This is a genomic window from Streptomyces sp. NPDC014734, from assembly GCF_043083325.1.
Lineage (GTDB): Bacteria > Actinomycetota > Actinomycetes > Streptomycetales > Streptomycetaceae > Streptomyces.
In genome coordinates, this window is record NZ_JBIBYN010000005.1 from 47,028 (window position 1) to 104,698 (window position 57,671).

43 protein-coding genes (1 of these 43 only partly in view) are annotated in these 57,671 nt (G+C 73.2%); 15 read left to right on the forward strand and 28 right to left on the reverse strand.

Annotated features, from left to right (window positions below; genetic code table 11):
- Nucleotides 1-122: 122 nt before the first annotated feature.
- The 6 genes from ACF1CT_RS10915 to ACF1CT_RS10940 form a co-directional block, all read right to left on the reverse strand.
- Entirely contained in the window at nt 123-1,325 is a 1,203-nt protein-coding gene (locus ACF1CT_RS10915) for a S8 family serine peptidase (RefSeq protein ID WP_391783489.1), read from the reverse strand.
- A gap of 439 nt (nt 1,326-1,764) precedes the next feature.
- Nucleotides 1,765-2,811, reverse strand: a complete 1,047-nt coding sequence (locus ACF1CT_RS10920; RefSeq protein ID WP_391783490.1) for a cytochrome P450 — start codon at nt 2,809-2,811, stop codon at nt 1,765-1,767.
- A 128-nt stretch (nt 2,812-2,939) separates the two neighbouring features.
- Nucleotides 2,940-3,293: a tryptorubin family RiPP precursor gene (locus ACF1CT_RS10925; RefSeq protein WP_391783491.1), complete on the reverse strand. Its 354-nt coding sequence runs from the start codon at nt 3,291-3,293 to the stop codon at nt 2,940-2,942.
- A gap of 521 nt (nt 3,294-3,814) precedes the next feature.
- A complete protein-coding gene (locus ACF1CT_RS10930; RefSeq protein WP_391783492.1) occupies nt 3,815-5,113 on the reverse strand; it encodes an ABC transporter substrate-binding protein in 1,299 nt (432 codons plus the stop codon).
- A complete protein-coding gene (locus ACF1CT_RS10935; RefSeq protein WP_391783493.1) occupies nt 5,113-5,952 on the reverse strand; it encodes a carbohydrate ABC transporter permease in 840 nt (279 codons plus the stop codon). The genes ACF1CT_RS10930 and ACF1CT_RS10935 overlap by 1 nt, the downstream gene beginning before the upstream one ends.
- The gene (locus ACF1CT_RS10940; RefSeq protein ID WP_391783494.1) at nt 5,949-6,944 is read right to left on the reverse strand and encodes a carbohydrate ABC transporter permease; all 996 of its coding nucleotides are present in this window, start codon (nt 6,942-6,944) and stop codon (nt 5,949-5,951) included. The genes ACF1CT_RS10935 and ACF1CT_RS10940 overlap by 4 nt, the downstream gene beginning before the upstream one ends.
- Nucleotides 6,945-7,048: 104 nt before the next feature.
- Between ACF1CT_RS10940 and ACF1CT_RS10945 the strand changes: the two genes are divergently transcribed.
- On the forward strand, nt 7,049-7,915 hold the full coding sequence (locus ACF1CT_RS10945) for a phosphotransferase enzyme family protein (RefSeq protein ID WP_391783495.1): 867 nt from the start codon (nt 7,049-7,051) through the stop codon (nt 7,913-7,915).
- Nucleotides 7,916-7,978: 63 nt separating this feature from the next.
- Here ACF1CT_RS10945 and ACF1CT_RS10950 read toward each other — a convergent pair whose 3' ends face one another.
- The gene (locus ACF1CT_RS10950) at nt 7,979-8,707 is read right to left on the reverse strand and encodes a 3'-5' exonuclease (RefSeq protein ID WP_391783496.1); all 729 of its coding nucleotides are present in this window, start codon (nt 8,705-8,707) and stop codon (nt 7,979-7,981) included.
- A gap of 88 nt (nt 8,708-8,795) precedes the next feature.
- Nucleotides 8,796-10,028: an SAV2148 family HEPN domain-containing protein gene (locus tag ACF1CT_RS10955; protein ID WP_391783497.1), complete on the reverse strand. Its 1,233-nt coding sequence runs from the start codon at nt 10,026-10,028 to the stop codon at nt 8,796-8,798.
- 398 nt (nt 10,029-10,426) lie between these two features.
- Between ACF1CT_RS10955 and glgX the strand changes: the two genes are divergently transcribed.
- Both glgX and treY read left to right on the forward strand, forming a co-directional pair.
- Entirely contained in the window at nt 10,427-12,631 is a 2,205-nt protein-coding gene (gene glgX / locus ACF1CT_RS10960; RefSeq protein ID WP_391783498.1) for a glycogen debranching protein GlgX, read from the forward strand.
- A 279-nt stretch (nt 12,632-12,910) separates the two neighbouring features.
- Entirely contained in the window at nt 12,911-15,307 is a 2,397-nt protein-coding gene (gene treY, locus ACF1CT_RS10965) for a malto-oligosyltrehalose synthase (protein WP_391783499.1), read from the forward strand.
- A gap of 39 nt (nt 15,308-15,346) precedes the next feature.
- Here treY and ACF1CT_RS10970 read toward each other — a convergent pair whose 3' ends face one another.
- Nucleotides 15,347-15,913: a DUF1707 and FHA domain-containing protein gene (locus ACF1CT_RS10970; protein ID WP_391783500.1), complete on the reverse strand. Its 567-nt coding sequence runs from the start codon at nt 15,911-15,913 to the stop codon at nt 15,347-15,349.
- 171 nt (nt 15,914-16,084) lie between these two features.
- Here ACF1CT_RS10970 and ACF1CT_RS10975 point away from each other — a divergent pair, with 171 nt between their 5' ends.
- Nucleotides 16,085-17,038: a GNAT family N-acetyltransferase gene (locus ACF1CT_RS10975; RefSeq protein WP_391783501.1), complete on the forward strand. Its 954-nt coding sequence runs from the start codon at nt 16,085-16,087 to the stop codon at nt 17,036-17,038.
- Between the two features lie 47 nt (nt 17,039-17,085).
- On the opposite strand, the gene ACF1CT_RS10980 is transcribed toward ACF1CT_RS10975, so the two are convergent.
- The gene (locus ACF1CT_RS10980) at nt 17,086-18,546 is read right to left on the reverse strand and encodes a GH1 family beta-glucosidase (RefSeq protein WP_391783502.1); all 1,461 of its coding nucleotides are present in this window, start codon (nt 18,544-18,546) and stop codon (nt 17,086-17,088) included.
- A gap of 167 nt (nt 18,547-18,713) precedes the next feature.
- Here ACF1CT_RS10980 and treZ point away from each other — a divergent pair, with 167 nt between their 5' ends.
- Nucleotides 18,714-20,510 carry a malto-oligosyltrehalose trehalohydrolase gene (gene treZ / locus ACF1CT_RS10985; RefSeq protein WP_391783503.1) on the forward strand — a complete coding sequence of 599 codons (1,797 nt, stop codon included), beginning with the start codon at nt 18,714-18,716 and terminating at the stop codon, nt 20,508-20,510.
- Between the two features lie 109 nt (nt 20,511-20,619).
- Here the strand turns inward: treZ and ACF1CT_RS10990 are convergent, their stop codons facing one another.
- Nucleotides 20,620-21,747, reverse strand: a complete 1,128-nt coding sequence (locus tag ACF1CT_RS10990) for a M24 family metallopeptidase (protein WP_391783504.1) — start codon at nt 21,745-21,747, stop codon at nt 20,620-20,622.
- 319 nt (nt 21,748-22,066) lie between these two features.
- Here ACF1CT_RS10990 and fes point away from each other — a divergent pair, with 319 nt between their 5' ends.
- Nucleotides 22,067-23,368: an enterochelin esterase gene (gene fes, locus ACF1CT_RS10995; RefSeq protein ID WP_391783505.1), complete on the forward strand. Its 1,302-nt coding sequence runs from the start codon at nt 22,067-22,069 to the stop codon at nt 23,366-23,368.
- A gap of 133 nt (nt 23,369-23,501) precedes the next feature.
- On the opposite strand, the gene ACF1CT_RS11000 is transcribed toward fes, so the two are convergent.
- Complete coding sequence (locus ACF1CT_RS11000) at nt 23,502-24,134, reverse strand: isochorismatase family protein (protein WP_391783506.1); 633 nt, start codon at nt 24,132-24,134, stop codon at nt 23,502-23,504.
- 238 nt (nt 24,135-24,372) lie between these two features.
- Entirely contained in the window at nt 24,373-25,350 is a 978-nt protein-coding gene (locus ACF1CT_RS11005; RefSeq protein WP_391783507.1) for an ABC transporter substrate-binding protein, read from the reverse strand.
- Nucleotides 25,351-25,520: 170 nt separating this feature from the next.
- Between ACF1CT_RS11005 and ACF1CT_RS11010 the strand changes: the two genes are divergently transcribed.
- From ACF1CT_RS11010 to ACF1CT_RS11020, 3 genes are read left to right on the forward strand one after another with little or no spacing between them, the layout of a single operon-like run.
- A complete protein-coding gene (locus tag ACF1CT_RS11010; protein ID WP_391783508.1) occupies nt 25,521-26,609 on the forward strand; it encodes a FecCD family ABC transporter permease in 1,089 nt (362 codons plus the stop codon).
- The gene (locus ACF1CT_RS11015; protein ID WP_391783509.1) at nt 26,606-27,700 is read left to right on the forward strand and encodes a FecCD family ABC transporter permease; all 1,095 of its coding nucleotides are present in this window, start codon (nt 26,606-26,608) and stop codon (nt 27,698-27,700) included. The genes ACF1CT_RS11010 and ACF1CT_RS11015 overlap by 4 nt, the downstream gene beginning before the upstream one ends.
- On the forward strand, nt 27,697-28,599 hold the full coding sequence (locus ACF1CT_RS11020; protein ID WP_391783510.1) for an ABC transporter ATP-binding protein: 903 nt from the start codon (nt 27,697-27,699) through the stop codon (nt 28,597-28,599). The genes ACF1CT_RS11015 and ACF1CT_RS11020 overlap by 4 nt, the downstream gene beginning before the upstream one ends.
- A 50-nt stretch (nt 28,600-28,649) precedes the next feature.
- On the opposite strand, the gene ACF1CT_RS11025 is transcribed toward ACF1CT_RS11020, so the two are convergent.
- On the reverse strand, nt 28,650-29,309 hold the full coding sequence (locus ACF1CT_RS11025; RefSeq protein ID WP_391783511.1) for a LuxR C-terminal-related transcriptional regulator: 660 nt from the start codon (nt 29,307-29,309) through the stop codon (nt 28,650-28,652).
- Nucleotides 29,297-30,526, reverse strand: a complete 1,230-nt coding sequence (locus tag ACF1CT_RS11030; protein WP_391783512.1) for a sensor histidine kinase — start codon at nt 30,524-30,526, stop codon at nt 29,297-29,299. Before ACF1CT_RS11030 ends, ACF1CT_RS11025 begins: the two co-directional genes overlap by 13 nt.
- A 163-nt stretch (nt 30,527-30,689) precedes the next feature.
- Here ACF1CT_RS11030 and ACF1CT_RS11035 point away from each other — a divergent pair, with 163 nt between their 5' ends.
- Entirely contained in the window at nt 30,690-31,409 is a 720-nt protein-coding gene (locus ACF1CT_RS11035) for an ABC transporter ATP-binding protein (RefSeq protein WP_391783513.1), read from the forward strand.
- Nucleotides 31,406-34,069 (forward strand): ABC transporter permease, encoded by a 2,664-nt coding sequence (locus ACF1CT_RS11040; protein ID WP_391783514.1) that lies wholly within the window; start codon nt 31,406-31,408, stop codon nt 34,067-34,069. The genes ACF1CT_RS11035 and ACF1CT_RS11040 overlap by 4 nt, the downstream gene beginning before the upstream one ends.
- 272 nt (nt 34,070-34,341) lie before the next feature.
- Here ACF1CT_RS11040 and ACF1CT_RS11045 read toward each other — a convergent pair whose 3' ends face one another.
- From ACF1CT_RS11045 to ACF1CT_RS11070, 6 genes are all read right to left on the reverse strand, one after another.
- Nucleotides 34,342-35,274, reverse strand: coding sequence for a LysR family transcriptional regulator (locus ACF1CT_RS11045; protein WP_391783515.1), 933 nt, complete (start codon nt 35,272-35,274; stop codon nt 34,342-34,344).
- A 117-nt stretch (nt 35,275-35,391) separates the two neighbouring features.
- Nucleotides 35,392-36,585 (reverse strand): glycine C-acetyltransferase, encoded by a 1,194-nt coding sequence (locus tag ACF1CT_RS11050; RefSeq protein ID WP_391783516.1) that lies wholly within the window; start codon nt 36,583-36,585, stop codon nt 35,392-35,394.
- A 38-nt stretch (nt 36,586-36,623) separates the two neighbouring features.
- On the reverse strand, nt 36,624-37,652 hold the full coding sequence (tdh, locus tag ACF1CT_RS11055; protein WP_391783517.1) for an L-threonine 3-dehydrogenase: 1,029 nt from the start codon (nt 37,650-37,652) through the stop codon (nt 36,624-36,626).
- Between the two features lie 287 nt (nt 37,653-37,939).
- Complete coding sequence (locus ACF1CT_RS11060) at nt 37,940-40,072, reverse strand: bifunctional serine/threonine-protein kinase/ABC transporter substrate-binding protein (RefSeq protein WP_391783518.1); 2,133 nt, start codon at nt 40,070-40,072, stop codon at nt 37,940-37,942.
- Between the two features lie 6 nt (nt 40,073-40,078).
- The gene (locus tag ACF1CT_RS11065; protein WP_391783519.1) at nt 40,079-42,226 is read right to left on the reverse strand and encodes a bifunctional serine/threonine-protein kinase/ABC transporter substrate-binding protein; all 2,148 of its coding nucleotides are present in this window, start codon (nt 42,224-42,226) and stop codon (nt 40,079-40,081) included.
- A 5-nt stretch (nt 42,227-42,231) separates the two neighbouring features.
- On the reverse strand, nt 42,232-43,020 hold the full coding sequence (locus tag ACF1CT_RS11070; protein WP_391783702.1) for a hypothetical protein: 789 nt from the start codon (nt 43,018-43,020) through the stop codon (nt 42,232-42,234).
- A gap of 582 nt (nt 43,021-43,602) precedes the next feature.
- On the opposite strand from ACF1CT_RS11070, the gene ACF1CT_RS11075 reads away from it, so the two are divergent.
- Both ACF1CT_RS11075 and ACF1CT_RS11080 read left to right on the forward strand, forming a co-directional pair.
- Nucleotides 43,603-44,112 (forward strand): GNAT family N-acetyltransferase, encoded by a 510-nt coding sequence (locus ACF1CT_RS11075; protein WP_391783520.1) that lies wholly within the window; start codon nt 43,603-43,605, stop codon nt 44,110-44,112.
- Between the two features lie 499 nt (nt 44,113-44,611).
- Complete coding sequence (locus ACF1CT_RS11080) at nt 44,612-45,067, forward strand: GNAT family N-acetyltransferase (protein WP_391783521.1); 456 nt, start codon at nt 44,612-44,614, stop codon at nt 45,065-45,067.
- A gap of 30 nt (nt 45,068-45,097) precedes the next feature.
- Here ACF1CT_RS11080 and ACF1CT_RS11085 read toward each other — a convergent pair whose 3' ends face one another.
- Together ACF1CT_RS11085 and ACF1CT_RS11090 are read right to left on the reverse strand one after the other, a co-directional pair.
- On the reverse strand, nt 45,098-45,451 hold the full coding sequence (locus tag ACF1CT_RS11085; RefSeq protein ID WP_391783522.1) for a hypothetical protein: 354 nt from the start codon (nt 45,449-45,451) through the stop codon (nt 45,098-45,100).
- A gap of 120 nt (nt 45,452-45,571) precedes the next feature.
- Nucleotides 45,572-46,126, reverse strand: a complete 555-nt coding sequence (locus ACF1CT_RS11090; protein WP_391783523.1) for a hypothetical protein — start codon at nt 46,124-46,126, stop codon at nt 45,572-45,574.
- A gap of 312 nt (nt 46,127-46,438) precedes the next feature.
- Between ACF1CT_RS11090 and ACF1CT_RS11095 the strand changes: the two genes are divergently transcribed.
- Together ACF1CT_RS11095 and ACF1CT_RS11100 are read left to right on the forward strand one after the other, a co-directional pair.
- On the forward strand, nt 46,439-48,112 hold the full coding sequence (locus ACF1CT_RS11095; RefSeq protein WP_391783524.1) for a glycosyltransferase: 1,674 nt from the start codon (nt 46,439-46,441) through the stop codon (nt 48,110-48,112).
- Between the two features lie 16 nt (nt 48,113-48,128).
- On the forward strand, nt 48,129-51,221 hold the full coding sequence (locus ACF1CT_RS11100; protein WP_391783525.1) for an SGNH hydrolase domain-containing protein: 3,093 nt from the start codon (nt 48,129-48,131) through the stop codon (nt 51,219-51,221).
- A 51-nt stretch (nt 51,222-51,272) separates the two neighbouring features.
- On the opposite strand, the gene ACF1CT_RS11105 is transcribed toward ACF1CT_RS11100, so the two are convergent.
- The 5 genes from ACF1CT_RS11105 to ACF1CT_RS11125 all read right to left on the reverse strand — a co-directional run.
- Nucleotides 51,273-51,932: a zinc ribbon domain-containing protein gene (locus ACF1CT_RS11105; RefSeq protein ID WP_391783526.1), complete on the reverse strand. Its 660-nt coding sequence runs from the start codon at nt 51,930-51,932 to the stop codon at nt 51,273-51,275.
- Between the two features lie 179 nt (nt 51,933-52,111).
- A complete protein-coding gene (locus tag ACF1CT_RS11110; RefSeq protein WP_391783527.1) occupies nt 52,112-52,588 on the reverse strand; it encodes a DUF2690 domain-containing protein in 477 nt (158 codons plus the stop codon).
- A 263-nt stretch (nt 52,589-52,851) separates the two neighbouring features.
- Nucleotides 52,852-54,243 (reverse strand): SMI1/KNR4 family protein, encoded by a 1,392-nt coding sequence (locus ACF1CT_RS11115; RefSeq protein WP_391783528.1) that lies wholly within the window; start codon nt 54,241-54,243, stop codon nt 52,852-52,854.
- A 188-nt stretch (nt 54,244-54,431) separates the two neighbouring features.
- Nucleotides 54,432-54,875, reverse strand: a complete 444-nt coding sequence (locus ACF1CT_RS11120; protein WP_391783529.1) for a PH domain-containing protein — start codon at nt 54,873-54,875, stop codon at nt 54,432-54,434.
- Between the two features lie 189 nt (nt 54,876-55,064).
- On the reverse strand, nt 55,065-57,671 hold the end of the coding sequence (locus tag ACF1CT_RS11125) for an RHS repeat-associated core domain-containing protein (RefSeq protein WP_391783530.1). It continues 3,693 nt past the right edge of the window; 2,607 of the gene's 6,300 nt are visible here — the last part of the coding sequence; its start codon lies beyond the right edge, outside the window; its stop codon occupies nt 55,065-55,067.

Genomic DNA, 57,671 nt, shown 5'->3' on the forward strand with positions numbered 1-57,671 from the left:
CCGGGTGGGGTGTGGGCCCCCGCTGCGGCGCCGGCCCCGCCCCCCCCCGGGGGGCCGGGCGGGGGGGCCCGGGGGCCGGGGCGGTGCGGGGGGGCCCGGCCGCGGGCCCGGCCACGGGGCGACTACTCGACGATCTTCAGCAGCTTGTTGGGAGTGCCCGCGGTGGCGTCGGAGATCGCGTCGGGGGTGGCCCCCTCGGTCAGCGCCGTGGCGACCTCGTCCGGGGTGGCGTCCGGGTGCCCGGCGAGGTAGACCGCGGCGGCACCGACGACGTGCGGGGTCGCCATGGACGTGCCGGAGATCGTGTTGGAGGCGTCGTCACTGTCGTTCCAGGCCGACGTGATGTCCGAGCCGGGCGCGTAGATGTCGACGATCGAGCCGTAGTTGGAGAAGTACGACTGCTCGTCGTCCACCGTGGACGAGGCGACGGTGATCGCCTCCGGAACGCGGGCCGGCGAGGTCCCGCTCGCGTCGGAGGAATCGTTTCCGGCGGCCACCGCGAAGGTGACGCCGGAGGCGATGGCCTTCTGGACCGCGGCGTCGAGCGCCTCGTCCGCGCCGCCGCCGAGGCTCATGTTGGCGACGGAGGGGCCCTCGTGGTGGGCGGTGACCCAGTCGATGCCCGCGACGACCTGCTCGGTGGTGCCCGAGCCGGAGTCGTCGAGCACCCGGACGGCGACGATCTTCGCCTTCTTGGCGACACCGTAGGACGCACCGGCGATGGTGCCGGCCACGTGGGTGCCGTGGCCGTTGCCGTCGTCCGCGCTGTCGTCGTCGTCGACGGCGTCGTAGCCGGAGGAGGCCCGGCCCTCGAACTCCTCGTGCGTGGTACGGACACCGGTGTCGATGACGTACGCGGTCACGCCCTCGCCCGCGCTGTCCGGGTAGGTGTACGCGTCGTCGCCGGCGGTCTCGGTCTGGTCGATCCGGTCGAGCCCCCAGGACGGCGGGTTGGTCTGGGTGGCGTCGATGTGGAACTTCTTGTTCTGGACCACCTTGGAGACGGCCGGGTCGGCCGCCATTCGCTTGGCCTCGGTGAGCGAAAGCCCGCTGGCGGAGAAGCCGTTGACGGCGGACGTGAAGTTCCGGTTGAGCTTGCCGCCGTACTTCTTGGCGAGCTTCGACTTGTCGGCCTTGTGGTCCAGCATCACGATGTAGCTGCCCTGGACGGCGGTCGCCGCGTCCGCACCGTAGACGACGCCCATGGTGGGGGCGGGCGACGCTCCGGCGACGGATGTGTTCAGCAGGGTGACTCCGGCCGCCGCGGCCACGGCCGTTATGGCCGCGGTGAGCTTGATCCGGCGTGCACGCTTGTGAATAGCCATGAAGAGGGGTCTCCTCGTCATTCTTTGTGGGGGGATTGGCCCTCGGCCGGAAAATCTCCGGGGGCTGGCTCGAAACCCTCGCCGATTGACGCGCTCAGATCAAGACCTTCTTACGGCTGTGACTTACTCAACAAAGTTTCGTAATAAGAAACCGGCCAGCCGTACCCAAGTCGGGCGCACTCGCCGCAAGCCGGGCCCCGGGACCCCCTGCCGGAGCGGTCGGCACGCTTCGCACCCGGGAAGGCGGGCCCCGTCGCACCGCGTCGGGCACCGAGGAGTCGGCTTGATTCCGACCCGCCTCACCGCACAGCATTTTTGACGATCCGTCATACCTGATGGGCCGGACGCGACGGACTCGGCGCGCCCGGCCCCCACGAGGCGACCGGACAACGGGCCGGGACCGGGCGGGACCGCTCGGGCCGGTCCGGCGGTTCCCGGTTCAGCGCCGGACGACCCGGACCTCGCAGACGCCCATCAGTCCGGCAAGGGGAACACGGGCGGACGTCTGCTCCGGACTCACCGTCAGGCCGCCCCCGCGCAGCATGTCGAGCAACATCTCCGCGAGCGGCATCACCATGTGCCTCCCCCAGCAGCGCTCCGACACGTGACCGAACGGGAGGTACCCGGGATGGTCCTCGGGATCGAGTCCGTCCCAGCGCTCGGGACGGAACTCCTCGGGGTCTTCCCAGAGCGCGGGGTCACGGTGACTCAGCAACGGCAGGATCAGCACGTCGTCGGCCGCGCCGATCCGGGGGTCGAGAGCGGGGTACTCGCAAGACGCCTTCCGCAGGACGTTCCAGGAGGGCGGCAGCAGCCGCATCGCCTCGTGGAGGATGTTCCGGTTCGGCACGTCGTCGGCGAACGGCGATCCGAGCCAGAGCGCGTTGGCGACGAGCGTCGAGACCGTGAAGCAGACCGGGGCCGCCGCCCTGCGGTACAGGCCCATCGCGTAGCGACGGTCGCCGTAGTTGCGGGCCTCGGCGGTCAGTCCCGCGATGGCGGACACGGCCGCACCGGGACGGAGCCGTCCGGGCAGCGCCGCTCCCGTGGCGATGACCGTCCAGGTGAGCTTGGGCGTCAGTTCCAGCGCGCGGTCCATGAGGACGCGCAGCCGGTAGGGGTCGGCGCCGAGCACGAGGTCGCGCAGGAACACGTGGCCCACGTGCGGCCACTCCCCGGTGAGGTCGACCCCTTCCGGAAGGGGCTTCTTCAGGGCTGCCCGCACATCACGGCCGATGGCCCGCATGACCGTGGACGCCTCGGCACGGGGGATGGAGCGCCCGTGCAGCGGCTTGAAGGTGGGCCGTTCGTCCTCGGCGGCCGGCCTGGCGGCGAGGATCCGGTCGGCCAGCACGGCCCCCGCGACACCGACGGTGCCGGGGTCCAGGCGGAAGACCTCCTCGCCCTGATGGTCCCGCAGGAGCGCCTGAAGCCTCGGCGCGAAGACGACGTCCCGGGCACGACTGCCGGTACCGGATATGTGCATCGATGGTCTCCAAGAAGCGGGAGGGCCCGCGCCCGGCGGGCCGATGAGGCCTCGCCGGACACGGACCCGAATCGACGAACCGCGCCCTTCGGTCGGATGGACCGATTTCGTCGGCTCGGGACAGCCCTTTAGTACCAGTGGTACCAGGCGTACGCCTTCAGGCTCTTCTCCGGCGTCAGCTTGTCCTTGAGCGAGAAAAGGAACTTCAAATCAACACCTCCATCTTTACCTTTAATTTGCACTACCGAGGGCGCCAATCGGGCCGAGCAACGACGACAATCCCCCGCCTCGGACCGGGAATTCTGCGCCCTTCGCCGCCGAAAAGAGTGAAACCCGACGCGAAAGACATTGTCAATGCCATGTTTTTCGGCGCGCCCGAATCGCGGTGAAACGGGAGATCCGCACCGGGGCGGTCGCCGCCCCGAAACAAGCAGGAGGAAACGACAGAAAAGCGGCGGCTCACTCGATCCCCCCGACGTCACCGAACCCGCAGAGCGGCACGGAACCGACCGGTAAGGGCGTCGACAAGAGGGCGCCGCCCTACCCTGCCACCTCCCGGAACACAAGAGGCTGAAAAGTTGAATTCACTCTCATAAACGACTGAATCGCCGACTTCAGGAATATCGCGGGAAGCCATCCGGGCGAGCAGCACCGGAGTAGCGGCGGAGCAACCCCACCGAGCGGGCACCCCAAAGAAACGTACCGGTCGGTAAGGAATTTCCCGTAGTCCCTGCCGGATCGGCGTGCGGCATCGGACGCGGTGCATCGTAAGGCGGAGAACGCCCGAATACCGGATGTACTCGGGCGTTCCGGCGACACGGCGAGGTGCCGTGGCCGTCGCCGCGCACCCGCCGGGGAATCGCGGGAAGGCCATGGAGCGAAAGGAACACCGGGAGGAAAACCGTTTGGCTGATGAAACGGACTCGCCCGGCGGGAGCGCGGCGGGCCCGCCCACCGCCGCGTACGGCGTTCCGGGCGCGGCGGTGAACGGCCCGCCGGCGGTTCAGCGTTGGTAGCGGGCCAGCACCCGGTTCCCGTCGTCGACCAGACGTCTCCTCAGTTCCCCGGCGTCGATCGCGCCGCTGTAGTACTCCTGGAGGGCGGGAGTGGCGATCTTGTCCTTCCACTCCGGGTAGCCGCGGACCGACTGGGCCGGTGCGGGCCGCAGCCCCTTCGCGACGGCGACACCGGTGGCCCAGCCGTACCGGTCGGTGTGCAGCGCCGGATCGGCGAGGGCCGCGGTGCCGGTCGGGAGCATCCAGTCCCCTTTGGCGAGCCGCACCATGTTCGCCGGTCGCAGCAGGAAGTCGATGAACCGCGCGGCCTCCTTCTTGTGCGGACTGGCCTCCGCGACGGACAGGGTCTGCGGGCTCACCCCCTGAACGGCTCCGCCACGCCCCGCGGGGGCCGGAAGGACCGTCCACTCGAATCCCTCCGGGGCCTGCTCCGCGATCTGCTGACGGTACGAGAAACCGAGCGGGACCATCGCGTACTTGCCGCCGAAGAAGCCGGGAAGGGTGTCCGAGCCGCCCATGCCGAGCGCGCTGCGGGCGGCGCTGCGGTCGGTGCCGATCTGATCGTGGAGGGTGTCCGGGACGGTCCGGTCGCCCTCCTCCGACCGGATGGTCACCTTGCCGTCCGGTCCCCGGTGGAAGAGCCGGCCGCCCGCGGAGAGCCCGAGATTGAGGGTGACGGAGACGGGTTCCTTGAGCGGCCAGGCGATGCCGTACCTCCCGTCGCCCGTCAGCCTCTTGGTGACCTCGCGGAACTCCGCCCAGCTCCAGGGGCGGTCGGGGGTCGGGATACGGGCCCCCGACGCCTTCAGGAGCTTTGTGCTGGCGATCAGCACCCGGGGTTCCTGGAGGAACGGCACCCCGTGGACACCGTCGCCGAACGTCGTGGTGCGCCAGCTCTCCCGCGGGATGTCGGCGGTCAGCCGGTCGGTCAGGAACGGCCGCAGGTCGGCGAGGTATCCGCCGTACGCGAAGTCGGCGAGGTCGTCGGAGGCGTCGTGGATGACGTCCGGCGCCTCGCCGCCCTCGAACGAGGTGAGCAACTGGTCGTGGACGGTGTCCCAGCTGCCCTGGACGTAGCGGACGTGGATGTCGGGGTGGGCTTCGTTCCACTCCTCCACAAGTTGCCTGTTGGCCTCGACCGACTCCTTCTGCCAGGCGAGCGACTGGAAGCGGATCTCCACCCGTCCCCCGGCTCCCGAGCCGTCGTCCGTTCCCGCGCAGCCGCTCAGCAGCAGGGCCAGCACAGTGGCCGCGGCGGCCACCGCCCGTCGTGACGGAGCACGCATCAGCTCTTCACCGCCCCGGCCAGCATGGAGCCCGAGATCCGCCTCTGGACGACCGCGAAGACGACGAGTGAGGGCAGCGTCGCGAGGAACGCGGCGGCGGCCAGCGGCCCGAGGTCGGCGGCGCCCTCCGCGCCGATGAAGTGGGTCAGCACGACCGGCAGGGTCTGCTTCTCCGGCGACTTGAGCAGGACGAGCGCGAAGAAGAACTCGTTCCAGGCGGTGACGAACGCGAAGAGCGCGGTGGCGACGATGCCGGGGGCGAGCAGCGGGGCCGTGACCGAGACGAGCGTCCGCAGCCGGCCCGCCCCGTCGACCGCGGCGGCCTCCTCCAGTTCCACGGGCACCGCCCGTACGTATCCGGTCAGCATCCACAGTGCGAAGGGCAGCGCCCAGACCGCGTACACCAGGATCAGCCCCCACAGGGTGTTGATCAGGCCGAGCCGCTTCAGGATCAGGAACAGCGGGATGATCAGCAGGACGAGCGGGAACGCCTGGCTGACCACGACCCAGCCGGTGGCGGCCGTCGACAGCCGGGAGCGGTGGCGGGCCGTCACATAGGCCATGGGGGTGGCGACGACGATCGCGACGAGGGCCGCGCAGCTCGCGGCGATCAGCGAGTTGGCGGCTGCCCGGATCAGGGGCTGTTCGTCGAAAGCGCTGCGGAAGTTGTCCAGCGTCGGGTGCTCGGGGATCCAGGTCGGGTGCAGCGAGCCCAGCTCCCGTCCCGGTTTGAAGGCGGTGGAGATCAGCCACAGGAACGGGAACGCCAGCAGGACGAGGTAGCAGAGCAGGGCGGCGTACTGTCCGGCGCGTACGGATCGCCGGGGGGCCCGGTTCACCGATCCTCACCTCCCCCGAGCCGGCCGACGAGGTACACCGCGAGGAGCACCGCGATCACCGCGACCATCACGCAGCCCATCGCGGCGGCGTAGCCGAACTGCCCGTAGCGGAAGGCCTCCTCGTACGCGAAGAGCATCGGCAGCCGGGTACGGCCGCCGGGACCGCCGTTGGTCAGCACGTAGACCAGCGCGAAGGAGTTGAAGTTCCAGATGAAGTTGAGCGCGGTGATGGCCAGCGCGACCGGTCTGAGCACCGGCCAGGTGACGGTGCGGAAGCGGCGCCAGGCTCCGGCTCCGTCCAGCGCCGCCGCCTCGTGGAGTTCGTGCGGGGTGTTCTGGAGTCCGGCCAGGAGGGCGACGGTGGTCTGCGGCATACCGGCCCAGACCCCCACCACGATCGCGGCGGGCAGGGCCGTGGCGAGTCCTCCGAGCCATGCCCGGCCCTCGCCCAGGCCGAGGCCGCGGATCATCTCGTTGAGGACGCCCGCGTCCGGGTGGTAGACGAGCCGCCACATGATGCCGACGACGACCTCGGGCATCGCCCACGGGATGATCGCCAGCGCACGTGCCAGCCAGCGCATCCGCAGGTTCTGGTCGAGCAGCAGGGCGAGACCGAGCGCGAGGACGAACTGCGGGACGGTGACACCGACCGCCCACAGCAGGCCGATCCGGAAGGACTCCCAGAAGAGGGTGTCGTGCAGCAGGTCCTGGAAGTTGAGCAGGCCCACCCACTGGGTGGAACGGGTGCGGCCGGACTGGGCGTCCGTGAAGGCGAGCGCGAGGCCGTACAGGAGCGGGCCGACGCTGAGGATCAGGATCGGGATCAGCGCGGGCAGCACCAGGAACCAGGCACCGGCGCTCCGGCCGGTCCGTCGCGGCGAGCCCGCACGCAGACCACCGCCCCTGCCACCGCCACCGCCACCAAGGGGAGCAGGTCTCCCTTTTTGTGCGATTGCACTCGCTGATGTCACGAATGGGCCCCCTTGCGTCATTCGATCGGTTTCGAACCGTTCTGGCCGCTCAGGTGGCCCCCGTCATCGTGCTGACGGCCCCTCCGTCCGTCAACCCGGCCCGCGCGGATGCGAAAATCGGAACCATGGACGATATGCGTGCGCGTGAGGTATTGGTCGCCGCCGGTCTGCCCGGCGACGCGGAACTGCTCGCGCTGGGCGAGAACGCGGTGTTCGCCGTGGACGACCTGGTGGTCAAGGTCGGGCGGGACGCCGTGCGCAGCCCGGAGCTGCGGGACCGGGCCGAGCGCGAGGTGGCGGTCGCCCGTTGGCTCGCCGCCTCCGGGGTCCCCGCCGTCCGGGCCGCGGAACCCGGGGTACGGCTGGTGGACGGCCATCCGGTGACGTTCTGGCACCGGTTGGCACAGGCCGTGCGCCCGGCGGAGCCCCGGGATCTGGCGGGGCTGCTGACCCTGGTGCACGCGTTGCCCGCACCGGAGGACTTCACCCTTCCGCGCCGTGAACTGCTGGGCGGTGTCGAACGCTGGCTCCGGCTCGCGGGCGACGCGATCGACCCGGCCGACGCCGACTACCTGCGGCAGCGCCGCGACGGCTTCGCGGCGGCCGCGTCAGCTCTGGTCCCCCGTCTGCCGCCCGGCCCGATCCACGGCGACGCCCTCCCGCGCAATGTCCACGTAGGCCCCGACGGACCGGTCTTCGTCGACCTGGAGACCTTCTCGGCGGATCTGCGTGAGCACGACCTGGTGGTGCTCGCGCTGTCCCGGGACCGGTACGGGCTGGCGGCCGAGGCGTACGACGCCTTCACCGCCGCGTACGGCTGGGACGTGCGGGAGTGGGACGGATGTGCCGTGCTGCGCGGGGCCCGGGAGACGGCGAGCTGCGCCTGGGTGTCCCAGCACGCGCCGACCAACCCGAAGGCGCTCGCGGAATTCCGGCGCCGGGTCGCCTCGCTGCGCGAGGGCGACACCTCGGTGCGGTGGTATCCGTTCTGAGGGAGAAGCGCCCCGCGCCGACGGAGCCCGGCCGGTGCGGCGCGGTCCGGTGGGCGCGGTCCGTCAGCCGGCCACCCGGGCCGGCTCGCGCAGCGGCCAGTGGCCGTCGACCACCGCGTCCGCGGTGCCCTTGCGGCGCAGGAACCGCTGGAAGTCGGCCGCCCATTGCGCGTACCACTCCACCTGGCGCTCGTGCAGTTCGGCGGCGGTGAGCTCGGCCACCGAACCGTGCCGCTCGGCTATCGCGTGGGCCACCCGGACCGCGGCCAGCGCGTCCGCCCCCGCGTCATGGGCCCCGCCGTGCACCACGCCGTACTCGACACAGACCGCTTCGAGGGTCCGCTTGCCCTTGCGGTAGCGGTCGACGGCCCGGTCGATGGTGTACGGGTCGATGACCGGCCCGATCCCCGCCCCGTCGAGCCGATCGCTCAGCGACGGCAGCCCGTGCCGCCGCAACTCGGCCGTCAGCAGGGTCAGGTCGAAGGCCGCGTTGTACGCGACGACCGGCACCCCTTGCCGCCAGTGGCCGGTCAGTGTCTCGGCGATCTCGTCCGCGACCTCGCGCACCGGCCTGCCCTCCGCCGCCGCCCGCTCGTTGCTGATGCCGTGGATCGCCGACGCCTGCGCGGGGATCCGGATCCCCGGATCCGCCAGCCAGGCGCGCTGCCGCACCGGCTCCCCGCCCCGGCCGACGACGCCCACGACCGCGGCCGTCACGATCCGCGCCTCCAGCGGCTCCGTGCCCGTCGTCTCCAGGTCGAAACCGACAAGCGGCTCCCGGTCCCAACTCATCGGGTACCTCCTTCGTGGTGCTCCCCCAAGTGGTGACCACCCTCGCACGCGCCACTGACAACGGACGGACGGCCCCCGGGGCCCTTCCTCAGGAGACGGGCCGGGAGTCCGTCCACACGGACTCGAACTCCTCCCGGTAGGTCTCGAAGAGGCCGTGCTCGCTCTCCTGGCCCGCGCGGACCACCGCTCGCCCGCCGCCCCGCAGCACCAGCACCGGCGCCTCCATGCCACGCGCCCGGCGCAGGTACGGCTGCACGACCCCGACCGCGTCCGTCCCGTCGCCGTCCACGAGATAGGCGGTGAAGCGCGGGGTCTCGTCGAAGACGTGGATCTCGAACGCTCCGGGATCCCGGAGCCGGGAACGGACCCGGCGCATATGGAGGATGTTCATCTCCACGGACCGGCTCAGCTCGCCCTTCTTGAGGCCCAGCTCCCGCTCCCGTCGCTTGACCGCGCTGCTCGCCGGGTTGATGAACAGCAGCCGGACCCGGCACCCCGACTCCGCCAGCCGGATCAGCCGACGGCCGGAGAAGTTCTGCACCAGCAGGTTGAGTCCTATGCCGATCGCGTCCAGGCGGCGCGATCCGCCGAAGAGGTCCTCGGCGGGGAGCTGGCGCTGGAGCCGCACCCGGTCGGGGTGGACGGAGACCACGTCCGCGTAGCGGTCGCCGACCAGTTCCTCGACGGCGTCGACCGGAAGCCGGTCGGCCGACGGGACCGAGGCCCCGCCGCCCAGGATCTCCAGGAGCCGGGCGGAGGCGCGCTCGGCCTGGGCGAGGACCGCCTCGTTCAGGGCGCGGTTGCGGGAGACCACGTTGCGGGCGACCTCCAGCTCGTCGAGCGCCAGCTCGACCTCGCGGCGGTCGTCGAAGTAGGGCTCGAAGCACGGCCAGTGCTGGACCAGCAGCTCGCGCAACTGGGGCAGCGTGAGGAAGCTGAGGACGTTGTCGTCGGCCGGGTCCAGCAGATACCCCTTGCGGCGGGACACCTCCCGCACCGCGACGGCCCGCTGCACCCACTCCTGCCCGGCGGGTCCGGCCGCGGCCACCACCCAGTCCTCGCCGTGCACCGGCTCGTAGATGGGCCGGAGCACCGCGGCGACCACGGCGCGCAGCCGCTGCTCCACGAGATTCAGCCAGATGTAGGCACGCCCTGCCCGCTGGGCGCGGGTCCGCACCTCGCTCCAGGCGTCCGCTCCCCAGTCCAGTTCCGCGCCGATCTCCACGGGCCGGGCAAGTGAGACCGCCCCTGGTGGGGCATCGGTGGATTCCCCCTCGTGACCTGTGTCACCCGGGGGCAGCTCGAACCCTTCCGAGCTCACCCGCGCACCGCCTTCCACTCCCCCACCAACGATCAAGGAAGGGTACTCCGGGAGCGCGATCCGGTGCAGCCGGATGCACAGGCTCCTCATTGCAACTCCCCATGGCCACACAAGGGTTCCCGACGGCGAGATGGGGCGTAGTGAGCGGATTCATAGTGATTGGACCCTCCGCCCGCGGCTTCGTACCGGGCCCGGAGCGGCTTTCGCCGGCGCGATCCCGGTTCCGGGGGGCGACACGGAGAGGACCGATGTTGACCGGACCGTGCGACGTCCTAGGAAGCCGCACCTCTTTCAGGGAAGATTCGGTGGAGATCCGCTCGAACAGCGCATAAGCCCCATCCCCAAGCCCCGAACCCCAAGCCCCAGGAACGCGGATCAGAAGGGGAAGAGTCGAAGCCATGCAGGTCTGGCCGGGACAGGCGTACCCCCTCGGTGCCACGTACGACGGCGCCGGGACCAATTTCGCGGTCTTCTCGGAGGCCGCTCACCGAATCGAGTTGTGCCTGCTGCACGACGACGGTTCCGAGACGGCGGTGGAGCTCAGGGAGACCGATGCCTTCGTCCGTCATGCCTATCTGCCGGGGGTGATGCCCGGCCAGCGGTACGGATTCCGGGTCCACGGACCGTACGAGCCCGAGCGCGGTGTCCGCTGCAATTCGGCGAAGCTGCTGCTCGACCCGTACGCCAGGGCCGTGGCCGGGCAGATCCGGTGGGGCGAGGCGGTGTACGGCTACCCGTTCGGCCGGCCGGACGCGCGCAACGACCTCGACTCGGCGCCGCACACCATGACGTCGGTCGTGGTGAACCCGTACTTCGACTGGGGCGACGACCGGCGGCCCCGTACCGACTACCACCGCACGGTGATCTACGAGGCCCATGTGAAGGGCCTGACGATGCTCCATCCGGCGCTGCCGAAGGAGCTGCGCGGGACGTACGCGGGGCTGGCCCATCCGGAGGTCATCGCCCACCTCACGGAACTGGGCGTCACGGCGATCGAGCTGATGCCCGTTCACCAGTTCGTCCAGGACCACCGGCTGGCGGACGCCGGGCTCGCCAATTACTGGGGTTACAACACCATCGGTTTCTTCGCCCCGCACAACGCCTACGCCTCCTGGGGCGACCGCGGCGAACAGGTGCTGGAGTTCAAGCAGGCGGTACGGGCACTGCACCAGGCGGGCATCGAGGTGATCCTCGACGTGGTCTACAACCACACCGCCGAGGGCAACCACCTGGGTCCGACGCTCTCCTTCCGGGGGCTGGACAACGCGTCCTACTACCGGCTCGCGGAGGACCAGCGGTACTACATGGACACCACGGGGACCGGGAACTCCCTGCTGATGCGGTCGCCGCACGTGCTCCAGCTGATCATGGACTCGCTGCGGTACTGGGTCACGGAGATGCACGTGGACGGCTTCCGCTTCGATCTCGCGGCCACACTGGCCCGGCAGTTCCACGAGGTGGACCGGCTGTCGTCGTTCTTCGACCTGGTGCAGCAGGACCCGGTGGTCAGTCAGGTGAAACTGATCGCCGAGCCGTGGGACGTCGGCGAGGGCGGCTACCAGGTGGGCAACTTCCCGCCGCTGTGGACCGAGTGGAACGGGAAGTACCGGGACACCGTGCGGGATCTGTGGCGGGGCGAGCCGAGAACCCTCGCCGAGTTCGCCGGACGGCTCACCGGGTCGTCGGACCTGTACCAGGACGACGGGCGGCGGCCGCTCGCCTCGATCAACTTCACCACCTGCCACGACGGATTCACGCTGCACGACCTGGTCTCGTACAACGACAAGCGCAACGACGAGAACGGCGAGGGCAACCGGGACGGCGAGAGCCACAACCGGTCGTGGAACTGCGGCGCGGAGGGCGAGACGGACGACCCCGGTGTCCTGGCGCTGCGCGAGCGCCAGATGCGGAACTTCATCGCCACACTGATGCTGTCCCAGGGCGTACCGATGCTGAGCCACGGCGACGAGTTCGCCCGCACCCAGCGCGGCAACAACAACGCCTACTGCCAGGACAGCGACCTGTCATGGGTGCACTGGCCGGAACCGGCCGACGCCGCGCGCAGCGGCCCGCAGGACGGTGCCGGGGACGCCTCGGCGGGGGACGACGCCCCGGGCGACGGTCCGGGTGAGGGCGACGGGCTGGGCAGCAGTCTGCTGGAGTTCACCCGGGCGATGGTGTGGCTCCGCCGGGACCATCCGGTCTTCCGGCGTCGCAGGTTCTTCCACGGCCGCCCCGTCGAGGGCACGCACGACGAGCTGTCGGACATCGCGTGGTTCACCCCCGGGGGCCGGGAGATGACCCAGCGGGACTGGCAGGCCGCGCACGCCAGGGCGCTGACGGTCTTCCTCAACGGCCACGCGATCTCGGAGCCGGGGCCGCGCGGCGAGCGGATCTTCGACGACTCCTTCCTGCTGATGTTCAACGCGGGCGCCGAGACGCTGGACTTCTCCGTCCCGGTGAATCACGGCCGGCAGTGGATGGTGGTCGTCGACACGGCCCGCCCCGCCGGGGTGCTGCCCCGCTCCGGGCCGAGGGTGGCGGCGGGCGAACGGGTGACGCTGGTCGGGCGGAGCATGGCGGTGCTCCAGCGGCCGGCGTGAGGGCCGTCCGGTGATCCGTGGTGGATCGGCGCGCGGCGTCGGATGCGGTGCGCCGCAAGGCGGAGGGCATCGACATAGTGGACACATGCGGACGTTCCGACGGCGCGGCGGGGTGCCCGGTGCTCTGACCGGGGGTGTCCGGCGGTGCGCCGGCGGCAGTCCGGACCCGGTCGTGGTGGGGTTCGGGCGCCCGCGGGCGCGGGCCCGGCGACACCGCCGGTCGTGCCCTTTGCGGCGTTCCGTGACACATGGGGCCGTGAGCCGGGTACGTAACGGCGCATGACGCCCACCGCCACCTATCGGCTCCAGCTCCAGCCCGACTTCCCGTTCTCGGCCGCCGAGGACGCCGTTCCGTATCTCGCCGCGCTCGGGGTCTCGCACCTGCATCTCTCCCCGGTCCTGGAGGCGGTGCCGGGGTCCCGGCACGGCTACGACGTCGTCGACCACGGCCGGGTGCGTGCCGAACTCGGCGGCGAGGAGGGTCTGCGGAGACTTGCCGGGACGGCGCGGCGGCACGGTCTCGGCCTTGTCGTGGACATCGTGCCGAACCACATGGCGGCCGTGCCCCACCTGAACCGCGCGCTCTGGGAGGTGCTGCGCGAGGGGCCCGGCTCGGCGTACGCGCGCTGGTTCGACATCGACTGGGAGGCGGGCGGCGGCAAGGTCCTGCTGCCGGTGCTCGCCGGGCGGATCGGCGACGAGCTCGGCGCGTTCCGGGTCGACGGTGAGGTGCTGCGCCACGGCGGGCAGGAGTTCCCGCTGCGGTCCGGCACCGGGCGTCTGCCGCTCCCGGAGCTGCTGGACGCCCAGCACTACCGGCTCTGCTGGTGGCGGCTGGCCCGTACCGAGCTGAACTACCGCCGGTTCTTCACCATCTCCGGTCTCATCGGGGTACGGGTGGAGGACCCGGAGGTCTTCGCCGCCACCCACGGCAAGATCCTCGAACTGGTCCGGGACGGGGTGATCGACGGGCTGCGCGTCGATCACCCGGACGGGCTCGCCGATCCCGCCTCCTATCTCGACCGGCTCGCGGCCGCCGCCGCCGGGCGGTGGACGGTCGTCGAGAAGATCCTCACCGGTGACGAGCGGCTGCCCGCCGACTGGGTCGTCGCGGGCACGACGGGGTACGACGCCCTGCACCGGGTCGACGGCCTCTTCGTCGATCCGATGGGCGCCGCCGAACTGATCGGTCGCTACCGGGAGTACGCGGGGCCCGCCGCGGACCGGGGCGGGTCCTGGGCCGCGACCGTGCGGCGGGCCGCGTACCGGGTGGTGACGCACGACCTGGCCGCCGAGACGGGGCTGCTGACCCGGCTCGCCGAACGGGTCTGCGCCGAGGACCCCGCGCTGCGCGACCACGCGCCGTGGGCGCTGCACACCGCGATCCGCGAACTGCTCGTCCGGATGCCGGTCTACCGGGCGTACGTGACGGCCGGCGGCCCCTGTCCCGAGACGGCCGCGGAGACCCTGCCGGAGGTGGTCGTGCGGGACGCGAAGGCGGCGTTCACGGTGGCTGAGGAGGCGGCGGCCGTGGACGTGGTGCGGGATCTGGCACTGGGGCGGCTGGGCGCCGGGCCCGACCGGGCGGCGTTCTGCGCCCGGTTCGCCCAGACGGCGTCGGCGCTGCGTGCCAAGTCGGTGGAGGACACGGCGTTCTACCGGTATGTTCCGCTGGTCTCGGCGAACGAGGTGGGCGGCGATCCCGGCCGCCCGGCCGTGACGCCCGAGGAGTTCCACGCGTTCTGCGCCCGGCTTGCCCGCGACCGGCCGACCACGGGCACGGCGCTGACCACGCACGACACCAAGCGGAGCGCGGATGTCCGGGCCCGGATCGCGGTGCTGTCGGAATGTCCGGAGCAGTGGTCCTGGCTGCTGGTCGAACTGGGCCGGATCACCCCGGCGTCCCCTCCCGACGCGCAGTTCGCCTGGTCGGCCTGGCAGACGGCCCTGGGCTGCGCGGGGCTGCCTGCCGGGGAGGCGGTGGGCCGGCTGGAGCCGGCGCTGCTGAAGGGGGTCCGGGAGGCGGGCCTGTGCACCGGCTGGACCGAGCACGACCCGGGCTACGAGCGGGCGGTGACGGACTTCGTGGCGGCGGGACCGGCCTCGGACGGAGGTCCGGTGCGCGAGATGCTGGACCGGTTCGCGGGCACGCTCGATCCGTACGTGCGGGCCAATGTGCTGGGCGCGGCGCTGGTGCAGCTGACGATGCCCGGGGTGCCGGATCTGTACCAGGGCACGGAGGAGGAGTACGTGGCGCTCGTCGATCCGGACAACCGGCGGCCGTTCCGGCGGCCGTCCGAGGGCGCCGCCCGCGGCGAGAAGGGCGAGGTCACCGCGGTGGCGTTGCGGTTGCGGCGCGAGCGGCCCGAGGTGTTCGGCGCGTCGGGCACGTACCTCCCGCTGGGCGCGAGCGGCCCGGCGGCCCCGCACTGTCTGGCGTTCTGCCGCTCGGGCGAGGTGGTCACGGCGGTGACCAGGCTGTCGTTGCGGCTGGCGGAGTCGGGCGGCTGGCACGGCACGGAGCTGGCGCTGCCGGACGAGGGGCCGTGGACCGATCTGCTGACACCCGGCCGGAAGTTCGCCGGGGAGTCGGTGGCGACGGCCGACCTCTTCGCCGAACGGCCGGTGGCGCTGCTCGTCCGGGCGGGACGGGAAGGGGATCCGGGCCTCGGGTGAGTGGACCGGGGGGTGCGGTGTGCCGCTCGCGAGAGGCTCTCAGGCGGGGGGTTCGGGGACGGGGGCGGAGAGCCGGAAACTCATCCGGCCGAAGCTCACCTGGTCCCCCTCGCGGACCGGAACCGTCCCGATGACCCGTTCCCCGTTGACGCAGGTGCCGTTGGTCGAGCCGAGGTCGCGGAGCGTCCAGCGTCCTTCCCGGGCGGTCAGCTCGGCGTGCAGCCGGGAGACGGTCTCGTGGGTGAGCCGCAGGCCGTTGCCGGGGTCGCGGCCGATCAGCAGGGGGTGCGGGCTCGGGACGGGGAGGAGGAGCTTGGGCAGCCGCTCGGTCCGCCAGACCCGGCGCACCCGGCCGGGGAAGCCGGACACCCCGCCCACGACCTTGAGTATCCGGCGCGACAGACCCCCTTCGTCCTCCAGGTCGGCGGTGAGCGCCGCCAGCTCCTCCGGGCCGCGGGCGACGAGTGCGAGTTCCATGCGGCGCAGGAAGGTGTCGTGGGACAGCCTGCCCTGTGCGGCGCCGTCTCTGAGTACGCCGAGGACACGGTCGCGCTGGGCGTCCGACAGCCGCGCGGGGTACGTGTGGGACTCGAAGGGGGACGTCACGGGGCCAATTGTCGGCCGGACCGCCCCGGAGTGTCCAGAAGAAGCCCGCCGCCCGGTCCCGCGCCCGCCTCGGAAATTGCCCGGCGGCGCGGCGGCGGCGTTGCTACTGTCACCGGCCGCGGGCCGCGCCGCGATCCGCGGGCGGCCCTCCGTACACGTTCAGGAGACCTTGTGCCCCAGGCTTCACAGGAACTGATCATCCGTCCGCTGGCGGGCCCGCACGAACTCGGGCTCTTCCGCGGGCTGTCGTATCTGCTCGATCCCGAACTCGCCGAGGACCTGTCGAGCGGCCGTCGCCGCCCGGGGTGGATGTGGGTGGCCCTGCGCGGCGAGCACGTGGTGGCCCGGCTCGCGTGGTGGAGCCGGGACGGGTCCGCGCCCCTGCTCCTCGACGTCTTCGACGTGGACGACGCCCTGCCCGCCCCGGAGCGCGAGGAGGCCGGCCTGCGCCTGGTGGAGACGGCGACGGCCTCGGTGGTACCGGCCGGCGTGCCGCGGCCCGAGTACGGCCGGTACGTGCCGTCCGACTGGCGCGAGGACCCCGCCGTCCGCGAGAGCGTGGAATCCCGGATCCGGGTGATGGAACGCTCGGGTGCGCGGATGCTGGTGGAGCGGCTGCGTCTGGAGTGGCGTGCCGGTACGCCGGTTCCCCCGGACACCGGTCGGCTGCGGTTTCGGGCGGTGGCCGGACGGGAGGATCTCCTCACGCTGATGACGTCGGTGATGGAGGGCACGCTGGACGCCCACGGCCGGGCCGACCTGGCGTCCGGGCTCAGTGCCCGCGAGGCGGCCGAGAAGCACTACGACGAGGAGCTGGCGGGGTACACCACGCCCCGGGAGTGGTGGCGGATCGCGGAACTCCCGGACGGTGATCCGGTCGGCTTCGTGATCCCGGCGCGCAACGACTACAACCCGATCATCGCGTACATCGGCGTGCTGCCCGGCCGGCGCGGCCACGGCTATGCCGACGACCTTCTCGCGGAGGGGACCCGGACGCTGGCCGGGCAGGACGGTGTGGAACGGATCCGGGCCTCGACCGACCTCGGGAACGTCCCGATGGCACGGGCCTTCGCGCGCCTCGGATATGTGAACTTCCAGCGCTCCTTCGACATGGTCTGGGGCTGACGTCGACGGCCGTCCCGGTGACGGCCGTCCGGTGCCCGTTCTCCCCGTCAGGCGTGCCCGGCCGCCCCGGCCTGCCGGTTCTTCTGCGCGCGGATCAGGTCGCGGTACCAGCCGTAGGAGTCCTTGGGGGTGCGGCGCAGGGTCTCGTAGTCGATGTGGACCAGGCCGAACCGCTTGCTGGCGCCCTCGATCCACTCGACGTTGTCGGTGAGCGACCAGGTGAAGTAGCCGCGGACGTCGACGCCCGCGTCGATGGCGGTGCGCAGGGCCTTCAGGTGTCCTTCGAGGTAGGCGATGCGGCGGGTGTCCCGGGTGGGCTCGTCGACGGCGCAGCCGTTCTCGGTGATGTAGAGCGGCGGGAGCCGGTCGCCGAAGCGGGTGTGCAGCTGGACGAGGGTTTCGCGCAGGCCGTCGGGGACGACGGGCCAGCCGAAGTCGGTCTTCTCGTAGCCCTCTATCTCGCGGATTCCGAAGGGGAGTTCGGCGGGCATCTCGAAGCCCGCGAAGGAGTCCAGGGCCTGCGGGGCGGGCGCGCCGACGAGCGTGGGGTTGTAGTAGTTGACGCCGTACCAGTCGAGCGGGGCGGAGATGGTCGCCAGGTCGTCCTGGACCGGGCCGGGCATCAGCGCGGCGATGTTCTCGTCGGGGTAGCGGCCGGTGAGGAGGGGGTCGGCGAACAGCCAGTTGGTGACCGTGTCGTACAGCTCGGCGCCGAGACGGTCCTCGTCGCTGTCCCCGGCGGTCCAGACCGGGGTGTGCGAGAGGGCGACGCCGATGTTGTCGGCGCCCGCGCCGCGCAGGGCGCGCACGGCAAGGCCGTGGGCGAGGAGCTGGTGGTGGGCGGCGGGCAGGGCGTCGAAGAGGAGGGTGCGGCCCGGTGCGTGCTGCCCGAGGGCGTAGCCGAGCAGGGTCACCTCGGCCGGTTCGTTGATGGTGATCCACATCGGGACGCGGTCGGCGAGGCGTTCGGCCACGATGCCCGCGTACTCGGCGAAGCGGTAGGCGGTGTCCCGGTTGAGCCAGCCGCCCGCCTCGTCCAGCGGCAGCGGGGTGTCCCAGTGGTAGAGGGTGGGGGCGGGTGTGATGCCGTGGGCGCAGAGTTCGTCGACGAGGCGGTCGTAGAAGTCGAGGCCCTGCGGGTTGACGGCCCCGCTGCCGCCGGGCACCACGCGCGGCCAGCTGATGGAGAACCGGAAGGCGTCGGCGCCGAGCCCGGCCAGGAGCGCGACGTCCTCGCGGTAGTGCTGGTGGAAGCCGGTTCCGCGGGTGGTGTCGGTGCCGTCCTTGATCCGGCCGGGCCGCGCGGCGAAGGCGTCCCAGCCGGAGGGACCCTTGCCGTCGGTGTCGGACGCCCCTTCGGTCTGGAAGGCGGAGGCAGAGGCTCCCCAGAGGAACCCGGGCGGGAACACCGGCACGGTCGACGCCGGGTCGTCCAGCGGGGCGTTCGGGCCCGTGACGTCCGGCGGTGCCACGTTCGACGCCGGGACGTTCAGCGGTGGCACGGTCATCTCGGCCTCCACAGCCGTAAGAGGGAGTGCGTATTGAGCGGAACCAGGCGGGGCAATGATCAGAACCAGACCTTAATCGTCAGTAACGGGCTCGATCCAGTGTCGTGAGTCAGTCGTCGCGGCTGCCGCCGACGATGGGCGCGAGGCGAGAACACGAGGAGCGTTGCATGCTGTTCGAGGTATGGGCACCGGAGGCGGAATCGGTCGACCTGCGACTGGCGGGTGCGCGGCGGCCGATGGCGCGCGACGCGGAGCGGGCCGGCTGGTGGACGGTCGAGGCGGAGGCGTCGGACGGGGACCGTTACGGATTCGTCCTGCGCGGGGGCGACGACGGGCACGGCGCGGGCGACACGGGCGGGGGGCGGGTGCTGCCCGATCCGAGGTCGCGCCGGCAGCCGGACGGGCCGGACGGCGAGAGCGCCGTCGTCGACCACTCGGCGTACGCCTGGCGCGGCGGGTGGGCGGGGCGGGGGCTCCCCGGCGCGGTCCTGTACGAACTGCACATCGGCACGTTCACCGAGGAGGGCACCTTCGACGCCGCCGCGGCCCGGCTCGGCCATCTCGCCCGACTGGGCGTCACCCATGTGTCGCTGATGCCGGTGTGCCCGTTCCCCGGCACCCACGGCTGGGGGTACGAGGGGGTGTCGCTGTGGGCGGTGCACGAACCCTACGGCGGTCCGGAGGGGCTGAAGCGCTTCGTCGACACGGCGCACGGCCTGGGGCTGGCGGTGGTCCTGGACGTGGTGCACAACCACCTGGGCCCGTCCGGCAATCACCTCCCGGCCTTCGGCCCGTACTTCACCGACACCCACCACACGCCGTGGGGCGCGGCCGTCAATCTCGACGCCCCGGGTTCGGACGAGGTGCGGGCGTATCTGCTGGGCAGCGCGCTGGCCTGGCTGCGGGACTACCGGCTCGACGGGCTGCGGCTGGACGCGGTCCACGCGCTTGCCGACTCGCGGGCGCTGACCTTCCTGGAGGAACTGTCCGCGGCGACCGACGCGCTCGCCGCGGAGCTCGGCCGCCCGCTCTCGCTGATCGCCGAGTCCGACCGCTGCGATCCGCGCACGACGACGACGCGCGATGCGGGCGGCATCGGACTGCACGCCCAGTGGAACGACGACTTCCACCACGCCCTGCACACCGCGCTCACCGGTGAGTCCCAGGGCTACTACGCGGACTTCGCCGCCGCTCCGCTCGCCGCCGTCGCCAAGACGGTGACCAGCGTGTTCTTCCATAACGGTACGTACTCCGGATTCCGCGGCCGGAGCCACGGCCGCCCGGTCGACATCGTCCGCACCCCGGCCCACCGGTTCGTCGGCTACGCCCAGAACCACGACCAGATCGGCAACCGGGCGCGGGGCGACCGGCTCTCCGCCGCCCTCTCCCCCGGCCTGCTGGCCTGCGCCGCCGCGCTCGTGCTGACCGGTCCGTTCACCCCGATGCTGTTCATGGGCGAGGAGTGGGGCGCCGGAACTCCCTGGCAGTTCTTCACCGACCACACCGATCCGGTGCTCGCCGAGGCGGTCCGCACCGGCAGACGCCGCGAGTTCGCGGCCCACGGCTGGGCGGCTGGCGACGTCCCCGATCCGCAGGACCCGGACACCCGGAATCGCTCCTGCCTGGACTGGGGCGAACCGGAGCGGGAGCCGCACGCCCGTCTGCTCGCCTGGTACCGCGAGCTGATCGCCCTGCGCCGCAATCTGCCCGACCTCTCCGACCCGGACCTGGCGTCCGTGCGCACCGCCTTCGACGAGCGGGCACGCTGGCTGGCGTACCGGAGGGGCGATCTGCGGATCGCCGTCAACCTCGCCGGGGAGCCGGCCACGATCCCGTTGGGCGGCGGCCGGCGTCGGCGCGGCGCGGGCAGGGTGGTGGCCGCGTGGGAACCGGTCGAGGCGCCGGGGAGCGACGGGCTGCTGCGGCTGCCGCCCCGGTCGTGCGTGCTGCTGGCCGACGACTGACGGCACGGCCGGAACCGTGCGGGGCGGGACCACTCGCGCGGCCGGAAGCCCCGGGGCGCCCGCCCGCCCCGGGTGGTGCGACCGGAAGGGTTCACCGGCCCGTGGCCCACTACTCGACGACGGCCAGTTCGCGGGCGGTGGTGTTGAGGCGGCGGCCGCCGTCCTCGGTGACGGTCACGATGTCCTCGATCCGGACACCGAACCGCCCCGGCAGGTAGATGCCGGGCTCCACGGAGAAGCACATGCCGGGAACCAGCGGCAGTTCCTCGCCCTCGATCATGTACGGCGGTTCGTGGGTGGTGACGCCGATGCCGTGGCCGGTGCGGTGGATGAAGCGCTCGCCGTAGCCGAACTCGGTGATGACGGCGCGGGCCGCCCGGTCGATCTCCTGGCAGGCGACGCCCGGCCGGACCGCGTCGCAGCCCGCCCGCTGCGCCTCGCGCACGATGTCGTGGACGCGCCGCTCCTCGGCGGTGGGGTCGCCGACGTGGACGGTGCGGGAGGTGTCGGAGCCGTAGCCGTGCTTGAGGCCGCCGAAGTCGAGCACCACCATGTCGCCCCGCTCGATGGTGCGGTCGCCCGCCTCGTGGTGCGGGTTGGCGCCGTTCGGGCCGGAGCCGACGACGGTGAAGTCGACCTGGGAGTGCCCGAATCGCCTGAGCAGGCCGGCGAGTTCGGCGGCGATGTCGGTCTCCTTGCGGCCGGAGAAGCGCACCTTGAGGATCTCCTCGTAGGTGGCGTCGGCGGCGGCCCCGGCCGCGGCGATCCGCTCCAGTTCGTGGGCGTCCTTCACCGCGCGGAGCATGGGCAGCGCCTCGGTGAGGGAGACGTACGAGGTGTCCGGGAGCGCCCGGTGGAGTCCCAGCAGGTGCATGGCCCAGGCGTTGTCGCTGATCCCGAACCGGCCCCGGCCGTCCAGCAGCGGGGAGGTGACGGCGTACGGGTCCGTGCCGTCGGTCCAGTCCCGCAGTGTGACGGCCGGGGCCCCGGCGGCCTCCGCGGCGTCCGGGGCCTCCAGCGTCGGGACGACGAGCACCGGGTCACGGCCGGGCACGAGGACGAGCAGGGTGAGGCGCTCGGTGTTCACGGGCCGGTAGCCGGTGAGGTGGACGAGGTCGGGTCCGGGGGCGATCAGCACGCCCGCGAGTCCGGCCTCGGCGGCGGCGTCGGCGGCGCGCGCCATCCGGGCCCGGTAGTCGTCGGCGGTGAACGGTGCGGGCTGGTTCGGGCTGGGCATGCGGACCTCCTGGCGACGCGACACGGCGTACAGCATCCTGCCCGGACGCACCGGTCGACGCGAGCGGGCCGACGGGACCGGGCGGGGCGGGGCAGTGCGGGTTGGAGCGGAGGTGGGGCGGGGCGGGGCCGAAAGGAGCCGGGGGGCCGGTCCCGCGACGCTGTCGGCGCACCGAGCGGCGGGCGGCCTCGCCGCGCGGACCCGTGCGGGCCCGCGCGGCCGCGGGCGGATGGCGCGCGGACCGAACACCCGCACCCCGGAAGGTAAGGTGAGCCTTACCTTCCCTTCCCGTCGTCCGCGCTTCTCCTGGAGGCCGCCCATGGCCGTGCCCGCGCCGCCCACCGGCACGCCCCGTCGCCCGCCCCGCGCCCCACGCCCCGAGCCCGTGCCCAGGGCCACCAGTGCCCGGGTCGCGGAGCTGGGCCGCGGGGTGTCCGAGGAGGACTTCTGGCGGGCGGTCCGCCGGGAGGGCACCCCGCTCGCCGAACCCGACCCGGCGGGCCGCGAGGACCACGCCGTCGTCACCTTCCTGTGGCGGGGCACGGATTCGACCCGTGCCGTCCGGGTGATGCCGAACAAGGTCGGCGACCCGGACGATCCCGCCGGGAATCTGATGGACCGGGTGCCGGGCACCCGGGTGTGGCACTGGTCGGTGCGGATGCGCCGGGACTGGCGGGCGACGTACGCGCTGGGCGTCGACGAGGGCGACGCCCCGCCCGATGCGCACCCGGGCGACGCGGCGGCCGGCGGTGCGCGGCCGTGCGCCCGCCGGCGCGACGACCCGCTCAACCCACGGACGCTGGCCAGCCGTTGGGGCGGCGAGCCGGTGTCGTACCTGGAGCTCCCGGACGCGCCGCGCGGCGACGACTGGGGGGAGCGGGCGGGGGTCGGGCGTGGCACGGTGAGCGTGCACGACGTCCCGAGCCGCCTGCTCGGCGCCGGACGTCGGGTCTGGCTGTACGAGCCGCCGGAACACGGCGGGCGGGGGAATCGCTCGGCCGGGCTCCCCGTCCTGGTGCTGCTCGACGGCGAGATGTGGCAGCCCGGTCTCGGCGTCGCCACGCTGTTGGACAACCTCATCGCCGACGGCCGCCTCCCGCCGCTCGTCGCGCTGCTGCCCGATTCCGTCGACGCGTCGACCCGGTGGGAGGAACTCGCCTGCGCGGAGCGCTTCGTCGGCTTCCTCCGTGACGAACTGCTCCCCTGGGCGGCCGGGCGCCTGCCGTTGACCGCCGATCCGGCGCGGACGGTCGTCGCGGGGCAGAGCCTCGGCGGCCTGACCGCCGCGTACGCCGCCGTCGCCGCACCGGAACGGTTCGGGGCGGTGCTCGCCCAGTCCGGCTCGTTCTGGTGGCCGAACGACACGGCCGCCGAGTGGCTGACCGGGGTGATCGCCCGGTCGGAGCGGCTGCCGGTGCGGTTCTGGTTCTCGGCGGGAGAGCAGGAGTGGGTGGCCCTGCCCGCCAACCGGCGACTGCGCGACACCCTGGCCGTCCGGGGGTACGACGACGCGGTGTACCGCGAGTTCAACGGCGGTCACGACTACCTGTGCTGGCGCACCGAACTCGCGGACGGGCTGACCGGACTGCTGGCGCGGCCCGACGCGCGACGGCCCGCGTGACGCCGCGCGGCCGTGGGCCGGGCCTGTCCGTCAGCCCGCGCCGCGCGTCCGTCCCGCCGTCCGCCCGGACGCCCGGTACGCCACGAACGGGCCGGATTCCGGGAGGACGGGTCCGGACGTCCGGCGGCGCCGGTCAGTTCGCCCCCAGCAGCGCGTCGGTGGTGGTGACGGCGGCGCACTGTCCGGCCGCCCAGCGCAACGCGATGTCGTGGTCCTCGCGCGAGAAGTCGGCGACGGCGTCGGCGACGAGGAAGGTCTGGACGTCGTGCGTCCAGGCGTCACAGGCCGTCACCATCACACCGATGTGCGCGTACACACCGGCGACGACCAGTTGATCGCGGCCGAGTTCCCGCATCCGGCCGAGCAGTCGTGTCCGGGCGAAGGCGCTGTACTTCCGTTTGGTCAGCACGGTGTCGCCGACCTGCGGCGTCACCGCCGCGGGGATCGCGCGGGCGTACGGGTCGCCGGGCAGGCCGGGGCCCCAGAAGTCCTGTTGCAGTCCGCGTTGCGCCGGTGAACGGCCGCCGGGCTGGACGGAGTAGACCACGGGGATGCCCAGCTTCCGCGCACGGCCCGTCAGTCTTCCCGTGTTGGCGAGGAGTTCGACGAGCGGTGAGGCGTCCGGTGTGAACGCGCCGAGGAAGTGGTTCTGCAGATCGTGCACGAGCAGCAGGGCCCGCCGCGGGTCCGGGGTCCAGGCGACGCGGTTGGCGGGCAGTTCGTCGGCGGCGGGCATGGCGTAGGCGGCGATGGCGGGAAGTGCCACGGCGGAAGCCTTTCGGTGGTGCCGGTGCGGTGCGCCGGGAGCGGGGCTCCGCGACGTCGTGCGTGGGGGCCGCGCCCCGTGTCCTGCGCCCCGTGCGAACGGAGGTCCGCCCTCCGCGACCGTCGGGGTTCCCGGGCCCCGCGCCGTCACTCGCGCGAAACCGCCCGGGGGCACCCGGTGGGGCGCCACCGCGGCGCCCCACCGGGCAGGCCGGTGCGGCCGGCTCCGGCCGCGCCGGTCACGTGGTCATGGCCCTCTGGATGTCGTCCAGGACGGAGACGGCGGCGAGGGCGCCGCCGAGGCTGGTCCACTTGGTTCCGTCGATGTCGAGGACGTGGCCGCCCGCGACCGCGTCGAGCTGTCGGTACGCGGGCTTCTTCTGCAGTTCCTTGAGCAGTCCGGCGTCCTGCCCGCCGAGCGTGCCGATGAACAGCCAGTCGCCGTCGACCTGCTTGATGTCCTCGTCGCTGATCGGGGTGGAGTGCCCGGCGCCGGCGTCGTTCTGGATGCCGGGCCGCTTGAGGCCGAGGTCCCGCAGCACGTCGCTGATGAAGACGCCCTGCTGCATCACGGCGGTGCCCTTGGCGGAGTAGCGGGCGACGGACACGGTGGCGCCCGCGTTGCCCCCGAGGCCCTTCTTCACCTCCGCGACCTCGGTCTCGTAGCCCTCGACGAAGGCCTTGGCCTCGTTCTGCTTGCCGAGTACCCGGCCGGTGAGGTCGAGCGACTTCTTCCAGTCCTTCGTCCGGTCGATGGTCACGACGGTGGGGGCGATCCCCTTGAGCTGCTTGAGCACCTGCTGGTCGGCGACCTGTCCGGCGAGGATCACATCGGGCTCGGCCCGCAGCACCTTCTCGATGTCCGGTCCGGTGACCGCGCCCACCACGGGAATGCCGGCCGCCTGTTCGGCGAGGTAGCCGGGGGCGCCCTTCTGGCCGCGGCCGGCGCCGAGACCGACGGGCTTCACGCCCAGCGCGAGCGCCGAGTCGAGGTCCATCTCGCTCAGCGCGACGACCCGCTTCGGCGCCGCGGGCACCTCGACCTTCGCCCCGGTGGCGTCGGTGACCGTGGTCTTCTTCGTCCCGCCCGCCGACGACGGGCCGTCCGTGCCGCCGGAGGACGAGCCCGAACCGCAGGCGGTGAGCGCGAGCGCCGAGGCGAGGGCCGCGGCGGAAGCCGCGATCAGCCGGGCGCGCGGGATGTGGTTCAGGAACATGTCTGTGCTCTCCGGTGCTTCTTGGTCCGGCGTCCGCGGCGAGACGTGGTGCGGACCGATGTGCTTGACGCGTACGGCGGTTCCGGGCGCGCCGTGAGCAGCCTCGTCCCCCCGTGGCTGACGGCGGTCCGGCCCGGAAGGCCGCACGTTGGTTAGGATAGGCTTACCTTATGCTCATTGTGCAAGAGGGGAAGAGCCGGGCCACCGGTTCCGGGCCACCGGCCACCGGATCGGCCAGGCACCATCCGCCCACCTGGTGGACGGCCGCCGCACTCCTCGCGGCGCTGCTGGTCCTCGTCCTCCTCTCCCTGCTCATCGGCACCGGATCGAGCCCCACCGCACGCGCCTGGGACTTCCTCCTCGGAGAACCCGGCGCGCGCGCCGACGCCCAACTCCGGCTCGCCGTGATGGAGGTGCGGGTGCCGCGCACCATCGCCGCGGTGCTCGTCGGCGTCGCACTGGGCGCCGCGGGCTGCCTGCTCCAGGCCGCCACCCGCAATCCGCTGGCGGAAACGGGGCTCCTCGGAGTCAACTCGGGCGCGGCCCTCGGTGTGGTCGTCGGCCTCACCTACGCCGGGGTGGAGTCCTCGTACGCCGTGCTGCTCTGCGCGCTCGTCGGCGGCATGGCCGCCAGCCTGGTCGTGCTGCTGCTCGCCGCGTCGGGAAGGACCGCCGGATCGCCGCTGCGGCTGGTGCTCGCCGGGTCCGCGCTGGGCGCGACCTTCCACGGCCTCACGTCGTACGTGCTGCTCGGCACCCAGTCGACCTTCGACACCTACCGCTACTGGACCATCGGTTCGCTCGCCGGCATCAAGACCTCGGACACCTGTCCGCTCATCCCGCTCGTCCTCGTCGGCCTGGTGGTCGCCCTCGGCTGCTCCCGTCCGCTGGGCGCCCTGGCGCTGGGCGACGACAGCGCCCGCTCGCTGGGCCACCACCCGGGTCGCGTCCGCCTGGTCGTGGCGGTGGCCGTGACCCTGCTCGCCGGTTCGGCGGTAGCGCTCGCCGGGCCCGTCGCCTTCCTCGGGCTGCTCGCCCCGTACGCCGCACGGATCGTCACCGGCCCCCGGATGACGGGGCAGTTGGTCCTCTCCGCGCTGATCGCCGCGGACGTGATGATCGTCGCGGACATCCTCGCCCGGATCGTCATCCGGCCCTGGGAGTCGCCCGTGAGTGTCCTGCTCGCACTGGTCGGCGGCCCGCTGCTGATCTGGATCGCCCGCGCCGGACGGTTCTCCACGGCGGGAGCCTCCGCGTGACCGGCACCGCGCGGCGCGGCGCCGCGCCGCCCGCCACCGCCCCGTGCGATGTCACCCCCGTCGACAGCGTCGTGATCAGGGCCGGCGCCCTGTCCTGGCTCTTCCCGCGCCGCAGCGCGCTCGTGGCGGCCGGGCTCTGCGCCGTGATCGTGGTGCTGGTGACGATCGCCACCCTGGTCGGCTCCTCCGGAGCGGGGCTCGGGGAGACCGTCTCCGGGCTGCTCGGCACCGGCGATCCGATGATGGTGACCCTGGTGCGGGACTTCCGGCTGCCGCGCATCGCCGTGGGACTCCTGGTCGGTGCGGCCCTCGGCGTCTCCGGGTGCCTCACCCAGACCCTGGCGGGGAACCGGCTCGCCACCCCCGATGTCATCGGCGTCAACGAGGGTGCGGCGGCGGCGGTGGTGGCCTCCGTGGTCGGCTCGTCCACCGGCATGATCGGCGGCTGGTGGCTCGGCCCGCTGGGCGCCGCCGCGGCCGCCTCGCTGGTGGTGCTCTGCGCGGGCGGTGCCGGCAGCCGCGGCTACCGCGTCCTGGTCGTCGGCATCGGTGTCTCCACCGTGATCGGCGCCGTCACCGATCTGGTGATGTCACGTCAGAACGACAACACGGCGGGCGGGGTGTTCCTGTGGACCGTTGGCAGTCTCAGTGGCCGCGACTGGACGGTCGGCACCCCGCTGGCGCTCTGCCTGGTCGTCCTGGTGCCGCTCGCGGTACTGGCCGGGACCCGCCTCCAGCTCCTGCGGTTCGACGACGACACGGCCGCGACGCTCGGCGTCGACGTCCGCCGCGTGCGGGCCCTGTGTCTGGCCCTCGCGGTGCTGCTCGCCGGGGTGGCGGTGGGGGTCGGCGGCCCGATCGCCTTCGTCGCCCTCGCCGCGCCGGTGGTCGCCGGGCGGCTCTGCGGGCACACCCGGGTGCCCGTCGTCGGATCGGCCCTGGCCGGGGCCGCGTTGATCGCCGCCGCCGACGCGCTGGGCCGCGTCGTCGCCCCCGTCGAGATCCCCGTCGGTGTGATCACCAGCGTGCTCGGCGGCCCGTTCCTCCTCTGGGTCCTCTTCCGGCCCGCCCACTCCCAAGGAAAGGCATGACCGGCATGACAGATGCCACCACGTCCGGAGCCCCGTCCGGCACGGGCCCTGCGGGGCCCGCGGGCCCCGCGGGCCGCGCCGTGTCCGGCACGGATCTGACGGTCGAGGCGCTCACCGCCGGATACCCCGGCCACACCGCCGTGAACGGGGTCGACCTGTCCGTGCCCGCCGGGAAGGTCGTGGCGATCGTCGGCCCCAACGGCTGCGGCAAGTCCACCCTGCTGCGGTCGATCGCCCGGCTCCACCGCCCGGACACGGGCACCGTCCGGGCGGGCGGCGCCGATGTCTGGCGGCTGAGCCAGCGCGCCGCCGCGCACCGCATCGCCCTGCTGCCGCAGTCCCCCCAGGCCCCCGAGGCGGTGACCGTCGCCGGTCTGGTGCGGTACGGTCGCCACCCCCACCAGGGCCTGTTCCGGCAGTGGTCCCGCGAGGACGAACAGGCCGTGCGCGAGGCCCTGTCGGCGACCGGCACCGCCGAACTCGCCGGCCGTCGCGTCGACCAGCTCTCCGGCGGCCAGCGCCAGCGCTGCTGGCTGGCGATGGTGCTCGCCCAGCGGACGCCGATCGTGCTGCTCGACGAACCGACGAGCGCGCTCGACCTGGGCCACGCGGTCGAAGTCCTCGAACTGGTGAGGGAGGTGGCCGCGGCGGGCCGCACCGTCGTGATGGTGCTGCACGACCTGGCGGGCGCCGCCCGCTACGCCGACGTCCTCGTCGCCATGAACGGCGGCCGGATCGTCGCCCGGGGGCCCGCTCGCGAGGTAGTGGACGCCGCCCTGGTCCGGGAGTTGTACGGCATCGAGGCGGACGTGCTGGAGGCGCCGGGGGACGGCGCCCCCGTCGTGGTGCCCACCGCGCGCGCGGCCCGTGCACAGCGGGCGGGGGCCGTCGGCCGGTAGTGGGGCGGGGACGGGCACGCCCGCACCGGCCCGGGCGGACCGCCGGGGCGTCAGCGGGTGCCCCTGCCCTCCAGATAGGCCAGTACCGCGAGCACCCTGCGGTGCACCGTGCCGTCGTCCGCCTCCAGGCCGAGCTTGAGGAAGATCGACCCGATGTGCTTGCTCACCGCCCGTTCGGTCACCACGAGCTCGGCCGCGATGGTGCCGTTGGCCTTGCCCTGGGCCATCAGCTCCAGGACCTGGCGCTCGCGCGGGGTGAGGCTCCGCAGCGGCTCGGCCGACGACTTGCGGGTCAGCAACTGCGTCACGACCTCGGGGTCGAGGGCCGTGCCGCCGGTCGCGATCCGGTCGAGCGCCTGGAGGAACTGGTCGACCCGGCCGACCCGGTCCTTCAGCAGATAGCCGATGCCCCGGGCTCCCCGGGCGAGCAGCTCGGCGGCGTACGTCTCCTCGACGTACTGCGACAGGACCAGGATCGGCAGGTCGGGCAGTTCGGCGCGGGCGGCGATCGCGGCACGCAGCCCCTCGTCGCGGAAGGTGGGCGGGAGGCGCACGTCGAGCACTGCCGCGTCCGGACGGTGCTCCAGCAGGGCCGGCAGCACCTCGGGCCCGGTCGCCGCGTCCGCCACGACCTCGTGGCCGGAGCTGGTGAGCAGCAGGATCAGCCCCTCCCGCAACAGCGCGTTGTCCTCGGCGATCACGATCCGCACGGCAGCTCCACTTCGATGTCCGTCGGCCCCCCGGTGGGGCTGCTGATGCGAGTGGTGCCGTCGAGGGCGGCGATCCTCCGCCTCATGCCGACCAGCCCGCTGCCGGCGCGTTCGTCCGCGCCGCCGTGACCATCGTCCCCGATGGCGACGCGCAGGGTGCCGGGGGGCCGGTCGATCCGCACCGTCGCGGACGTCGCGCCGCTGTGCTTGCCGATGTTGGTGAGGGCCTCGGCCACGACGAAGTAGGCCGCCGCCTCGATCGCGGCCGGGAGCCGCCGCCCGTCGTCCACCGCGTCCACGTCCGCGGTGACGGGCACGGCGGCGTCGGCGGCCAGCGCCCGTACCGCGCCCGCGAGCCCGCGGTCCGTCAGCACCGGCGGATGGATGCCGCGCACCACGTGCCGCAGTTCCGCGAGGGCCGCGTCCACACCGTCCTGGGCCTCGTCGAGGCGCAGGCGCGCGGCGGCCGGATCCCGGTCCAGGAGCTGTTTGGCCAGGCCGATGCGCATCGACAGGGCGACGATCCGGGCCTGGGCGCCGTCGTGCAGGTCCCGTTCGATGCGGCGCAGTTCGGCGCCGTGCGCCTCCACCGCCCCGGCCCGGCTCTCGGTCAGCTGGTCGATCCGGTCGGTGAGGGCGGCGGACGGGGAGGGAGCGAGCAGGAACGTGTTCCAGCTCGCCGACAGATCGGCAAGGACACCGTGCCAGCGCAGCGCCCACCCCTGTCGCTCCGGCGGCGGCGTGCCGTACTCGTCGGCCCTCCTGCGGTCCATCAGGTGCTGGACCGGCAGCACCACCCCGTCGACGAGGAGCCCGACCGGCCACAGCACCATCGCGAGGTAGGCGAGGGCGTTGCCCGCGAGCGCGTGGACCGGCATCCAGCGCGCCCCGTGCCAGACCGTCCGGTCGGTGAGGACGCGCCGGACCCGTTCGGAGAGGTCGCCGCCTTCCGTCGCGGGCCAGGGCGCGGGCGCGTACGGAACGCCCAGCCACCCGGCCGCTCTGCGGCGTTCGAATTCCACGAGCTTGCGCAGCGGCTTCACCGCCTCGGGCAGCGCGGGCAGCCCGATGAGTGCGGCCGCGAACAGCAGCACGGCCACCACCAGGAACGTGCTGACGTAACAGACCAGCGCGGTCAGCACCCCGATGAACAGGTGGTGCGAGGCGTCCCACGACCGCCGTACGGCGGTTGTCAGCGGGTGGTCTTCGGTGCTCATGGCGCACCACGGTACGGGGCGGCGCCCACGCCCGGAGTAGTGTTCTCCCCCGGCAGGGGGGTGTAGTGGGCTGAACCCCTGGTCCGGGTATGCGCCCCCTCGTGCGCCCATCCCCCTCCCTCTAGCGTTTACGCAGGTCAGCAGGGAATTCGGAGAGGGAACGGTGGGGTCGACGGTGGACACGGTGGCAGGGGTGCGGACGGCCGCGCTGAGTCTGGAGTCGGTGAGCCGGCGCCACGGGCGGCGCGGCGGCCGGGAGACGCTCGCGCTCGACGGGGTGAGCTGCTCGGTCCCGGCCGGGAGTTTCACCGCGGTGGTGGGTCCGTCGGGGTCGGGGAAGAGCACCTTCCTCCAGTGCGCGGCGGGCCTGGACCGTCCGACGGCGGGGACGGTGCGGGTCGGGGGAACCGATCTCGGCACGCTGTCGGAGGCGGCGCTGACCCGGCTGCGCCGGGACCGGATCGGGTTCGTCTTCCAGTCGCACGCCCTGAATCTGGTGACGTCGCTGAGCATCGAGGAGAACGTGGTGCTGCCGCTGGTGCTGGCGGGCGCGGATCCGGCGGACGAGCGGGTGCTGGGCCGCGGCCGGGACCTGCTGGCCCGGGTCGGTCTGGCGGGCCGCGGCGGGCAGGGGCCGACAACGCTGTCGGGCGGTCAGCAGCAGCGGGTCGCGGTGGCGCGGGCGCTGGTGACCGACCCCGATGTGATCTTCGCGGACGAGCCGACGGCGTCCCTGGACCCTGAGTCGGCCGCACTGGTGCTCGGGCTGCTGCGGGACGCGGTCCGGATCGACGGCCGCACGGTCGTCATGGTCACCCACGACCCGGCGGCGGCGAGCTGGGCGGACACCGTACTGACGATGGACGGCGGCCGGCTGCGATGAGTACGTACACCCATGCCGGAACGGGCAAAAAGGCGGGCGTCGGCCCCCGGGGGCCGGGCGCGGACGTGCGTTCCGGGGTGCGGCGGGCGTCGGCGTTCCTCGCCCGGCGGTCGCTGAGGGCCCATCGGCGGGCCTGGGCCGCGGTGTTCGTGGCGACGGCGGCCGCCGTGACGCTGATCGGCTCGTTCGTCCTCGTCCTCGGTTCGCTGCTGCTGGCCGCGCCGCCGGTGGAGCGGTACGCCGGGGCGGACGCGGTGGTGATGGGCGACCAGCGGGTCGTCTACACGGCGAAACCGTGGGGCAGCGAGCCGGAGACCGCCGAGACCTACCTGCCGGAACGCGTCAGGCTGGACCGTACGGCGGTGGCCCGGGTGGCGGGCGCCGCCGGGGTCGCGAAGGCCGTCGCGGACGACTCGGTCCCGGTGACCGTGCACAGCGCCCCCGAAGCCGGGAGCGGGCGGGGCGCGGTGGGGGCCGTCGGCCGGTCCTGGGAGTCCGCGGTGCTCACCCCGTACCGGCTGACCGGCGGTCACGCGCCGGGCGCCGCGGACGAGGTGGTCGTCGACGACGCCCTCGCCGCCGCGGCCGGACTCCGCCCCGGCAGCCGGGTCACCGTGCAGACCGACGGGGTCCCCCGGCCCCACACCGTCAGCGGCGTCGCCGCGTCCGCCCACCGGGGCGGCGGGCCTGCCGTCTTCTTCACCGAGCGGCGGCTGACGGCCCTGGCCGGGCACCCCGGCACGGTCGACGCCATCGGCGTCGTCGCCGAGCGGGGCGTGACGGCCGGGTCCCTGCGGGCGTCGCTGGAGGCCGTGCTGCCCGACCGGGCCCGCGGCGACCGCGCGATCGAGGTCCTCACCGGGGCGGAGCGCGGACGGGCCGAACACGTCGACGCGCTCGGCGCCCGGGGCGAACTGCTCCCGATGCTCGCGTCCGTCGCCGGAACGGTCCTGATGGTGGCGCTGCTGGTGATCGCCACCACGATCTCCCAGGCGGTCCACCAGCGCTCCGGCGAACTGGCGCTGCTGCGGGCGGTCGGGGCGACGCCGCGCCAGCTCAGGTCGGCCGTCGGACGCGAGGTGAGCCGGGTGGCCGGCGCGGCGGCGGTGCTGGGTGCGATCGGGACTGTGCCGCTGGGGCTGTACCTGCGGTCGCTGCTGACCACGGACCCGCTGCCGCTGCCCGTGCCGGTGTGGCTGCCGCTCTCGGCGGGCGTCGTGGCCGCGGCGCTCGTCACGCTCCTGGCCCGTCCGGTGTCGCTGCTCGCGGCCCGGTCCGTGACCGGGCTGCGGCCCGCGGCGGCCCTGGGCGCCGCGGGTGCGCCCGAGTCGAGCGAGCCGGGCCGGGTGCGCACGATCACCGGTGTGGTGCTGGCCGTCGCCGGGGTCGGCTCGGCCGGTGCGGCGACCGCGCAGGGCGGGCAGGCCGCCGCGGTGGCCGCGTCGGGTGCGGCGACCTCGCTGATCATCGCGGTGGCGCTGCTCGGTCCGCGGATCGCCCAGGTGGCGTTGCGGGTGCTGGGAGCGCCGGTGCGGTGGGTGGGCGGGGTCTCCGGATTCCTTGCCGCCCGGTCCGCCGCCGCGCACCACCGGCGGCTGGGGGTGGCGATCACCCCGATCGTGCTGCTCGTCACGTTCGTCTGCGTGCAGTTGTCGGCGGGCTCGACGCTGGAACGGGCCGCCGACCGGCAGGCCGCGGCCGCCCTGCGGGCGGACCTGGTGGTGACGGGCCCGGCCGCGGGTCTGCCGGCCGGTGCCGCCCGCGCGGTGCGGGAGATTCCCGGGGTGGCGGCGACGGGGGTGCTGCGCTCCGCCGTCGTGCTGGCCCATCGTGAGCTGGGCGCACCGCGGCTGGACCGGTTCCCCGTGCTGGGGGTGACCGCGGATCAGCTGCCCGGCACGCTCGATCCGCGCGTCACGGCAGGTGATCTCGCGGATCTCACCGGCCCGGACACCGTCGCGGTCGGCGAGGACCGGGCGGCCGGCCTCGACGTGGGCACCGGAGACACGGTGGACCTCCGCCTCGGCGACGGCGCGGGGGTCACGCTCCGCGTGGTCGCCGTCTACGAACGGTCCCTGGGGCTCGGCGAGTTCATGCTGCCGCGCGAGACGCTGGCCGCGCACACGACGGCGCCTCGCGACCAGGGTGTCCTGGTGCGCACGGACGGCTCGCCCGCCTCGGCCGACGCGGTCCGGCACGCGCTCGCCCCGTACACGGGGGTGCGGGTCCGTGCCGCGACGCCGGACGACGTACGGATCGCCCCGGCGACGTCGGACCAGGACGACGCCCTGATGGTCATCGGGGTCGGGGTGATCGGCGGCTTCGCGCTGCTCGCGGTGGTCAGCACGCTGTCCCTGATCTCGGTGGGCCGCGCCCCGGAGTTCCGTCTGCTGCGGCTGGTCGGCGCGGGCCGCCGCCAGGTGCGGCGGATGCTGGTCCTGGAGACGGGGCTGGTGGCGGTGGCCGGTCTGGTGATCGGCACCCTGGTCGCGGCGGTGCCGCTGACGGCGTTCGCGCTGTCGACGACCGGTGCGGCGCCGTATCTGTCCCCGGCACGGTACGGGGTGCTGGCGCTGGCCGTCGTGGTGGCGGCCGGGCTGGGCACGATCCGTCCGGGTGTGTCGGGGGGACGCCGCGTCCTGGGCGGCGGGACCGGCTGAGCCGGCGCGCCGGTTCGCCGCGCGACGGATGATGCCCGGCCCCGGGCGGTGCGCGTTCGGGGCCGGGCGTCCGAATGCGGGCGGGTACGGGCGGGTGCGGGCGCGAGGACCAAAGCGTGGTGCGAAGGTCCCGTCTCCGGGCAGACGACGCTACTTTCGCAACACGCCCTCGGCGCCCGCACCTCGGCGTCCGACGGCTCGGCGCCCGGACCGGTGTCCCCGTTCGCCGCGCGTGAGCGGGCCGAAGCCGTCGCGGCGGGGCCCGGCACGCGTCACGGCGAAGCCGACAGCGAAAGGGCCGCCGCGCGCCGCGCCGCCGCGGCCAGCGCGTCGAGCACCGGTGCGATCAGCGGGTGCCCCTCGGCCCCGTGCCGCACCGCGGCGAAGACCCGGCGGGTCGGCGCGCTGCCCCGCACCGGCCGCACCACGACCCCGGTCAGCTCCATGCCGCGCAGTGCCGACCGCGGCACCAGCGCCACCCCGGCCCCCGCCCCGGCCAGCGAGACGACCGCGCGGAAGTCGTCCGACGAGTGCTCCATCCTCGGCTGGAAGCCGGCGAACTCGCAGGACAGGACCACCACGTCGTGGCAGGGGTTGCCGGGGTACGGGCCGGCCCACCGGTCCCTCTCCAGGTCGGCGATCGCCACCTGGTCCTGCCCGGCCAGCCGGTGCCCCACCGGGAGCACCGCGTCGAACGGCTCCGAGTAGAGCGGGACCCGGGTCAGCCGCCGGTCGTCCTCGCCCGGCGCGCCCCGGTACTCGACCGCGACCGCCACATCCACCTGCCGGTCCAGCACCATCGGCACGCTGGCGTCGCCCTCGGCGTCCTGGACACGGACCCGGATGCCGGGCGCGGTACGGGCCAGCTCGGCGATCGCGGGGGCGAGGACCAGGCCGATGCCGGTGGCGAACGCGGCGACGGTGACCGTCCCGGCGTCGCCCGCGCCGTAGGCGGCCAGCTCCGCCTCTGCCCGTTCCAGCTGGGCCAGCACCGCGTTGGTGTGGGTCAGCAGGATCTCCCCGGCGGCCGTGAGACGCGCGCCGCGCGCGTTGCGCTCGACGAGCCGGTGGCCGGTCTCCTGCTCCAGCGCGGCAAGTTGCTGGGAGACCGCGGAAGGGGTGAGGTAGAGCGCGGCGGCGGCTGCGGTCACCGTGCGGTGATCGGCCACCGCACGGAGGGTGCGCAGCCGCCGTGCATCGATCATGCGCCCATTGTCCCAGGTCTCGGCAGAAGCCCCGACCCGGGCGGAAGGGGCCCGTCCCGGGAGGAAGACGCCCACCCCGGGAGGAAGGAGACCGAACCGGGCGGCGGGATCCCCGGGCTACTCGCCCAGCGCGGCCCGCGCGTCGACGAACGCGTCAACGGCCCGGTTCACGTCCTCGGTGGAGTGGGCGGCGGAGAGCTGGACACGGATGCGGGCCGCGCCCTGCGGGACGACCGGGTACGAGAACCCGATCACGTACACCCCGCGCTCCAGCAGCAGTTCCGCCATCCGGCCCGCCTTCGCCGCGTCCCCGATCATGACGGGGGCGATGGCGTGGTCGCCGGGCAGGACGTCGAAGCCCTCCGCGGTCATCCGGGTGCGGAACAGCTCGGTGTTGGCGTTCAGCCGTTCGCGCAGGTCCCCGGCGCTCTCCAGCAGGTCGATGACCTTCAGCGAGGCCGCCGCGATGACCGGGGCGAGGGAGTTGGAGAAGAGGTACGGGCGGGAGCGCTGGCGCAGCAGGGCGACGATCTCGGCGCGGGCCGCGACGTAGCCGCCGGACGCGCCGCCGAGCGCCTTGCCGAGGGTGCCGGTGATGATGTCGACCCGGTCCATCACGCCGTGCAGCTCGGGGGTGCCGCGTCCGCCGGGGCCGACGAAGCCGACGGCGTGCGAGTCGTCGACCATGACCATGGCGTCGTAGCGCTCGGCCAGGTCGCAGATCTCGCGCAGCGGCGCGACGTAGCCGTCCATGGAGAAGACGCCGTCGGTGACGACGAGGCGGCGGCGGGCGCCGGACGCCTCCTTGAGCTGCTTCTCCAGGTCGTCCATGTCGCGGTTGGCGTAGCGGAACCGCTTGGCCTTGGAGAGGCGGATGCCGTCGATGATGGAGGCGTGGTTGAGGGCGTCGGAGATGACCGCGTCCTCCGGGCCGAGCAGGGTCTCGAAGACGCCGCCGTTGGCGTCGAAGCAGGAGGAGTAGAGGATCGTGTCCTCCTGGCCGAGGAACGCGGAGAGGCGCTGCTCCAGTTCCTTGTGGACCTCCTGGGTGCCGCAGATGAAGCGGACCGAGGCCATGCCGTAGCCCCAGCGGTCCAGCGCCTCGTGGGCGGCTGCGATCACCTCGGGGTGGTCGGCGAGGCCGAGGTAGTTGTTGGCGCAGAAGTTGAGCACCTCGCCGGGACGCCCGCCCGCGGTGACGGCCACCGAGGCGGACTGCGGGGTGCCGATGACGCGTTCGGGCTTGTGGAGTCCGGCGGCCCGGATCTCGTCGAGGGTGGTGCGCACGTCGTCGCGTACGGAGTCGAACATGAGGGGTGTCTCCCGGCTCGTTGGCTGGATACGGGTGGTCAGGAGGTCCAGTCGAGGATGACCTTGCCGCCGCGGCCGCTCGCCGCGTCGTCGAAGGCCGCCTCGAAGTCTCGGTAGCCGTACCGGCCGGTGATCACGGGGGCGAGGTCGAGGCCGCCCTCCAGCATGACGGACATGGCGTACCAGGTCTCGTACATCTCCCGGCCGTAGATGCCCTTGATGGTGATCATCGAGGTGACGACGCGGGACCAGTCGACGGCGAACTCCTCGGACGGCAGTCCGAGCATGGCGATCTTCCCGCCGTGGGTCATGTTCGCGATCATGTCGCGCATCGCCTCGGGGCGGCCGGACATCTCCAGGCCGACGTCGAAGCCCTCGCGCAGTCCGAGCCGGCGCTGACCGTCCGCGACGGTCTCCTCCGCGACGTTCAGGGCCAGGCTGACGCCGAGCTTGCGGGCCAGTTCGAGCCGGGCCTCGCTGACGTCGGTGATGACGACGTGGCGGGCGCCCGCGTGCCGGGCGACGGCGGCGGCCATGATGCCGATCGGCCCGGCGCCGGTGATCAGCACGTCCTCGCCGACCAGCGGGAAGGAAAGGGCGGTGTGGACGGCGTTGCCGAACGGGTCGAAGATCGCGGCGACGTCGAGGTCCACGGGGGTCCGGTGCACCCAGACGTTGGACGCGGGCAGGGCGACGTACTCGGCGAACGCGCCGTCCCGGCCGACGCCGAGGCCGAGCGTGGAGCGGCACAGGTGGCGGCGGCCGGCCAGGCAGTTGCGGCACTTGCCGCAGACCAGGTGGCCCTCGCCGCTGACCAGGTCGCCGACGGCGATGTCGACGACGTCGGCACCGGTCGCGGCGACCTCGCCGACGAACTCGTGGCCGAGGACGAGCGGGGTGCGCACGGCCTGCTGGGCCCAGCCGTCGTAGTTGCGGATGTGCAGGTCGGTGCCGCAGATGCCGGTGCGGAGCACCTTGATCAGCACGTCCGAGGGGCCGGTCTCCGGCTCCGGCACATCCATCAGCCAGAGTCCCGGCTCGGCCTTCTGCTTGACGAGTGCCTTCACGGCGGTGGCTCCCTGTGCTGGTACGGCGTTGAGTACCCCGGGCCGGGGGCATGCCGGAGCAGAGCCTGCGGCCCGGGGAGGATCATGGGGACGGGACACGTGCGGCAGCGCGCGTCTGTCGGCTGCCGCGCACCATCCTCGGCCGTCATCGAGAAATCTGCCGTACCCCGCGCCACAGGTCCATCGAGGATTTCTTAAGCGCGCCCGAAGATCCGCTTCATGCCGCGCACCGTCCACCCGTCCGGCCCATCCGGACGCGCTTCTCCACCGCCCGTCCGGCGGCCCGGTCAGGTGTCGGCGAGGGGTGTCCGGAGGAAACGGGCGCGGCCCTTCTCGACCTGGTGGAGAAAGAGGCCCGTCCTGTAGTCCACCGCCCGGGACCGGGCGAACTTCAGGGTGCGGCTGATGCCCTTGTGGGTGGTGAGGAAGAGGCGCTGGGTGATGCCCTCGCGCAGGGTCCCGGAGGCGCTGGTGGTGCGGGCGGCGTCGGCGATCAGCCCGACCGCGTCGTACGCCTCGGCGGCCCAGCGGGCGGGGGCGGTGCCGAAGCGCTTGCGGTGGGCGGCGGTGAACGCCTTGGCCGCGGGCATCGCGGAGGGGTCGCTGTACGCCTCGGCGAACACCCAGCCCTCGGCTGCCTTCCCGGCCCCGTCGAGGAAGGCGGGCGCGAGGACCCGGCCGGTGGACACGCGGGGGCCGGTGAACCCGACGGCGGCCAGGGCCACGGCGCAGCGGGCGCCCCGGACGGGCGAGGTCCCGGCGAGGACCACGGCGTCCGCGCCCGCGTCGCGGACCGCGCGGGCCGCCGGCCCGAAGTCGTCGACGCCCCCCTTGACCTGGTGCACGGTCAACGCCGTGCTCTCGGGCGTGCCCTTCGTGAGGGTGCTCCTGATGGCCCAGGCGCCGGTGGGGTCGGCTTCGTCCTCCACGACCATCACCCGCTTCGCCCGGCGGGTCACGACGAGGTAGTCCACGAGGCCGTTGGCCAGGGCGTCGTCCAGGACGCGGAGCAGACAGAGGTTCTGGGTGGCGGCCGTGTCGGCGGTGGTGGCCCCGGCCGAGACGACGATCTGGGCGAGGCCGGTGCGTTCGTAGCGCTGGACGACGGCCGCGTCGATGACGTCGTGGGCGGGGCCGACGACGGCGAGCACGTCGGGGCCGGCGGCGATCCGGTCGGCGACGCTCAGCGCGCGGGTGGCGTTCCCGGCGTCGTCCTCGGTGCGCAGGGCGAGCCGGAAGGGGGTGTCGGGCTTGGCGTTGTGGTCGTCGACGGCGAGCCGCATGCCGCGCTGGTGGGCGAGGCCGAGGGCCCGGCCCGGTCCGGTGAGGTCGGCGTGCAGGCCGATGGTGTGGGTGGGGACGGTACGGGGGGACTTCCCGGCCCCGGTGGTGCGCCGGTCCACCGCCGTCCAGGCCGCGACCGCGCCCCCGCCGAGCAGCACCGCGGCGGTCCCGGCGGCCAGCACGGTGCGCCGGGAGGGTCCGCGCGGGGCGGGTTCCCCGGTGGTGGTGGGCGGTTCGGGGGCCGGGGCGGGGGCGGGGATGTCGAGGGCGGCGGCCGAGCGCGCGGCGATCAGTGCGGACAGGCCGGGCGGGGCCCAGGCGGCCGGGTCCTCGCCGGGCGGTGCGGCCAGCAGCCGGGCGGCCTCCCGGGCGGTGGGCCGGTTCACCGGTTCCTTGGCGAGGCACGCCTCGACGAGCGGCAGCAGGGCGGGCGGCAGCCCGTCCAGGTCCGGCTCCTCGTGCACGGTGCGGAAGAGTACGGACGCCGCCCCGCCGTCCCCGAACGGGCGGCGGCCGGTCGCCGTGTACGCGAGGACGCAGCCCAGCGCGAAGACGTCGCAGGCGGGCCCGGCCGGTCTTCCCGTGGCCTGTTCGGGGGCGAGGTAGCCGGGTGTGCCGACCAGCGCGTCCGGCTCGGTGAGGGCGGTGGCGCCCTCGTGGCGGACGATCCCGAAGTCGATGAGGCGGGGCCCGTCGAGCGCGAGGAGCACGTTGCCCGGCTTGAGGTCGCGGTGGACGAGCCCGGCCGCGTGCACCGCGCCGAGCGCGTCGGCGAGCCGGGCCCCGAGCGCCCGGACGGTCGCGGGCGGCAGGGCGCCCTCGGCGACGACGACCTCGGCGAGCGAGGGGCCGGGCACGAACGGGGTGGTGAGCCAGGGTTCGTGGGCCTCGGTGTCGGCGTCCGTCACCGGTACGACCCAGGGGCCGTCGACCCGGCGGGCGGCCTCGGCCTCGCGCCGGAACCGGGCCCGGAAGCCGGGGTCGGCGGCGTGTTCGGCCCGGATCACCTTCACGGCGACGAATTGCCCGCCGCCCGTGCGGGCCAGGTAGACGACGCCCATGCCGCCGGCGCCGAGGCGGGCCAGGAGGCGGTGGCCGCCGATGCTCCGGGGGTCCTCCGGGAGGAGCGGTCGCATGCCGGATCAGCCCGTCTCCATGGGGGCCGCGCCCAGGTAGCGGAACGCTCCGTCGCGGACGCCGTGGAGGTGGCCGTCGAAGTTCTTCAGCCGGAGCTCCTCGCCGAACGCGTAGGTGCGGGAGATCCCCCGGTACGTGGACGAGGTGATCTTCGCGACCAGCGCGGACCGGGCGGGCGGCCGGTCCTTGCGGGCGAGGGCGGTGACGGCTTCGAGGACCATCCGGGTCGCGTCGTACGCCTCGACGGCCCAGGGGGCGGGGGCGGTGCCGTACTTCGCGCGGTGGGCGGCGGCGAACTCCTTCACGGCGGGGGCGGTGGTGCCGATCCAGGGCGCGACGAACTCCCAGCCCTCGGCGGCGTCCCCGGCCTCCTTCAGGAAGCGGTCGCCGATGGCCGTGTGCATGGCCATGCGCGGGCCCTTGTAGGAGGTGGCGGCGAGCGCGCGGGCGGTGCGGGCGGCCCCGGCCGGGTCCCCGGCGTGGAAGAAGGCGTCGCTCCGGTGCGTGAGCATGTCGTCCACGACCGGGGCGAGGTCGCGGATTCCGGCGGGCACCACGCGCGGGTAGGTGGTGCCGTCCGTGGTGTCGGCGACGGTCCGGTTGAGGTAGTAGCCCGCCAGGTAGGCGGACTGGCCCCCGGCCCGGTCGACGAGCACCCCGAGCCGTTGGACGTCGGGCCGCAGCACCAGCCGGTTGCGGATCGGGTAGGCGAGCGCGAGGTCGGGCGGGACGGCCTGGAAGAAGGACCTCTTCGACCGCGCGGCGAAGGCGGCCTGCTGGGACGAGACGGTGACGATCGGGAGCAGCGCCTCGTCGTAGATGTCGAGCACCGCGGTGGTGACGGGGTCGTCGGTGGGGCCGATGACGGCGAGCACGTCGCGGTCCCGGGCGAACCGCTCGGCGGCCCGCTTGCCCGCGGCGACCCCGCTCCGGTCGTCGGCCGCCATCACCCGCAGCGTGAACGGCTTGTCCTCCCGGGCGTTGAACCGGTCGACGGCGAGCCGCACCCCGCGCTCCTGGGCGCGGCCGATCGCCGCCCGGGGCCCGGACAGGTCGGCCTGCACGCCGATGGCCCAGGTCCGGGGGCCGGTCGCGCCGGAGCCCTGGGGGGTGTCGTCGCGGAGCCATTCGCGTACCCCGAAGGCGGCGCCGCCCGCGACGGCCACCGCTCCGGCGCCCGCGAGCAGGATCAGCCCGCGCCGGGACGGGGCGGACGCGGGGGCGACGGTGTCCGGGGGGTCGACGACGGTGGCGTCGATGCCGGGCAGGGCGAGGGCCTCGGCGGACCGCTCGGCGATCAGCCGTACGACGTTCTCGGGCAGCCAGTCGATCGAGCCGTTCGGGGCGTCCTCGACGATCCGCCCGTCGAGCGCGGCGGCGGTGGGGCGGGCGGCCGGGTCCTTGTCGAGCAGGGCCGTGAGCAGGGCGCGCAGTTCGGGGTCGTCGACCCCTTCGAGGTCGGGTGCCTCGTGGACCGTGCGGTAGAGCAGGGCGTCCACCGCACCGCTCCCGAAGGGGGGCCGCCCGGTCGCGGCGTGGGCGAGGAGGCAGCCCAGTGAGAAGACGTCACCGGCGGGTCCCACGGCGGCGGCGCCCCGGACGGCCTGCTCGGGGGCGAGGAAGCCGGGGGTCCCCACCACCAGGTCCGTGGCGGTCAGCGCGGTGGCGTCGGTGACCCGGGCGACGCCGAAGTCGATGAGCCGGGGCCCGTCGGCGCCGAGGAGTACGTTGCCGGGCTTGACGTCGCGGTGGACGAGCCCCGCCGCGTGCACCGAGGCCAGGGCGCGGGCCAGCAGCCGGCCGAGGACCCGGACACCGCGGGTGGGCAACGGCCCGCACCGGGCGACCGCCTCGGAGAGTGCGGGTCCGGGCACGAACTCGGTGGCCAGCCAGGGCCGTTCGTCCTCCGTGCCGGATCCGGTCACCCGGACCGCCCAGGGGCTGTCGACCCGGCGGGCGGCCTCCGCCTCGCGGCGGAAGCGGAGCCGGAAGTCGGCGTCCCCGGCGTGTTCGGGGAGGATGACCTTGACGGCGGCCAGTTCCCCCTCGGCGGTCCGGCCGAGGTAGACGGCGCCCATGCCGCCGGCGCCGAGCCGCCCGAGCAGCCGGTGTCCGCCGATCCGGGACGGGTCCGAGGACCGAAGCTCGTCCATGTGCCTCAGCCCCTCTTCGTGATGGCGTCGCCCAGCCGGATGAGCATGGCGGACTGGGCCCGGATGCCGATGGAGTCGATCTCGTCGCTCCGCCATCCCTTGGCGCCCCTGGCGGTCACGGCGAAGGTGAACCGGAGGATCCGGTCCTGTGCCCAGAAGTAGGGGTGGGGGCCGCCGAGTTCGTCACTGCGGTACTGGCCGGACTCCATCAGCGAGTCGTCCGAGTTGACCTGGTTGGCCTCGCCCCGGGCCAGGGCTTTCGCGTCGAGTCCGCCGATGAACTCGCCCTGCCGCAACTGCTGCGTCGGGCAGCGCATCGTCTCCTCCAGTGACTCGGCCATCTCCCACCGGGCCCCGTCGTCCGCGCGGTGGACGGTCATGATCGCGGCGAGCCGCAGCGGGCCCTTGTCCTTGGTCGCGGGCATCTCGACGGAGCGGGTGAGGGTGGCGAGGACCCCGCGCCCCGGCGGCTGCTGCCACCACACGCAGTCGGCGCCGAGCACCGGCCAGGTGTCCGGACCGCTCTCGTACGGGGTGCGGGCGACGACGCCGGGGCCGAAGTCCTCGGGGTTGGCGATGACCTTCCCGATGAGGGCGAGGGCCGCCTCACGCGTGGTGGGCAGCCGCGCCGGGTCCGCGTCGATGGCCGACCCGCTTCCGGCGTTGTCCGACGGTGCGGTTTTCGGGCCGCCGCCCGGCCCCGTGCTCGTGGCGGCCGTCCGCGGGTTCTCCCGCGCACCCGAACAGGCCGCCAGCAGCGTGCAGGCCAGCAGCACCGTCCCGCATCCTCGCATCGCCCCGACCCACGACACGATCGGTCACCCCCATCCGTCCGGCACCGCGCCGATGCTACGGCGCCGGATCCGTCCGAGGCGGACCGGCCCGCAACTGTTGCACCATCAAGACCTTTTGGAGACAGGTGAGTTGCCGAAACGTCGGCCCGACGGGAGACGTCGGCCCCATGCCGCCGTCCCCCACTGGACCGGCGTTGACGAACCACAACCGACGGGTGGGCACGCGCCGCCCGCGGCGACTTCCGACGCGTCGGCTCCCGGGCCCGCAAGGGCCTGCCACGCTGTTCGATGTGTCCCGACATCGACGACCGCGTTCCGGCCGCGGTCGTCGACGAACCGATCACCGCGATCGCCCCGGGCGCCGGCCGTGATGCGGTCGCCGAGGCTCTCCGCCGGCCGGTGCCCCACCGTCCTCGCTGTCGCCGGCGAGTGGTCCGGGCCCTTGAGGACGACCCTCGTCCGCCGACCGGGGATGCTGTCCGGCGCCGCATCGTGCCCTGCTGCGGTTCATCGGCCTGCCGCACGAGACCGGGGCCGCCGGTATCGTCCGCCTCTGAGTCCAAAGGCAGGGGGGCAACACAGATGCTGCTACGTGATGTCGAGTACGGCGACGTCGACGCCTACGTCCGGATGCGATGCGACCCGGTCATGATGGCCGAGCTGGGCGGACCGCTGCCTCGCGAAGGCATGGAGGCGAAGGTCCGGCGTGATGTTCGACGGGTGGCCGCGGACACCGACTGGACAAAGATGATCGTGCCGGATGAGACCGAGCCGGACGTGGTCGCGGGAACCGTGACCTTGTGGCCCCACGACGCGGACGGCGAGCGCGTCTCCGAGATCGGCTGGATGGTGCTGCCGGAGCACCAGGGACGGGGACTCGGGAAACAGGGCGTCCGCGCGCTGCTTGAGCTGGCCCGCGACGACGGCCGGTGGGGGCTGATACACGCATTCCCCGCAGCCTCCAACGCCCCGTCCAACGGCATCTGCCGCACCCTCGGCTTCCGGTTCCTGGGCAGGCAGGACGTGTCCTTCGCCGGTCGAATCCTGCAGACCAACCACTGGGCCGTCGACCCTCGCACCGATCTGGGCTGACACGGATCCGCGGCCCGCCGGGGACCCGTGCCGAGCCCCGCGGGCGGAAGGCATCCAGAGAGTTCCCGTACCCGACTCCACCATCGGCCCGCCCCGGCGGACACCGTGCCGCCTTCGCCGCCGAAGCCGCCGCCGAGGAGGAGACCGGACACCTGCGGCCGACCGTCGCCGCCTACGCGGGCCACCAGCGCGGCATCCGGCCCGGCGGACAAGGCACCCGCGACCTCATCGGCGTCTTCAGGACCGCCGGCCAGGCCCTGGAGCGGCACGACGCCGGACCGGTCACCGTCATCGACGACCGGCGTGTCGGGCGTGTCCGCGGAACGAAGGCGAAGACCCTGCGCCTCGGCGTCGGCGACTACTGCCGGTTCTCCGGTCCGGGCACGGCTTCGTGCCCGGAACTCGCCGGAACGCGGACACCGACTCACCGGTGCGGCGCGGGCTCATCGCCGTGAACGGCACCGTCCACGACGGCCCCGCACCTGGCATCGTCGTCCGCATGGACACACACATCAGCCCGCTCCGAGTGAGCGACTACCACCGAATCCTTGCCGATCACCGCCGGTACTGGGGCGAGCGCGACCTGCGGTCGCTGCACGTCCTGGCGCTGGTGCAGGAATTCGGTTCCACGTGCCTGGCCGCCCGGGCCGGCGACGGAATCCGCGGGTACGTCCTCGGCTTCGTCACTCCGGACGGCACCGGGTACGCGCATCTGATCGCCACCCGGGACGACGCCCGCGGCACGGGCCTCGGGCGCGCTCTGTACGCGGCCTTCGCGCGGGCCGCGCAGGCCCGCGGGGCGCGGCGCCTGAAGGCGATCACCTCGGTCGGGAACACCGGCTCGACGGCCTTCCACCGCAGCCTCGGCTTCGAGGCCGAGGTCGTCGACGACTACAACGGGCCGGGCCTGCCGATGACCGTCTTCCGCCGTGAACTCCCGCCCGTCCTCCGGTGATCGCGCCCGGACGGGGCCCCGGCGCCGTGCTCAGCGGAATGCGTGGACGACCTGGATCCGGCCGACGATGTGCGTGTTGAAGGTGTCGAGCTCCTCGGCCGGGACCCAGAGTTCGAGGATCGTCTCGCCACCGGCCCGCCGGACCGGGTAGCGGCGCAGGAACTCCGTGTCGACCTCGAAGCGCGTGACGAAACCGGCGCCGTCGTGCTTCACGTTCCAGTCCCGCGCGATCATGATCGCGTAGTCCTCGTCGAGGACGGGATAGAAGATCGGCTGCTCGGGCAGCCGGGGCGGCCACGCGCTCCAGTCCGACGCGCGGACCAGGTCGAGTTCCGCCGGGCCGGTCGGGCGCCAGAGGGTCGTCGTCGCTCGCGGGGTGGTCATGACACGCACTCTCGGGGATCAGCAATCGGCAGGTTCGGCCGGTTCGGCCGGGCGGGAAGAAAAAGGCTACCGGGCGCCCCGCCCCCTCGGCGAACCGTTTCCGCACCAGGTCGGCACGTGTCAGCGGGCTCCGAGCCGTCCGGCGGCGGCACGGATCTCCTGCACCGCCCCCGGGTGCTCCAGCAGCATCACCCCGACCTCGCGGTCCTCGTGGTGGACGCGCAGCCGCGGGCCGTCGACGACCAGGCGGAGCTCGGACCACGGGTGCCGCCACAGCAGCACGGAACGCTCCCACATCTGCAATCCGCGGGTGGTCACCAGCAGTTCGTACTGCGGACCCTCGTGGAGCGCGGTCGGCGTGTGTTCCGTGTAGGGGGGCCGGACGGTGTAGGTGCCGACCACGTCCTCCCCTGGCTCCAGCGCCTGGTCACGGATACCCGACCGGCGTCCGATCCGCTTCCCGGTCCAGGCCGCGGGCCACACCACCAACAGGGCCGCACCCGCCACCGCCCACCAGGGCAGACCGGCACCGGCCGCGGCGCACACGACCACCACCACGGTGCCGAGCACCGTCGCGGCGACACCGTTCATCTCCGAGCGCCGCATGCGCCCGCTGTCGCGGTTCTCGATCGCGGCCATCGTCAACTCCCCCGCCTCGACATGCTCTTCACGCAACGATCACAACCATACGCGAGCGACACGAACCCGAGTTCGACGGACACCCGGGAGTGGACGGGGACGGCGCCGAACCCGCGATTCACCGGGACGGGGTCCGCCACCGGCGGCGCGGTTCAGGAGTTGGACGACTGTTAACCCCGGCGCGACCTGCTGATTCCCGCACGACACGGACTCCGCGATCAAATAGGTCTGGACCACTTGAGGATCACCGTCCGGCACCTCATTTAACACGCCCTTGACAAGTGGTCTATACCTTTGGCGCTAGGGTGACGTACCTGATGCCACCACATGCTCAGCCATGAGGGACTTATGACGATTCATCATTTACCTCAGCCTCCGTCCGACCACGAACTCCACTGGTACTTCGGCCCGCAGCGCCGCTGGGTGCTGATCGCCTCCTCGCTCGCCTTCGTCCTCACCGCGGCGAGCATGCTCACGTTCGCCCTGCGCACCCCGGCCCTGTGGGCGTTCCTCGCGGTGCTCGCCCTGAACGTCGTCGCCCTCGCGCTCTCCTCGGTCAACAGCCTGCGCCAGCGCAGACTGACCCGGCAGTCGCACGATGTGCTGGTACGCGCCTGGGACCCGCCCCGGCTGCCCACCGTCGATCTCTACCTGCCCACCTGCGGGGAACCACTCGCCGTCCTGGACAACGCCTACCGGGCGGTCGCCGCGGTCGACTGGCCCGACGCGCTGACCGTGTGGGTGCTGGACGACGCCGACCGGGCGGAGGTCTCGGAACTCGCCGCCGGGTACGGCTACCGCTATGTCGTCCGGCCCGACCGCGGTCATCTCAAGAAGGCCGGGAACCTCAACCACGCGCTCACCCTGAGCGACGCGGAGCACATCGCCATCCTGGACGCCGACTTCGCGCCGCGGCCGGACTTCCTGCGCCACCTGGTCCCGTACCTCGCCGATCCGGACGTGGGCATCGTGCAGAGCCCGCAGTGCTTCGACACCGACGAGTCGATGCACTGGATCCAGCGCGCCGCCGGATCGGCCCAGGAGTGGTTCTTCCGGTGGATCCAGCCGTCCCGGGACGCGAGCGACGCGGCCATCTGCTGCGGGAGTAACGCGGTCTACCGGCGCCGTGCCGTCGATCTGGCGGGCGGTTTCGCCCGGCTCGACCACAGCGAGGACCTGTACACCGGGCTCGCGCTCCACGAGCACGGCTTCCGCACGCTGTACGTCCCCGTCCTCGTGGCGAAGGGCACCTCGCCGGACAACCTCGCCTCGTTCGTCAACCAGCAGTACCGCTGGGCGATGGGAAACCTGCACCTGCTGGGCACTCCGGTCCTCAAGCGCGTGGGGGCGCCCTGGCGGATGCGGCTGTGCTTCCACGAGGGGATCATCGGCTACCTGACGACCGCGGTGAACACCTTCGCCGCCCCGTTGCCGCCGCTGGTGATGCTGGTGTGGTACCCGGACGACATCCGGCCCTGGCACGTGCTGCCGCTGCTGGCCCCGCTCTGGCTCTGGCACGTGCTGCTGCCTCGTGTCAGCCGGACCCGCTGGCGGGTGGAGGTGATCCGGGCCAACGTCCTGACCAGCGTCGCCGCCGGTGCCGCCTTCCTGCATACCCTGCGCGGGCGCAGCGCCGCCTGGGTGCCCACCGGCGTCTCGGGCGGGTCGAGGGGCACGATGGCCCGGCGGGTCGTCACCGTCTCCCTCGTCTGGCTCTGCTGTTCCACCGGGGCGGCGGTTGCCGGTCTGGTCCTCGCCGTGCTCCGCAACGGCTGGGCCCCCAACTGGGGGCTTCTGCTCTACCTGCTGGTGCAGTGCCAGATCAACGGTCCCCTGATCAGGGACCTGTTCGCCGAACTGCGCCCCGGAGGAGGGCGCGCGTCCGCACCGGGAACGCCGTCGGCCGCGCGTCCTCTCCTCCCCAGACGCTGGCCCGAGGCGCTGGCCGCCACCACCACTCTCCTGCTCGTCGCCCTGCTCGCGTCCGGCTGGGTCGACCCGATGCTGCCCTGGCTGAGTTGAAAGGCCCGTCACACCGATGTCCCTCATCGTGGCTCCCGGCTTCCGTCGCGGGAGCACCGCACGTCCCGGACCGTCCTCCGACGGCTCCGGCCCCCCGCGTCCCCGCCCGGCGCACCGCGGCACTCCCGGCCCGGGCGCGCCCCGCGCTTCGTTCCGTCCCGACATCGAGGGCCTGCGCGCGGTCGCGGTGCTCGGTGTCCTCGCCTTCCACGCCTCCGTGCCCGGTCTGGCCGGAGGGTTCGTCGGGGTCGATGTCTTCTTCGTCGTCTCCGGATACCTGATCACCGGCCTCCTGGTGCGCGAGGCGGTCGCCACCGGGCGCGTCCGGCTCGGCGAGTTCTTCTCCCGCCGGGCCCGGCGGCTCCTTCCGTCGGCCGCCGTGGTGCTCGCCGCTGTCGCGCTGGCCGGTGCCTGGTTCACCGTCCCGCTGCGCCGCACCGACCTGGAGTACGACGTGGTGGCGGCGGCGCTGTCCCTCGCCAACTGGCGCTTCGTGCAGCAGCAGACCGACTATCTCGCCGCCGGGCAGGACCAGAGCCCGTTGCTGCACTTCTGGTCGCTGGCGGTGGAGGAGCAGTTCTACCTCCTGTGGGCGCCGCTGTTCGCCGTGTGCGCGTACGCCACCGCGGGAGCGGTGCGCAGGGGCCGCGCCGTGCGGTCGGTGGCGACGGTGGTCACCGCACTGCTGACGCTCGGTTCCTTCGCCCTGTCGCTGCGCTGGACGGGCGACTCCGCGCCGATGGCGTACCTCGGAACCCCTTCGCGGGCCTGGCAGTTCGGGATCGGGGCGCTGCTGGCCCTGCTGCCGTGGCACCTGCTGCGCGGACCGCGCCCGCTGCGTCTGCTGTGCGGCTGGGGCGGGGCGGCGGCCCTGCTGTGGTGCATGACGGGGTACGACGCGTCGACCCCGTACCCGGGCCTGGCGGCGCTCGTCCCGACGCTCGCGACGGCGGCGATCGTCCTGGCCGGCATACCCGGCAGGTCCACAGCGGCGGATGGGCCCGGGGCGTCCGGCCGGTCCGTGGTACCGGGAGGGCCCGGGGCGTCCGGCGGGGCCGGGGCACGGGTCCCGGACGCGTACGGCGTCGGCCGCCTGCTGGCACACCGGGCGCCCCGGGCGCTCGGCCGGCTCTCCTACACCCTCTACCTGTGGCACTGGCCCGTGCTGGTGCTCGCCGAGGCCCGTCTCGGACCGCTCGACCGGCCGGACCGGATCGCGCTGACCCTGGCGTCCGTGCTGCCCGCGCTGGCCACCATGCGCTGGGTCGAACGGCCGCTCCGCCGCAACCGGACGGTCACCGAACTCCCCCGGCGCGGGCTGTCGGTGGGCGTCTCGGCGGTCGTCGTCCCGGTCGTCCTCGCCCTGGTGACGGGCACCACGACGCTGCGCCTGCTCGGCCCGGCCGCACCGGTGGACGTGAAGGGCCTGCCGCCCGGCGCGGCCGAGGGCCCGCATCTGCTGGCCCGGGACGGGACACCGTTGCGCGACGGACCCGTCGTGCCCAGCCCGGTGCAGGCACGCGAGGACTTCCCGCCGGACGGAGCGTGCGAGGTGGCGCCGGAGACGACGAGCAGTCCGCCGTGCCTGTTCGGCGCGACGAACAGCGCGGACCGGATCGTGCTGCTCGGCGACTCGCATGCCGGGCAGTGGTTCTCCCCGATGCTGGCGCTGGCGGCCGAACGCGGCTGGGCGTTGCAGGAGTTGGTCAAGCAGGGTTGCCCGTTGCCGGAACTGCCGGTGGTGAACCCGCAGTTGGGCCGCGCGTACCACGAGTGCGACACCTGGCGGGCGGACGCCCTGGCCCGGCTGCGGCAGGGCCCGAAGCCCCGCCTGATCGTTGTCGCGTCCCTGAACCGCTACACCGATGACGAACGGCTCCTGGCCCGTGCCTGGGAGAAGACGCTGGCACCGTTGCGCGCGACCGGGGCCCCGATCGTCTATCTGGAGGACACCCCGGTGCCGGGCACCGACGTTCCGGCGTGCGTGTCCGGCCACCCGGGGGACCTTGGTGCCTGCGCCTTCGACCGGGCCTCGGCCCGGTGGCCCGATCCGGCGGCGCGACGGATCGCGGCCGGCCGGCTGCCCGGTGTGCGGGCGGTCTCGGTGAACGAGGCCCTCTGCCCGGAGCGGGGGACGAGCTGCCCCGCGGTGCGGGACCGGATTCTGCTGTACCGGGACGACACGCATCTGACGAATGTCGCCGCCGTGGTCCTGACGCCCCGGCTCGGACGCCTCCTCATGGACACCGGGGCCCTGCCCGCGCGGTCCGCCGCCGGGAACGCGGGCTGGCGGCGGGTCATGCACGACGACTTCGACGGGCCGGCGGGCGGCAGGCCGTCCGCCGGGCTGTGGCGGTACGACACCGGAACCTGCTATCCCGGCTGCCCGGCCCCGAAGTGGGGCACCGGGGAGGTCGAGACCATGACGGACTCGACGGACAACGTGCGTCTGGACGGGAAGGGCGCGTTGGAGATCGTCCCGACGCGGAGGGACGGCAGGTGGTACTCGGGCCGGATCGAGTCCAGGCGCGCCGACTTCGTCGCACCGCCCGGCGGTGCGCTGCGGATCGAGGCGTCGATCGCGCTGCCGGACGTCACCGGCGGTGCGGCGGCCGGTTACTGGCCCGCCTTCTGGACCATGGGCGCGGAGCTGCGCGACGGGTACACCGGTTGGCCGGGCACCGGCGAACTCGACATCATGGAGTCCGTCAACGGACGCGACACATTCTCCGGCACCATGCACTGCGGCGTCCTCGACGGCGGCCCCTGCGAGGAACCGGTGGGCCTCACCTCGGGCCCCCTTCCGTGCCCCGGCTGCCGCGACGGATTTCGCACGTACGCGGTCGAGATCGACCGGACACCGGGTGCCGAGGAAGTGCGCTGGTACCTCGACGGGCACGTGCGGCACCGGGTGGCGAAGGCCCGGATGGACGGGCCCACCTGGGACCGGGCCGTCCATCGGGGCATGTTCCTGATCCTGAACGTGGCCGTGGGCGGAATGCTCCCGACCGCCGACGGGGCCACGGTGGGCCCGGACACCGAGCCCGGTCACCCGATGCGCGTCCGCCACGTCACCGTCTCGGTGCGGGAGGGGGCGGCCGGGTCCTGACCGCGGGGGCGCCGCACGGCCGTACGCGTGCGGCGCCCCCCGCGCGTTCCCCTACTGGCGCGAACCGCAGCCCGGGCAGAACGCGGACCCCTGGGGCAGCGGCGCATGGCACGACGCGCATTCCGGGTTCTGGGCGAGGCGGTGACCGCACCCGGGGCAGAAGGCGCCGCCGTGGGTCTCCGTGCGGCACTGCGGGCAGACGAGTTGCCGGGGTGTGGAGACGTTGTAGCCCTGCCCGGCGGTCTGCCCCGCGGCGTAGGCCTGGTCGGAGACGAAGTCGTTGAGCCCGCGCCTGCGGGCCGCCTCCGCCTCGGCGGCGGTGTCGGGAGCGCACTGGAGGCAGAGGCCCTGCTCGGCGTTCCAGCACCGTCCGCAGTCGTACGAGGTGCAGCGGGGGCAGCGGTTGAAGTGCCCTCGCGCGTTCTCGATCGCGCGCTCGAACGCGGCGTCCCGCGCACCGCCCCAGGTGGCGCCGGCCAGCCCGTCGGCGGCGTTGTTGATCGTGTTGGCGCTGCCGCCGAGCAGCCCCCATGCCGCGCTCACGCCCTTGCCTATCCAGCCGGCCGCCTGACCCGATCTGAAGGGCTCGAACGGCGAGCGCCAGGTGTCCGAGCAACGCTGGCAGCAGAACTCGAACTGGAATCCGGCGCCGGTGCCGTGCTGCTGCGACAGATCGCTGTAGTTGTTGCTGAAGTAGATTTCTTCGGCCACGTCTGAAACCTCTGAACCCTCGTGTCGGTCGGCCAATTATCCTCGAAGGTCATGATGACAACCGTCGGCGACCGTGGTGCACCGGGTGGGTCATGGTTTGGTAATCCCCTGCCGGGCGCCGGGTGCTGCGACCCGCCCCGGGTCCGTGTCGGCCCGCCCGGCGCCCGTCCTTCACCCGGTCAGTGCCACGGGGTGCAGGCCCACTTGCCGCCCGAACCGTAGTGCTCGACACAGGCCCGGTACTGGTAGCTCGACCACACCATGGACGTGTACATCACGCGGTTGAAGGAGGCGCTCTCCACGTAGTTCAGGCTCTTGGCGTTCTTCTTGCGGGCCTGGAGCCCGAACCGGTATCCGTCGAAGCCCTTGGGAACGTAGGCCCAGGCCGAACTGCACCGTGCCGACACCCGCAGTTGGACCACGGGCCCGCCACCGGCGGAGTGCGCGTGGTCGAGGGTCTCGGCTCCCCGGTCGCACGTGGTGACGTGCGGGTCCTTCCCCGTGCACGACGCCCCCTTGCACCCGGCGGCCGATGCCCGGGCTCCCGTCGCCCCGGGCCCCCCGCCGGACATCGCCGCGGCCGGGGCGGACGGCAGCGCCAGGACGCCCGCCACCAGCATGGCCGCCACCGCGGTCCCGATCCTCGTACGCGCCATCAGTCGTCTCCCTGTCGGTCGAAGCTGGTGCTGCGACCGGGAAGGTTCACCGGCTCACGGCAAACCCTCCCGGTCACAGCACCGGGTCGGGGAACTGTGTAGCGGTGCACACGGCCCGTCGGCCCCCGATCGGCCGTTCCGTCCCACGAAGGGGTGACCGGAGTGCCTGCGTGGTCGGGCACGGGTGTACGAACCCGCACCGCCGGCCGGCTCGCGTCGTCGTCCGGGACGCCGCCGGAACCGGCCCTCGGCCCTCGCGGCCCTCAGTCCCGCGGCCCTCGGCCGACCGGGCCGAGGTCTCCCTCGACGATGGTGCGGGCGATCGGGGGACGGTCGCACAGGCCGAGGATCTCGTTGGCGAGGTCCGCGATCACGAGGGGGTCGTGATCGCCGCGCACCTCGATGGCGGCGGCCGAGAGGCCGCGCGGTACGGCGTCGGCGTCCAGGAGGGCGCGCCACTCCTCGGGGCCGAGTTCGAGGAACTCCAGGCCGGTCAGTTCGGCGATCTCCAGCGGATCGGCGAGCGTGCCGGGGCAGGCGGAGAGGGTCCGCAGCCGGGGCAGCCCGACGACCGGGGCGAGGCCGACCGGTTCGTCGTCCCGCACACCGATGCCGAGGACCTCCAGGGCGGGGTGGGCGGCGGCCCGGACACTCGGCAGGCTCCGGATGTTGACCCGGGCCACGGCCGGGGTCTCGTCGCCGCCCCGGCCGTGCCCCCGTTCGCGGTACCGGCCCGCCACCAGGTCGGTGAGGGAGTCGGCGATCAGTTCGGCGCCGATGTTCTCCTCGTGGCTCAGCATGACGATCTGCCCCAGGTGCCCGCGCGGGCCCGGTGTCAGGTCGAGTGCGAGCCGGTCGCCGCCGCCGTTGTCGCCGAAGGCGATCCAGCCGGGCGATCCGACCAGCCCCTGCACCCGCGCGTCGGGCGGGGTGACGACGGCTTCCATCGCCCCGAACTCCCACAGGCAGGAACGGGAGCGGGCGTCGGCGACGTACAGCTCGTCCAGGGGGAGCAGCTCGCAACCCACCGCCCGGCAGTGCTTCTCGGCCGCCTCGTCGTCGCCCCAGTCCTCCCAGTGTGCCCGCGTCACCCGGTAGACCGCCCTGAGTTCCTCGGGCAGCGGCATGCCGAGCCGGTCCTCCGCGGCGGCGATCTCCCGCTCGGTCGCGCCGACGGCGTCCGGCAACCGTTCACGGAGCACGCGCTCCAGCAGCGCCGGATCCGCCGTCGGTGCCGGTGCGGCCCCCGCCACCACCTCGGGAAGGCGGCGCCATGGCTCGGGAACGGCGTCCTCCACAAGGACGAGCGAGCCCGGGTACGGACCCGTGCCGAACTGCACGGCGGGGCCGAAGTCGAGGAGGTGGAGCACCGCCTTCCCGCCCGGCGCGATCTGCGCCACGAACGAGACGCCCTCCGCGCCGCCCTCCGCGAGTGCGCTCCGCACCCGCTCCACCGCGTCGAACTCCGCCTGCATGTCGTCGACCTGGGCGGCCCGTCCGCGCGGCGGCGAGGGCCTGTGCACGGGCACGCTCCAACTGTCCGTACTGATCTGCCCCGACACCTGGCCGTCGGGGGCGGCCAGGCGCTCCTGGTTGCTGTCCCGCAGGAGCCGCAGCAACGGCTCCCAGGTCGCGAAGTCGTGGATCGGGGACAAGGGGGTGGCCTCCGGTCGTTCCGGTGAACGTGTCGGAGGCGATTGTCCCGGACGCGTTCCCGGCGGCTCCCGGCCCCCCGCCTCGCCCCCGGAGCGCCTCGACGGCCGGGAGCGACGTGTGCGGGGGCCTGTGGTCCGGCGGCCGTTCCGGAACGGCCGGTCACGAACAACCGTTCCGGAACGATCGGTCAGGAGGCGCCGAGCGCCATCCAGAGGGCGCCGGTCCCGGCCGTCACCGCGCACAGGACGAGGGACAGATCAGCGATCCGGCACCGTGTCCACCGGACCTCCGGTGCCGGCTCCGTACCGTTCGCCTCGGAGCCGGAGCGAAGCCAGGCGTCGATGCTTCGGCCCGCCCGGTCGCTCGTCCCTCTGAAACGGTCGACGAGAGAGCCTCCGAAGGCGAACACCGGGATCGTCCGGTGTCCGTCGAGTTCCAGCTCCAGCGTGCCGTCGTCGGTGACCGAGACGGACCGGATCGCGTTCCGGGCCATGGTGTGGGTCCGGAACGGGTTGATCACCTGGAGCGCGTCGTCGTCCAGTATCACCTTGCAGCTCGCGACCCTTCCGATGATTCCGGCGAGCGCCAGATACACCGGAATCCCCTGCCATCCGGTTCGGAAGCCGTTCACGGAACTTACCTTGTGGACAGCGGCGATCGTGACGATCCCCAGACCGAGGACGAAAATCCCGGAAAGCACCAGCCAAGATGTGCGCCTCAGCACTGCCGAATTCATCGCTCCATGCCTCACTGTGTTTCGTTCCGGTCACCCGGGTGGCCCCTGAGAGGCTACCCGGGTGAGGGGACAGTCCTTCCTCGTTCAGCAGGCTCCTACGGCGTTGCCCGGACTCGCGGCGCCGGCGCCGCAGAAACTCCCTCCCAGTCCGGCGTTGATGCTGATGTTGGCGTAGGTGGCGCCCACGTCGAGCGTCTTGCGGTATCCGTAGATGGTGACGTTCTCCGCCTGGTGCACCGTCTGGACGCGGTTGCGGCTGACGAAGGCGGACCCCCGCCAGCTTCCCCCGATCATCCGTGCCGCGACCCCTCCGCCGATGGTCCAGGTCAGGCTCTTGGCCGCGGCGGCGTAGTTCCAGCTTCCCGTGGTCAGGCCGTCACCGAGGAATGTCGCTCCCACGATGCCCACCCCGAGCACGGTGCACGCACCGGCCGAGACGATGAGACAGGCCCCGAATCCGACGGCGGGCAGAACTCTGTTCTTCCAGCCGTCCCAGGTTCCGAACGTGTCCTTCAGCCCGGATTTGGTCTGGCCCCAGGCGGCGCCCCAGTTCCCCTTCTTGATGTTGCCCCAGATGCCGTCCTTCTTGCGGCGTTCCTCCTGCGCCTTCTTCGCCTGGGCGGCAAGCTGTGCGTCGACCTTCTTCCGGGACGCGGCGGCCTGGGCGGTCCGCTTGCGGGCGTAGCTGTCGTCGATGAGGTAGTGGGACGGGTTGGCCCGGTAGGCGGCGTACTTCTTGCGGGATTCCTTGTCCTTGAGCGGGGTCTGGTTCCAGACCCACTTTCCGTTCTTGTAGACGTAGCCGGCGGACATGCCGCGGTCGGCGGCCCATCGGTCGTCGGACGCCTGGCCGCCGTCGGTGGGGCCGAGCGGGCGCAGCCCGTCGGGGTCGGACTTGGTGACGGGGCTGTTGTGTGCGTAGGCGTACGCGTTCATCTGGGCCGGCTCGTCGACGTCGATGACCGGGTCGACGGAGAGGAAGCGTCCCAGCGTGGGGTCGTACTCGCGGGCGCCGAGGTGGACCAGCCCGGTCTGGTCCCGGGTGCCGCCGACGAAGCCGCGGGTGCCCGGGATGGTCTCGGTCTGCTCGGAGCGCAGTTCGCCGAACGGGAGCTGCTTGCGCCGGGTGATCGCGAGGGTGGTCATGGCCACGGCGGCCATGGACGTGCCCTGGTGGTCCGGGAGCAGGAAGGAGAAGTCGTCGCCGGTGCGGACCGCGACGGTCTCGTCCTCGTGGGTGTAGTAGCGCACCCCCTCCTTGGTGCCGTTCGCGGCGATCTTGAGTTCGTTGCCGCCCGGCAGGGTCAGGGTCTGGCTGCCGTCGGCGTCCTTGGTGATCAGGCGGTTGCCGTCGGCGTCGTACTGGTAGCCGGTGGTCCGGCCGCCCTCGGTGAGGGTGGCGAGGCTCCCCTCGTCGTCCCAGGTCAGGTCCTGGGTCCTGGCGCCGATGGTGCGCCGGGTGGTGTTGCCCGCCTTGTCGTAGGCGAAGGCGCTCTGCTGTCCGTCGAGCGCGCCGCCCTTGACCGAGGTCGTCTGCACGGCGTGCGGCAGACCGGTGCCGGGGGTGTTGTGGCCGTAGGTGGTGGTGGCGTCGGAGCCCGCCAGGGCGCCGGTGCCGTGGTCGGTCCGTCCGGTGCGGTTGCCGACGGCGTCGTAGGCGAAGGTCTCCCAGTAGGAGTCCGGCCCGCCCACGGTGGTCGCGGTCGGCGCGGCGGCACAGTCCTCCGTCGCCGTCCACGCCTCGGACAGGCGGCCCAGGGCGTCGTTGGTGAAGCACTGGGTGTCGGTGGTCTGGTCGGCGTCCTGGCCGGAGGCGGTGGTGATGCCGGTGATGCCGCCCGCTTCGTCGTAGGCGTAGGACGTGTCGTCGATGCGCTGCGGAACGAGGTCGCGGTCGGTGGTCTGCCGGATCACACGGCCGGTGAAGGCGTCGTAGACCCTCGTCCGGTAGACCTTCTTGTCCAGGGTGCCGTACTCGGTGCGCACCGGCCGCGAGAAGACGTCGTGGGAGGTGGAGTTGACGAGGGTGATGGCTCCCGCGGTGGTCGTCAGCGGCAGGTTGCCCTCGCCGTAGACCGTGGTCTGGCGCTCACTGGGCAGGTTGCCGACGGCCGGGTGCTTGATCCATTCCCGGGCGCCGGTGTAGGCGTTGTAGCCGAAGGTCCAGGAGTACGTTCCCGCGAGCGCGCCTGCCTCGGCCGGGATGGTGGCGGTGCTGGCGGTGGGCTGGTAGCGGTCGTCGTAGGCGGTGACGGCGGAGGTGTACTCCTTGCCGCCGATGTAGCGGACGCTGTCGGCGGCCTGGCCCTTGGCGACGGTGTCGTAGGTCCACTTGGCCAGGGGGGTGTCGCCCTTCTTCAGGCTGGTGCGGCGGCCGAGTTCGTCGTAGCCGGTGGTCAGCGCGACGCCGCGGGCGTCGGTGGCCGTGGCGGCCCGGCCGAGCCGGTCGTACGTGGTGGTCGAGGCGCCCTTGTCGGGGTCCTCGGTCCGGGTCTCCTGTCCGCGGGCGTCGAAGGTGTGGGTCCAGGTGTTGCCCGCCGGGTCGGTGATGGTCAGCGGCTCGTCCCACTTGCCGTAGGTGTACGTGGTCGCCTGGGACGTGGTCCGGGCGGCGTCGGTGTACTCCAGGCGCGACGTGGTCCGGCCGCGGGCGTCGGTGATCACGGTGGTGGCGGTGCCGCCCGCGGGCGG

Coding starts and splice junctions, on each gene's coding strand:
- ACF1CT_RS10915 (WP_391783489.1), bottom strand. CDS start 1,325: ATGGCTATTCACAAGCGTGCACGCCGGATCAAGCTCACCGCGGCCATA.
- ACF1CT_RS10920 (WP_391783490.1), bottom strand. CDS start 2,811: ATGCACATATCCGGTACCGGCAGTCGTGCCCGGGACGTCGTCTTCGCG.
- ACF1CT_RS10930 (WP_391783492.1), bottom strand. CDS start 5,113: ATGCGTGCTCCGTCACGACGGGCGGTGGCCGCCGCGGCCACTGTGCTG.
- ACF1CT_RS10940 (WP_391783494.1), bottom strand. CDS start 6,944: ATGACGCAAGGGGGCCCATTCGTGACATCAGCGAGTGCAATCGCACAA.
- ACF1CT_RS10945 (WP_391783495.1), top strand. CDS start 7,049: ATGGACGATATGCGTGCGCGTGAGGTATTGGTCGCCGCCGGTCTGCCC.
- ACF1CT_RS10950 (WP_391783496.1), bottom strand. CDS start 8,707: ATGAGTTGGGACCGGGAGCCGCTTGTCGGTTTCGACCTGGAGACGACG.
- glgX (WP_391783498.1), top strand. CDS start 10,427: ATGCAGGTCTGGCCGGGACAGGCGTACCCCCTCGGTGCCACGTACGAC.
- treY (WP_391783499.1), top strand. CDS start 12,911: ATGACGCCCACCGCCACCTATCGGCTCCAGCTCCAGCCCGACTTCCCG.
- ACF1CT_RS10980 (WP_391783502.1), bottom strand. CDS start 18,546: ATGACCGTGCCACCGCTGAACGTCCCGGCGTCGAACGTGGCACCGCCG.
- treZ (WP_391783503.1), top strand. CDS start 18,714: ATGCTGTTCGAGGTATGGGCACCGGAGGCGGAATCGGTCGACCTGCGA.
- ACF1CT_RS10990 (WP_391783504.1), bottom strand. CDS start 21,747: ATGCCCAGCCCGAACCAGCCCGCACCGTTCACCGCCGACGACTACCGG.
- fes (WP_391783505.1), top strand. CDS start 22,067: ATGGCCGTGCCCGCGCCGCCCACCGGCACGCCCCGTCGCCCGCCCCGC.
- ACF1CT_RS11005 (WP_391783507.1), bottom strand. CDS start 25,350: ATGTTCCTGAACCACATCCCGCGCGCCCGGCTGATCGCGGCTTCCGCC.
- ACF1CT_RS11010 (WP_391783508.1), top strand. CDS start 25,521: ATGCTCATTGTGCAAGAGGGGAAGAGCCGGGCCACCGGTTCCGGGCCA.
- ACF1CT_RS11020 (WP_391783510.1), top strand. CDS start 27,697: ATGACCGGCATGACAGATGCCACCACGTCCGGAGCCCCGTCCGGCACG.
- ACF1CT_RS11030 (WP_391783512.1), bottom strand. CDS start 30,526: ATGAGCACCGAAGACCACCCGCTGACAACCGCCGTACGGCGGTCGTGG.
- ACF1CT_RS11040 (WP_391783514.1), top strand. CDS start 31,406: ATGAGTACGTACACCCATGCCGGAACGGGCAAAAAGGCGGGCGTCGGC.
- ACF1CT_RS11045 (WP_391783515.1), bottom strand. CDS start 35,274: ATGATCGATGCACGGCGGCTGCGCACCCTCCGTGCGGTGGCCGATCAC.
- ACF1CT_RS11050 (WP_391783516.1), bottom strand. CDS start 36,585: ATGTTCGACTCCGTACGCGACGACGTGCGCACCACCCTCGACGAGATC.
- ACF1CT_RS11060 (WP_391783518.1), bottom strand. CDS start 40,072: ATGCGACCGCTCCTCCCGGAGGACCCCCGGAGCATCGGCGGCCACCGC.
- ACF1CT_RS11065 (WP_391783519.1), bottom strand. CDS start 42,226: ATGGACGAGCTTCGGTCCTCGGACCCGTCCCGGATCGGCGGACACCGG.
- ACF1CT_RS11070 (WP_391783702.1), bottom strand. CDS start 43,020: ATGCGAGGATGCGGGACGGTGCTGCTGGCCTGCACGCTGCTGGCGGCC.
- ACF1CT_RS11075 (WP_391783520.1), top strand. CDS start 43,603: ATGCTGCTACGTGATGTCGAGTACGGCGACGTCGACGCCTACGTCCGG.
- ACF1CT_RS11080 (WP_391783521.1), top strand. CDS start 44,612: ATGGACACACACATCAGCCCGCTCCGAGTGAGCGACTACCACCGAATC.
- ACF1CT_RS11085 (WP_391783522.1), bottom strand. CDS start 45,451: ATGACCACCCCGCGAGCGACGACGACCCTCTGGCGCCCGACCGGCCCG.
- ACF1CT_RS11095 (WP_391783524.1), top strand. CDS start 46,439: ATGACGATTCATCATTTACCTCAGCCTCCGTCCGACCACGAACTCCAC.
- ACF1CT_RS11100 (WP_391783525.1), top strand. CDS start 48,129: ATGTCCCTCATCGTGGCTCCCGGCTTCCGTCGCGGGAGCACCGCACGT.
- ACF1CT_RS11110 (WP_391783527.1), bottom strand. CDS start 52,588: ATGGCGCGTACGAGGATCGGGACCGCGGTGGCGGCCATGCTGGTGGCG.